This window comes from Streptomyces sp. NPDC028711 (assembly GCF_055565415.1).
Genome location: NZ_JBVHUJ010000002.1, coordinates 620,427 through 678,097, shown reverse-complemented (window position 1 = coordinate 678,097; position 57,671 = coordinate 620,427). Strand labels below are relative to the sequence as shown.

Genomic DNA, 57,671 nt, shown 5'->3' with positions numbered 1-57,671 from the left:
AAGACCCAGGGCGTCTACCGCATGGTCAAGGACTTCACGTCCCGTGGCGTGCCCATCGACTGCGTCGGATTCCAGAGCCACTTCGGGACGGGCGGCCCACCGGCGAGCTTCAAGAGCACCTTGGCCGCCTTCGCCGCCCTGGGCGTCGACGTCCAGATCACCGAGCTGGACATCGCCCAGGCCTCACCCACCCACTACGCGAACACGGTCAGCACCTGCCTGTCCGTGGCCCGGTGCACCGGCATCACGGTGTGGGGCGTCCGTGACAGCGACTCCTGGCGCAGCGCCGAAAGCCCGCTGCTGTTCGACAACCACGGCAAGCCCAAGCCCGCGTACACCGCCGTCATGAACGCTCTCACCTCCGGATCCGGTACGACCCCGGTCAAGCCGGCGGACCGTTCGGGGGAGATCAAGGGCGTGGCGTCCGGCCGCTGTATCGACGTCCCCGGCTCCGCCACCGCCAACGGCACCCGGGCGCACCTGTGGGACTGCGGCGGACAGGACGGCCGGCGCTGGACGTACACCGCCGCCAAGCAGCTGAAGGTCCAGGGCGACACGTGCCTGGACGCCCAGAGCAAGGGCACCACCAACGGCACCCCGGTGGTCGTCTGGGACTGCAACGGCGGCGCCAACCAGCAGTGGAACATCAACACCGACGGCACGATCACCGGAGTCCAGTCCGGGCTCTGCCTCGACGCCGTCGGCGCGGCCACCGCGAACGGCACCACGATCCAGCTGCATACCTGTGCGCCCGTCAACAACCAGAAGTGGACAGTCCCTTCCGGGACCGGCAGCGGCACGTGCGCTCTTCCGTCGACGTACAAGTGGAGTTCGACGGGCGCCCTCGCGCAGCCGTCGAACGGGTGGGCCGCGGTGAAGGACTTCACCCACGTGGTGCTGGGCGGCAAGCACCTGGTCTACGCGTCGAGCGCGTCGGGAACCTCGTACGGCTCGATGGCGTTCAGCCCCTTCACGCACTGGTCGGACATGGCGTCGGCCGGCCAGACCAGGATGAGCCAGAACGCGGTGGCGCCCACACTGTTCTACTTCGCGCCCAAGAGGATCTGGGTCCTCGCGTACCAGTGGGGTGCGTCGCCCTTCAGCTACCGCACGTCGAGCGACCCCACCGACCCCAACGGCTGGTCCGCGCCGCGGCCGCTGTTCACCGGGAGCATTCCCCGCACCGACTCCGGCACCGGCCCGATCGACCAGACCCTGATCGCCGACGAGAAGAACATGTACCTGTTCTTCGCCGGTGACAACGGCAAGATCTACCGGGCGAGCATGCCGATCGGGAACTTCCCGGGCGACTTCGGCTCGTCGTACACGACGGTCATGAGCGACACGGCGAAGAACCTGTTCGAGGCGCCGCAGGTCTACAAGGTCCAGGGCCAGAACCAGTACCTCCTGATCGTCGAGGCCCGGGGCGCGAACGAGCGGCGCTACTTCCGCTCGTTCACCGCCTCCAGCCTGAGCGGTTCGTGGACCCCGCAGGCCGCCAGCGAGAGCAACCCCTTCGCGGGCAAGGCCAACAGCGGTGCCACCTGGACCGACGACATCAGCCACGGCGATCTGGTCCGCAGCAACCCCGACCAGACCATGACCATCGACCCCTGCGACCTGCGGTTCCTCTACCAGGGCAAGTCACCCGCCGCGGGCGGCCCCTACGACCGACTGCCCTACCGGCCGGGCGTCCTCACCCTGCAGCGCTGAACCGCCCGATCCACGGTTACACAAGGAGAACACCCCCCATGAACAACCTCACGCGCGGCGAGCGCCGCGGGCGTCACCGTCGTCGTTGGAGCGCCACCGCTCTGCTGCTCGGTGTGCCCGCCGCCGTCGTGCCGTACCTCCTGTTCACCCAGGAGGACTCGCAGGCCGCGACGGTCGACGGCAATGCCTCCTACCGGCTGGTCTCCGTACGCAGCGGCAAGGTGCTCGACGTCAACGCCTTCTCCACCGCCGACGGCACCCGCATCCAGCAGTGGACCGACCAGAACACCGCCAATCAGCAGTGGCAGCTGCGCCCCACCGGGGACGGCTACTACGAGCTGGTGAACCGCAACAGCGGCAAGGTGCTGGGTATAGCGGGCGGCTCGACCGCCCGGTCGGCCGCGACCGAGCAGCAGACCGACAGCTCCTCCACCTCCCAGGAGTGGCGGATCGACAAGGTGAGCGGTTCCGACGCCGTCGTCTTCACCTCCCGCAGGAGCGGCCAGGTCCTGGACGTCTCCGGAGGCTCCACGGCCGACGGCGCGGTCGTCATCCAGTATCCCGGCACGGGCGGCACCAACCAGCAGTGGAAGCTGGTGAAGACGGCCGGGACCGGAGCGTACGTGTGGAACAACGCCCAGGTGATCGGCGGCGGTTACGTCACCGGTCTGGTGTTCAACCCACGGGAGAAGGGCCTGCTGTACGCGCGAACCGACATGGGCGGCGCCTACCGCTGGGACGCGGCGGCCGAGCAGTGGATCCCGCTCACCGACTGGCTCGGCGAGAAGGACTGGAACCTCCTGGGCATCGACGCGCTGGCCACCGACCCCGTCGACCCCGACCGCCTCTACCTGGCGGCGGGCACCTACACCAACGAGTGGGCCGGCAACGGCGCACTCCTGCGCTCCACCGACCGCGGCCGCACCTTCCAGCGCACCGATCTGCCGTTCAAGCTGGGCGGCAACGAGGACGGCCGCGGGGCGGGCGAGCGGCTGGTGATCGACCCCTCGGACAACCGCGCCCTGCTCCTCGGCACCCGTAAGAACGGCTTGTGGCGCAGTACGGACAGCGGTGTGACGTGGCGGCAGGTCTCCTCCTTCCCCGTCAAGGACGGGGCGAGCAGCGGCGCGGGCATCTCCTTCGTGACGTACGGCCCGGCCGGCAGCAAGACGATCTACGTCGGCGTCGCCGACCGCTCGACCTCCCTGTACCGCTCCACCGACGGCGGCAGCACCTGGCAGGCCGTCCCCGGGCAGCCCTCCGGCCAGATGCCGCAGCACGGCGTGCTCTCCGGTGACGGCTCGCTGTATCTGACGTACACCGACAACCTCGGACCCAACGGCGTGACGGCGGGCTCGGTGCGGAAGCACACGCCGGTCAGCGGCGCGTGGAAGGACATCACCCCGTCCCGCGGCTCCTACGGGTTCTCCGGTCTGGCCGTCGATCCGCGCAAGCCGTCCACGGTGATGGTCACCACCCTCGGCCGCTGGTGGCCCGAGGACGAGATCTACCGCAGCACCGACGGCGGCACGACCTGGACAGCGATGGCCGGGAAGGCGGTGCGGAACGCCTCGGCCGCTCCGTACATCGGCACCCACACCGGGCACTGGATGACCGCGCTGGCCATCGATCCCTTCGAGTCCGGGCACGTGCTGTACGGCACCGGCAACGGCATCTGGCGCAGCAAGGACGCCGACGCCACCGACAGCGGCGGCACCAGCCACTGGACCGTCGGGGCGCGCGGTCTCGAGGAGACCGCGCTGATGGACGCGATCGCCCCGCCCGGCGGTGCCTCCGTCATCACCGCCATGGGTGACCAGGGCGGTTACCGCCACGACGACCTGACCAAGGTGCCCGCAGGGCGGCTGAGCAACCCGATGATGACCAACAGCACCGACATCGACTTCGCCCAGTCCCACCCCTCGGTGATGGTCCGCGTCGGCCGTGGCGGCGCGCAGGACGGCGCCTACTCCACCGACGGCGGCGTCAGCTGGAAGGGCTTCACGGCAGAGCCGGTGGCCGGCGCCCAGGACGGTCGTGCCGCGCTCGCGGCGGACGGTTCCACCATCGTCTGGACCCAGGCCGGCCAGGTCCCGTACCGCTCGACCGACAAGGGGACGAGCTGGTCGAAGGTGCACGGCCTCGGCACCGACGCCGTGGTCGTCGCCGACCGCTCCTCGGCCCGGACGTTCTACTCGCTGTCCGGCGGCACGCTCCACGCCGGCACGGACGGCGGAGCGACCTTCTCCGCCCGGGCGACCGGCCTGCCCGCCGACGGCCGGCTCACGGCCGTGCCCGGTGTCGCGGGGCACCTGTGGATCACCGGCGGCGGCCACGGGCTGCTGCACTCCACCGACGGCGGCCGCACCTTCACCACGCTCACCACGGTGAAGTCCGCCTCCGCCCTCGGCTTCGGCAAGGCCGCACCCGGCGCCTCCTACCAGGCTCTGTACCTGATCGGCACCGTCAAGGACGTCACCGGAGTCTTCCGCTCCACCGACAAGGGCGCCACCTGGCTCCGCGTCAACGACGACGCCCACCAGTGGGGCAGCATCGGCGGTGTCGGCGTCATCACCGGCGACCCCGACGCCTTCGGCCGCGTGTACGTCGGCACCAACGGACGCGGCCTCCAGTACGGCGACCCGTCCTGACCCGAGCGGGGCCGCAGGCACGAAGGCCTGCGGCCCCCTGGGCAGCGGCGTCGTGGTGCGGTACTCCCTGCGCCGCACTGGGCCTCCCTGGAGCTGCCCACAAGCGATGCCTCGTACGTGCGACAGTCAACCGCCGTCCCGTCAAGGCACTGATGAGCCCTGACGGACGGAAGGGCGGGTGTCAGATGGAGAAGGGCGTCTGGGCGAGGAAGCCCTCACTGGACTTGCCCGCCTGGAACATGTTCGGGCTCTGGTAGAACGGCATCTGTTCCACCACCTGCCGGTGCAGGCTGGAGTACGTGCCCCGGAAAGCGCCCTTCTTCCAGGTCCGGAGCAGTGTCTCGGTGAACAGGCCGTTGGGTCCCGTACCGTCGCTGGAGACCTGGTTGTCCTGGCAGCCGGAGATCAGCAGCAGATCGGCCTTGATGTCCTGCTGATCCATGGCCGGGACCGAGCGTTGGATTTCGTCGTAGAGCTCTTGGTCGCGCTGGTAGTTCCGGAACTGCGCGTCCCGCGGCAGGGCCCTCACCCGGGCTCGGACCTGGGACGGCTCGCTGCTGTCGAAGCTCCGCTGAAGTTCAGCGCCATTGAGGAACAGGGACAGATCCCGTGCGACCGTGCCGCTGTGGCAGCTGTCGGAGAGCAGCACGATCCGCACATCCTCCTCGAACTCACCGAAGAGTGCGTACAGCTCGTCGTCGATCAACTGGCGGTCGTACAGCACCCAGGTCTCGTCCTGCCGGTCCGGCTCATCACCGTTCTTGTCCGGCACCTGGGCGCCGTGCCCGGCATAGGTGAGCAGCAGCTTGTCCCCGGAGGAGAGTTGCGTAGCCGCCTCCTTCAGCGCGGCCGTCACCTTCTCGCTCGTCGCGTCTTTGGTCAGCAGCGTGGCGACGACATCGAAGTTGTTGGCCTTGGCAAGGTCCGCCATGGTGACGGCGTCGTTCTCAGGGTTCTTCAGCTCGGCCTTGGTGCCGTACTTGTTTTCATCGATCTCGTTGATGCCGATGTGGATCGACAGTCCCTTGGGCATGGATTTCCTCCTACTTGCCGGGATGGTGTGGCTACTTTTCTGTCGTGATGTACGAGGGCGTTCGAAGCTTGTGCCAGGACCGATTACGGCCCAGGCGCAGGGCCTGACGATTTCCCCGTCGCACCTACGCAGGACTCGTGCTGGGCAGCAAGGCTGAGTGCCCATCGAGCAAGATCTGCAACCGCGATCCTGCCCTGCTGCGGCCCGTCGAGCTTCCCCCATCCGTGGTATGGAGGAGTGCGCCCGGCGCGTTCCGGGGGCGCATAGCCACCAACAACCTTGGAGCTGTCTTTCACGGTCGCCCGCACCATTCCCTAGCGGTCCTCCAGAGGCTGAAATGTTTGACCCAATCACTCGCCATTGCGAGGTGCGGTACATCATGCACAATGGGGAAACGTTTTCCCTGGACGCAGCAGAAAAATACCCGATGATTGTCGGATATTCACAGCTGTCTCTCGTCGATACTCCGAGGTTGTAAGCTCCGCGGCATGCCCTGTAAGACTGTTTCCACAGCCTGCGAGGCAGCGTATTCAGCGTGGATAAATCGCAGGGGTGCAGTGCAATAGCAGGTCAGATCCCCACACGTCCTGCGTCGGCCGGAACGTGTGAAGTCACTGAGATCTCGGATGAGGTGTCTTGTGCCTCCTGAAAACGGCAAGCGAGTGCGCGAAATTATTCACTCGCTGGGCGTACCCGGCCCTGCCGGACCTCGACCGGAAAGTCTTGGTCTCGTCAATCTCAAATCGAACGAGAACTGGATCGGCGGTCGATACCGCCATTACCCGGAGTATTCGCCTGATTTCCTGGCACCGCTTTACCTGAGCGTGCTGGACGTCATCGACCCGCCGCCCTCACGGTTCGAAGCGGGGCATGCCACCAGGCAGGAGGGCGGCCATGGGGCCGAACCGGACGTCGTCATCACCCGGGGGGCCACGGAGGCGCTGGATCTCGTCCTGCGGGCACTGTTCGAACCGGGGCGGGATGCCGTAGCGGTCACCTGGCCGAGCTTCGGCTTCTTCGAGCGCCTCGCCACATTGCACGGCGTGACCTGCCATCGGGTGCCCCTCGGAGGAGAGCGACACAACCGGCTCGACCTCGATCGGCTGCTGTCGCTCCCCGTCCGGGGAATCTACCTCTGCGACCCCAACAATCCGACGAGTACCTGCCTCGACCCCGGCGATCTGGACCGTCTGCTGGAGCGGTTCGACGGGTTCGTGATCATCGACGAGACGTACGCCGAGTTCGCCGGCCGGCCGTCGCACCGTCACCGGCTGCACTCCCGTCCCGGCCTTATTTCTGTGCGATCGATGTCGAAAGCGCTCGCCATGGCCGAGCTTCGGCTGGGCGCACTGCTCGCGGCTCCCGACATCGCCGAGGCGGTACGCCTCGTCCGGCCTCCGTTTCCGGTTCCGGGACCGGTGGCCGAGGCCGCCTCCGCGGAATTGACCGACCTGACGGGAATCTCGTCCCGCATCACCTCGTGCGTGGCGGAACGCGACCGCCTGGCGAAAGAACTCACGGAATGTCCGGGAGTGCTCAACGTCTTCGCTGACGCGGGATTCGTGACCGTTCAGGTAGCCGACCCATCTGCCGTCACGACCGAGATGGAGAGTTCGCGTATCGCGGTGTTGTCCAGTCCGGAAGGCTGGCACGGGCATCTGCGGGTCTCGGTCGGCTCGCGGCAGGACAACGCGCTGCTGCTGGCGGCTCTGCGGCGCAGCGCCCCACGTATCACCCTCTGATTCATCCTTTCCCCCTGTTCCCCTCTACGAAAGTAGGCGAAAGTGACCGAAGAGCTCACCCTTGACAAGCCGCAGCTGGACACCGCTCTCATGACCGTCAGCCGCGAAGACATCCGCGCGATCTCCTCCGTCGTCGTGGACGGGGAGACCCATCGTCTCGGTCAGCAGCGCGACTTCAGGCGGAACGACCACCTCGCGGCCTTCCTCCCGGAGACAGGGCGACTGTCGCTGGCCTGGGTCCGCTTGGCCGACGGCGAGCAGCTGGACGTCCACCAGCACCCCACCAAGTCGATGATCCTCGTCTGCAAGGGCTCGGTGCGGCTCCTCGGGGACCGCGAGGAGGAACTCACCGAGGGAGACACCGTGGCCGTGCCGCCGGGCGCGCGCCACGGCTTCGTCACCCGGCCGGGCGAGGTGTTCGAGGGCCTGTCGGTGCAGTTCGAGGGCAGCGGCCTCTACGAGGACGAGACGGAACCCCGGGTGAGGTTCAGCGGTGACCTCGCCTCTCTGGCCGAGCTCGAGCGGTACAACGCGGAGCGACTGGACAAGTTCGGCCGGCACCGCATGTTCGAGCTCTTCGACAGCGGCCGGGTGTCGGCTGACCGCGAGATGCGCGACCGCTTCGTGTCCGCGCTCTACGTCTGGTCCGTGTACTTCCAGCGCATGCTCTACGCGCGGCAGGCGGTCTGCGCCGACCCGCGGCTGCGCGAGGTCTACGCGGGCCACCTGCGCGAGGAGTTCGGGCACGACGTCCTGCTCAAGGAACGGCACGGCATCAGCGAGACGGTCTACGACCCGATCCTGGAAGCCGTGGGCAACTGGTTCGTCATGCAGATGCACGGGACCGACGAGGCAGCGAAGATCGTGATCGTGCACATGGTCGTCGAGTCGTCCTGCCAGGTCTTCGGCGAGCGCACCAGCGTCGCCTTCACCGAGGAGGCGGCCAACGACACCACGTACTTCGACCTGCACTCGGAAGTGGACGAGGACCACCGGGAGCTGGGTCGCGATCACCTCCGCGGGCTCTCCGCGGACCAGTTCCCGCGGCTGACGCAGGTCTGCGCCCAGGCGTGGGACCAGCTCGACGTGCTCTTCGAGCGCATCGCCACGTACATGGTGCGCTGACCAACCGGTACACGGAGAGGAGAGCCGATGCGGCACACACGCTCGGATGCGGGTCTGTTCCCACACCCGGACAACCGCGACACGTTCTTGGAACTGCTGCGGCACGTCGTCGACGACTATTACCGATGGCACACGCAGTGCGCGGAAACGGCCGCACCGGCTCTCCCCGATCCCGAGGCGGACAGCCTGAGTGGGCTCCACTCCCCCACAGAGCTCACGGACGACATGAAGGCCGTCGTCGACCTGGTGCGGGAGCTGTCGGGCCGGCTCTCACGCGCGTCGACGCCCTTTCCCTCACCTCTGTATCTCGCGCACATGACGCCGGACGTGCCGGTGGCGGCGAACCTGGCGTACCTGTGCGCGATGCTCTACAACCCCAACAACGTCACGCCGGAGGCGTCTCCGGTGACCACCGACCTCGAGCACGAGGTCTCCGACGACCTGTGCCGCCTGATCGGCCACGCACCCGGCACCGGGTGGGCGCACCTGTCGTCGGGTGGCCACGCCGCCAACTACGAGGCGATGTGGATCGCCCGCAACCTGCGCAGCGTGCCGGCCGCGGTGGCCGCCCATCCCGCCGCCCGCGACCTCGTCGCCGGGGTGCCCCCGATCGTCCTGGCCAACATGCCGGTCGATCGCGTCCTGGACCTCGTCGAGGCCTTGGCGGGCCGTGGCCTGCTCGCCGAGATCGGGCGCCTGGCCGCCACGCGGCGGCGGGAGGCCAAGACGGCCGGCACGCTGTTCCTCGCCCGCAGCGCCCACTACGCGTGGGACAAGTGCGCCGATCTGCTCGGCCTCGGACCGTCCGACGTCGAGCCGATCGGTCTCACGGAGGCCCACCGGCTGGATGTCGATGCCCTGGGCCGACGCGTACGCGCCTTGCTGGAGCGCGGCCGCCCCATCCTGGCGGTGGTCGCCATGTGCGGCAGCAGCGGCGAGGGCGCCGTGGACGACCTCGACGCCATCGTGCGGTTGAGGGACGACTGCGAACGGCGTTTCGGGGCCTCGTTCTACGTCCATGTCGACGCCGCCTTCGGCGGCTACCACCGCAGCCTGTGGCTGCGAGCCGACGGCGAGATGGCCCCCTATGACGAACGGCCGCTGCCCGGCAGCGGCGCCCGGGTGAAGCCCGAGGTCCACGCCGCCTTCCGTGCGCTGCCCAGAGCCGACTCGGTCACCGTGGACCCGCACAAGAGCGGCCACGCCCCGTACCCGGCCGGCGGCCTCGTCCTGCGCGACAGCAGGTTCGTCTCCCTCGTGGCCCGCGAGTCGGTGTACTTCGGCCACGGCAACGGCGGTCGGCTCCCCTTCGGTCCGCACACACTGGAAGGGGCCCGCCCCGGCGCCGCCGCGGCGGCGGTCTGGGCCGCGCACCGGCAGATCGGCCTGCACGCCGAGGGCTACGGCCGTCTGCTGGGCGGCTGCCTCGCGACGGCGCAGCGATTGCACGAGAGGTTCTCCCCCTCGCGGCGGCAGGGGACGCCCGGTGCGCCTCTCGGGATCGTCAGCCGCTTCGCCCCCGATCTGAACATCATCAATCTGGCGGTCGGCCCGGTGCAGGGCGACGGCGGCATCGTCCCGGTGGGCGCGGGCAGCCGCCGGGTCCTCGACTCGATCCTCACCGAGGCCGCCGCAGCCCCCCTGACCAGCCTCTACGTGTCGGGGAACAGCCTCACCGACCGCGCCGGGTCCGGCGGCACGGAACAGGTGCTGCGGCTGTGCGCCATGAAGGAGGTCGGCGCGGGGACGCTGAACACCATTGAGGACGGCCTGCGAGCCGCCGTCGCCCGGTCACTGACACCCACGGGCACCACGGCGTGACCGTGGGCTCCGCTCCCGCCGCTCAGTGACGGCGCGCGACGACGAAGAGACGCCGGAAGGGGAAGAGCGTACGACCGTCCGGCAGTGACGGGTACGCCACGCGGAGCCGGTCCAGGTAAGCGGCGCGGAACACGTCGAACTCGGCTGCGGACAGACCGTCGACGACGGGCCGCAGCCCAGCGGCCTCGACCCACGTCCAGACCGGGTCGGGGCCGCTCAGCACGTGCAGGTACTCCGTGCTCCAGACGTCCACTTCGACGCCTGGGCCGGCAAGCAGTTCGTAGTAGCCGGCCGCGTCCAGCGTGTGACGGTGGCCCAGCGACCGGTACAAGGAGGGCGGACCGAGCGGCTTCCCGTTCGGTCCGCCCTCCTCCAGCGTCTCCAGCATCAACCGGTGCCACGGCGCGTGGTGGCACACGGGCATCTGCACGGCCAGGGCACCGCGCGGCGCGAGGTCGCCGACCATGCGCCGCAGGATGGCGTGATGGTCGGGGACCAGGTGGAACAACGAGTTGGCCAACAGCAGGTCGGGACGGTTCCCGGGACGCCACGAACGGATGTCCTCCTGGTGCAGGACCGCTCCGGGTGCGATGCCGGCCGCCGTCCGCAACATCTCCGCCGAACTGTCGACGCCGTGCACCTCGGCATCGGGGAAGCGCTCGGCCAGCAGGCGGGTGATCGTGCCGGGACCGCAGCCGATGTCGTACACGACCGTGGGGGGCGCGTCGAGGCGGACGCGGTCCAGCAGCTCCACCGCCGGGCGCATCCGGTGTTCGGGGAAGTGCAGGTACAGCTGCGGATCCCAGCTGTCGGCGGCCGGGGACGGGTGAAGGGGCCTAGTTGCGGTCATGTCGATTCCTTGGTCGAAGGTGCTGGAGACGCCGTCCCCGGCCGCGGACCCGAAGGGGGCGCCCGCGACCGGGGACGGCGAGCGAGTAAGGCGTCAGACCGTCACAGGCCGGCCTGCCTGCAGTTTCCACAGCCCGGCGTAGAGGCCGTCGCGAGCCAGGAGTTCGGTGTGCGTCCCCTGCTCGGTCACCAGCCCGCCGGTGCCCATGACGTAGATCCGGTCGGCGCTGCGGACGGTGGACAGCCGGTGGGCGATGACGACCAACGTGCGGTTGGTCCCGAACGCCTGCAGCGCGTCCTGGATGGCGGCCTCGGTCTCGTTGTCGACCGCCGACGTGGCCTCGTCGAGGATCACGATGGGCGGGTTGCGAAGGACGGTGCGGGCCAGCGCGATGCGTTGCTTCTGCCCGCCCGACAGCGCGGCGCCCCGCTCCCCGATGAGCGTGTCGTAGTCGTGCGGCAGCGCCGTGACGAAGTCGTGGGCCCCGGCGGTGCGGGCGGCGGCCACCAGCTGTTCGTCCGTGGCGCCGAAGGTGCCGTAGCGGATGTTGTCCGCGATCGTCGAGTCGAACAGGAACGGTTCCTGGGTGACATACCCGATCGTGCGGCGCAGGTCCGGCAGCGTGAGCGTGCGGACGTCGCAGCCGTCAAGCAGGACGCGTCCGCGGTCAGGTTGACGGAATCCCATGAGCAGTTTGGCGATGGTGGTCTTGCCCGCGCCGGTGGTGCCGACGATGCCGATGGTCTGGCCGGCGCCGGCGGTCAGCGAGGTACCGCGCAGCGCCGGAGGCCGTCCGGGGTAGGCGAAGTGGACGTTCCGCAGCTCGATCTTCCCCTTGACCTTCTGTACGGGCAGCTGCCGGGCGTTTTCCGCGCTGGATTCCTCGGGCAGGTCGTGCAGGTACTGCACGCGGTCCAGGGAGGCGAGGGTGCGCTGGTACTGGTCGGTGACGTTGCCGAGCCGGGAGAGCTTCGCGAGAGCGTTGCCCGGCAGTTCGATCAGCGGCCCGAACGCCGCGGTGGACACCGTGCCCCGCAGTACGGCCCTGCCGCCCAGCAGCAGCGTGCCGACCAGCGTCGACCACGCGGAGAGCCGCAGGACCTGCGTCTGGGCCGCCGCACTCTTGTCCGTGTGCTTGTTGACCTCGCGGTACTCCCGGCTCAGTTCGGCGACCCGTCCGCTCTCGTGGTCCTCGGTGCACGCGGACTTGATGGTGGTGTGTGCCTGAATGTTCTCGGCCATGCGGCTGTTCAGCCGCGCCCGGTGTTCGCCGGAGGTTCCATGGTCGGCGATCGCACGCCGGTGGAACCGGAACGACAGCCAGGTGACCAGCGGGACGGGGGCGAAGGCGACCCACGCGATCTGCGGGGCCAGCAACAGATAGACCGGGACGAGCACCGCGAAACTGGTGGCCATCTGGACCACTTCATGCAGGTTGGCCCCGACGAAGGAACCCATCTGGCCGACGTCCTCGGTCAGCACCGCGGAGATCCGGCTGGTGCGTTCGTTCTCCAGGTCGGCCGGCGCCAGACGCTGCACATGGTCGTACGTACGGGTGCGCCAGTCGTCCTCGACAGCCTGCCCGAGCCGGCGCCATTTGACGTCGGCCCGGTAGGTAAGGGCCGCCATGGTGAGGCAGGCCAGTGCCGCGGCGCCGGTGAGAGCCGACAGCTGGGTCGCGGTTCCCACCAGGCCGAGGCCCGCGAGGGTACCGCTCCCGCCCCGGGCGAGCACCAGCACGATCGAGGGCACCAGGGCGTACATCGCCAGCTCCGCCAGCTGAGCGAGGACGGAGAGCAGCGTCGCTGAACCGACTTGCCGCCGGTGCCGGCCGATGATGGTGCGCAGCGGACGGCGGCGCGGGGGCGTGCCGTCCTCCGGTTGGTCCGGTCGTTTCGCGCCGTCGAACCCCCGCCACCCGCGTCTGACCACGACGGTCGTCGCCGCCGCGGCCAAGCCCAGGCTGATGAGAGGGCTGGCGAGCAGTTTGAAGCCGAAAGCGCCGCAGGCGGCGACCGCGAGCGCGGTCATCACAGCTCCGCCCTTGACCACGGCCTTGGACTGGACGTGCCGCCGGGCGAGCGCGGGCAGTTCTCCCGGGGCGTGGGCACCGGCAGGCCTCCGACCGCCCCGCGCGCCCGCGCCCTTCGTCGCGCCCGGGAGGGAAGCGCTTCCGTCAGCGCACGCCCTGACGTACGCCAGGGCGCGTGCGACAGCCACGTGCACGCGCAGTGCGATGCGCTGCGGCGTGACCGCGGGGTCGTGCAGGACCAGCAGGCGTCCGGTGACGGGGCTGACACGCGCTTCGGTGATGTCGGCGTCGGCGGCGAGGACGTTCTCGACCAGCCGGGCGAGGAACGGCCTGTTCAGCACCGGCTCGACGTCCCAGCGCTGTCTGCCGGGAAGCACCGATCTGACATGCAGCATCCGCCGCACATCGGGAGGACGCGGCGTGGACGCGTCGACGGCTGGGGCCAGGAGCAAGGACATCGCAGCTTTCACCGGGTTTCGAAGGGAGGCGCCACGGAAGGCGGCTGCGGGGCAGGTCCATGTCCCGCAGCGGAGAGGGCGGTGGGCGATCGAAGATCTAACGAAGGTGTTCGTACGGAGGACATGGCGGCGCCGTCCCGACGTCCAAGCGGCTCAGAGGCTCGTCGGGGGACTGGGCTGCCGCCGTCAACAACCGCACCCAACTCTCGAAGAGACCGGCGACCGTCTGCCGGTCGAACAGGTCGGTGTTGTACCGGAACAGTCCTTCCAGACCGGCCGGACCGCCGTCCGCCCCTTCGCGCTCGGTCAGACCGACGCTGAGCGGGTCGATGGCCGTGTCCGTCCCCACCGGAAACTCGCTCACCCGCAGTCCGGACGGCGCGAAGTGGCCCTGCGGAGTGTTCTGCAGGATGAGCATGACGGGGTACAGCGGATGGCCGGCGTCGAGCGCCTCCATCAACTGCCCCAGACCCAGGTCCTGGTGGGCGTACGCGGCGAGCGCGGTCTCGCGGGACTGTTCCAGCAGTTCGGTGAAGGTGGGGTCGCCGGAGGTGTCCGTGCGCAGCACCACGATGTTGGCGAAGAGCCCCACGAGGTCGTCCAGGGCCTGGTCGGTGCGTCCGGCGACGGGAGTGCCGACGAGGATGTCGGTGCCGGCGCCCAGCTTGGTGAGCAGGGCGGCGAGTCCGGCGTGAAGCACCATGAACAGGCTCGTCCCTGTCCGGCGTGCCAGCTCCACAAGCCGCCCGTGCAGCTCCGCGTCCATACGGACGGTGAGATGGCCACCGCGATGCGACACGGCGGCCGAACAGGTACGGCCGTGGGGAAGCCGCACCTCCTGGGGGAGGTCAGTGAGGGTTTTGGTCCAGTGGGCGAGCTGGTGTGCGGTGAGGCTGTCGGGGTCGTGGGGGTCACCGAGGAAATCGTGCTGCCAGAGGGTGTAGTCGGCGTACTGGACGGGCAGCGGCGGCCAGTCGGGCTGCTCGCCTCGGCTGTGGGCGGTGTAGGCGGTCGTGAGGTCGCGGACGAGGGGGCTGATGGACCAGCCGTCGGCCGCGATGTGGTGGATGGTGACCAGCAGGACGTGGTCGTCCGGTGCGAGCGCGAAGAGATCGGCGTGCAGCGGGGGCTCGGCGCTGAGGTCGAAGGGATACCGGGCCGCCTGGGTGAGCCGTTCCTGCAGGGCGTCCTCGTCGTCGACGGCGATGTCGAGTTTGGTGACGGTCAGGGGTGGGGGTGTGGTGGGCGAGTCGAGGACGTGCTGGCAGGGCATACCGTCGATCTCGCGGAAGACCGTGCGCAGTGGCTCGTGCCGGATCATCACGTCGGCCAGGGCCTGCTCCAGCGCCGCACGGTCGAGACGGCCCCGCAGACGCAGCGCCAGCGGGATGTTGTACGTGGCACTGGGCCCCTCCTCGCGGTGCAGGGACCACAGCCACTGCTGTCCGTACGACAGCGGTACCCGCGCGGGGCGCGGCTGGGGTACGACAGCGGCCCGGACCGGCAGTTCGCCCTCGTCCAACCGCTGCGCCAGTGCGGCGACAGTCGGAGCTTCGAACAATGCCCGCACCGTGAGTTCGGTGTTGAGGGTGGTGCGGATGCGGCTGGTGAGGCGGGTGGCGAGGAGGGAGTGACCGCCGAGGGCGAAGAAGTCGTCGTCGGCCCCGACGGCGGGCAGCCCCAGGACCTCGGCGAACAGTCCGGCGAGGACGTGCTCCTGAGGCGTACGCGGAGCCCGCCCCCGAGGCATGGAACTGGCATCGGGCGCCGGCAGGGCGGCCCTGTCCAGCTTGCCGTTCGGCGTCAGCGGCAGCGCATCGACCACGACCAGCGCGGAAGGCACCATGTAGGCGGGCAGGCTCTCCTCAAGGCGGGCACGGGCAGCGGCCACATCACAGGAACCGTGGGGATCGGCGGGGACCAGGTAGGCGGTCAGGCGGGTGTCACCCGGACTCGCCTCGTGACCGGCGACAGCCGCATGCGCGACTCCCGGGCAGGCTGTCAGAGCGGCCTCGATCTCACCGAGCTCGATCCGGAAACCGCGGACCTTGACCTGGTCATCGGCACGGCCCATGAACTGCAATTGCTCGTCGGACCGCCACCGAGCCAAGTCCCCCGTGCGGTACATACGTGTGCCGGGAGGCCCGAACGGGTCCGCGACGAACCGCTCCGCCGTCAGCCCCGGCCGCCCCAGATACCCCCGCGCCAAGCCCGAGCCCGCTACATACAGTTCACCCGTCACGCCCGGCGGCACGGGCCGCAACGCCGCATCCAGCACATACGCCCGCGCACCAAGGACGGGCTGCCCGAGGACCGGTTCCGGGGTGGCGTCCAGCCGGGCGCGCACCGCGTCCACGGTGCACTCGGTCGGCCCGTACATGTTGAAGGCGGTCAGCCCCTCCATCGACCGCAGCTCCTCCCACAGCCGCTCCGGCAGAGCCTCGCCGCCGAGCACGGCCACGCCCGGCCGCCACTCCTCGTGTGCGAACAAGCCCCGGTCGGCCAGGACGCGGAGGTACGACGGTGTGACGTCGACGGAGTCGATCCGGTGTCGCACCAGCCACGCCCCGAACAGGTCCCCGTCCGTCCACGTCGCGGCGTCGGGCACATGCAGCTCGTGACCGCCCATCAGCGCCGCCAGCTGGCCCCAGGAGGCGTCGAAGGACACGGAGGCGGTCAGGGCCACCCGCAGCGGCCGCCCGCCTGCGCGCTCAGCTGCGGGGGCGAAGACCTGCTCCTGGTACTGGACGGCCAGCGCGGCCACGCTCCGGTGTCGGGCCACGACCCCCTTGGGGCGGCCGGTCGAGCCCGAGGTGTAGATCACGTAGGCCGGATGGTCGGGCAGCAGCCATGGCTCCGGGTCGGTCTCCGGGAACGCCTCCACCAGCTCGGCGGTCTCGGGAGCGTCGAGGAGCAGGCGCGGCAGATCCGGTCCGCAGCCGGCCGTGGCCGTGGTGGCCGAGTCGGTCAGCAGCAGCACGGGCCGGGCGTCCTCGACCATGGCGGCGATGCGGGCAGCCGGGTACTGGGGGTCCAGCGGCAGGTAAGCGGCTCCCGCCTTGAGCACGGCGAGGAGAGCCACGACCAGGTCTGCCGACCGCGGCAGGGCGAGGGCGACGATGTCCTCGGTCCCGACGCCCCGGGCGATGAGGGCGTGGGCCAGCCGGTTGGCCCGGGAATTCAGCTCGGCGTACGTCAGCGTGGTGTCGGCGGCCACCACCGCGGTCGTGTCCGGGGCGGCCGACACTCGCTCCTCGAAGAGGCGGGGGAGGGTGTCCGCCGGGAGCGGCGCCGTGGCGTCGGTGTTCGTGTCCGCGTCGCCGAGCAGGCGTCGGCGTTCGTCGTCGGACAGCACGTCGATGCGGCTGATCGGCCGGTCGGGGTCCTGCGCGGCTGCCCCGAGCAGGCGCAGCCAGCGTTCGGCCAGCGTGCGGACCGTGCCCGCCTCGAACAGGTCCGTGGCGTATCCGAAGGTTCCCACCAGACCGAGGTTCCGGCCGTCTTCACGCCGCTCGACGAGGGCGACGTCCAGATCGAACTTGGCCGCCCCCGTGGGCACCGCGACGGCGGAGACCTCCAGTCCGGGGATCTCCGGCGGGCCGGAGTCGGCGGCGTCGACGGAGAGCATGACCTGGAAGAGCGGATGCCGGGCCGCTGACCGCGCTGGGTTGAGTGCCTCCACCAGGTGCTCGAACGGCAGGTCCTGGTGGGCGTACGCGCCGAGCGCGGTCTCGCGGACCTGCTCGAGGAGTTGGGTGAAGGTCGGGTCACCGGACGTGTCCGTGCGCAGCACCACCGTGTTGACGAAGAATCCGACGAGGTCGTCCAGGGCCTGGTCGGTGCGTCCGGCGACAGGACTACCGACCGGGATGTCGGTGCCGGCGCCCAGCTTGGTGAGCAGGGCGGCGAGTCCGGCGTGAAGCACCATGAACAGGCTGGTCCCCGTCCGGCGGGCCAGCTCCATGAGCCGCTCGTGCAGCTCCACGTCCACCTCGATGCCCACCGAGTCACCGCGGTGCGAGGGCACCGCCGGCCGGAGCCGGTCGAAGGGAAGCTCCAGCTCTACGGGCAGATCGGCGAGGGCGTTGGTCCAGTGGGCGAGCTGGTGTGCGGTGAGGCTGTCGGGGTCGCGCGGGTCGCCGAGGAGGTGGTGTTGCCAGAGGGTGTAGTCGGCGTACTGGACGGGCAGCGGCGGCCAGTCGGGCTGCTCGCCTCGGCTGCGGGCGGTGTAGGCGGTCGTGAGGTCGCGGACGAGGGGGCTGATGGACCAGCCGTCGGCCGCGATGTGGTGGATCGTGACCAGCAGGACGTGGTCGTCCGGGGCGAGCACGAAGAGATCGGCGTGCAGCGGGGGCTCGGCGCTGAGGTCGAAGGGATACCGGGCCGCCTGGGTGAGCCGCTCCTGCAGCGCGTCCTCGTCCTCGACGTCGAGGTCGGTGACCGGCAGGGGCGGAGGTGTGGTGGGCGGGTCGAGAACGTGCTGGCAGGGCACACCGTCGATCTCGCGGAAGACAGTACGCAGCGGCTCGTGCCGGATCACCACGTCGGCCAGGGCGCGTTCCAGTGCCGTGCGGTCGAGACGACCTCGCAGCCGCAACGCCAGCGCGATGTTGTACGTGGTATTGGGACCTTCCAGGCGATGGAGGAACCACAGCCGCCGCTGCGCGAACGACAACGGAACCGGGTCGGGTCGCTTCTGGGGTGTCAGAGCCGGCCGCTGGCTGCCGGTCGAAGCCAGCCGGGTGGCGAGGGCTGCGACGGTAGGAGTCTCGAAAACCTGACGCAGGGTCACTTCGGAGTCAAGGGTGGTGCGGATGCGGCTGGTGAGGCGGGTGGCGAGGAGGGAATGGCCGCCGAGAGCGAAGAAGTCGTCGTCGGCCCCGACCGCCGGCAGACCCAGGACCTCGGCGAAGAGCCCGGCAAGCACATGCTCCTGAGGCGTACGCGGAGCCCGCCCCCGAGACACCGGATCAGTCTCGGGCGCCGGCAGGGCAGCCCGGTCCAGCTTCCCGTTCGGCGTCAACGGCAACGCATCCACCACGACCAACGCGGAAGGCACCATATACGCGGGCAAGCTCTCCTCAAGACGAGCACGGGCAGCGGCCACATCACAAGAATCCCGAGAGCCGGCGGGGACCAGGTAACCGGTGAGGCGAGTGTCACCCGGACGCACCTCATGAGCGACGACAGCCGCATGCGCCACACCGGCACAAGCCGCCAGAGCCGCCTCGATCTCACCCAGCTCGATCCGGAAACCCCGCACCTTCACCTGGTCATCAGCACGACCCACGAACTGCAACTGCCCATCAGACCGCCACCGCGCCAGATCCCCCGTCCGATACATCCGCGTACCCGGAGGCCCGAAAGGATCCGCCACGAACCGCGACGCCGACAGACCCGGCCGCCCCAGATAACCCCGCGCCAAACCCACCCCAGCCACATACAGCTCACCCGTCACCCCCGCCGGCACCGGCCGCAACGCCACATCCAGCACATACACCCGCGCACCAGGAATCGGCCTCCCGATCGACGGCGTCGCGTCGGAAGGTGTCAGCGGTCCGCTCATCGACGGGCACACCGTGACCTCGGTCGGACCGTAGCCATTGATCATGCGCCGCCCCGGAGCCCACCGTTCCACCAACCCTGGTGGGCACGCCTCGCCCGCCACCACCAGCGTCTCCACTGAGGCGTCCGTCGTGTTCACCGCGGTCAGTGCCGACGGCGGCACGATCGCGTGGGTGATGCGCACGTCCGGATCGGTGAGGGCGGCCAACGGGTCGCCGTCGAGCACGAGCACCAGAGCCGCCCCGGACAGCAGGGCGGTGAACGCCTCCGCCACGGAGGAGTCGAAGCTGGGCGAGGCGAACTGCAGCATCCGGCTGCTGGTGTCGACCGCGAACCCGTCGGCCATGGCGGCGACCATGTTCGCCACACCGGTGTGGGTGACCACGACGCCCTTGGGACGACCGGTCGACCCCGAGGTGTAGATCACGTACGCCGGATGCCGAGGATCCACCTCGATCCCCGGATCGGTGTCCGGTCGGCCCCCCGACAATTCCGCCACCGTGCTCACATCGTCGATGACCAGGGCCGGAACCGCGTCGCTGAGCATGTACGCGATCCGTTCCGCCGGGTACTCCGGATCCACCGGCAGGTACGCGGCCCCCGCCTTCAGCACCCCCAGGAGCGCCACCAGCTGGTCCACGCCACGCGGCAGCACCAGGGCCACCACGTCCTCCGCCCCGATGCCGCGTGCCGCCAAGGCGTGCGCGACACGGTTGGCCCGCGCGTTCAGCTCCGCATAACTCACGGTGGTGTCACCGGCCACCACGGCTGTCGCGTCCGGAGCCCTGCGCACCCGGTCCTCGAACAGCCGCGACACCGGGGCCGCCGCCGCTCCGGCGACGTCGTCGGCCGGGAGCAGAGCCTTCCGTTCCTGGGCGGACAACACCTCGATCCGGCCGAGCGGCGTGCCCAAGTCGGCCTCTGCCAGCACCGAGATCAGTCCCAGCAAGCGTTCCTGATGGACGACCAGATCACTGCGGCTGTACATCCCGGTAGCCGCCTGCAGTTCCAGCTGGGGGCCACCGCCGTCCCGCCGGTCCCGCACGGTGACCACCAGATCCGTGCCCTGCTGGGCCGAGACGCTGTGCGCGCTGCACCGATGGCCGGCGAAGGTGAAGTCGTAGTCGAACCGGGTGATGTTGACGAGTGGCGAGAAGGCCCGGTTGCCGCCTTCAGCCAACGCGAGGTCCCGGCGGAGGTCCTCGCCGCGATAGCGCTGGTGAGCCACCGCTTCACGCATCCGCTCGTCGACATGTTCCAGCAAAGCCCCCAGCGACATGTCGGCCCGCAACGTCAGCCGCACCGGAACCACGTTGGCGAGCATTCCGGGCGTCGAGCGGGTGAGCTCATCAGGCCTGCCGGCCACGACCAGGCCCGGCGTCACGTCCTGCGCGCCCGTCAGCCGGTAGGTGTACAGCGCGACCCCGGCCACGACCAGCCTGGGCCAGGTGACACCGGCGCGTCGGGCCGCCGCGTACACCGCCTCGTAGTTCGGGAGCGACCGCGTGCCGCTCACCTGGAGGGCTGCCGCGGCCCGGGTCTCCGCCGCAGGGCCTGCGTGTGCCGTCGCGAGGTCGGGCCGGTGCGGGATCGTGGTCGTCCCCGTCCAGCCGGCCAGCCGCCGCCTCCAGAACTCCCGGTCGGCTGCCGCGGCCGTGGAGGCGTGGTAGTCCGCATCGGCACGGACGAGGGCGGACAGCGGGGCGAAGGGACCAGGGCCGGACGGCTGCCCGCCGGCCAGGGCGGTGTACACCTCAGCGACCCGACGGGCGATAAGGGCGAAGCCGAAGCCGTCCACAGCCACGTGGTGGTACGTATGACACCACCAGAACCGGTCAGGCCCCAGCCGCAGTAGCGCGAAGCTGAACAGCGGTCCGCCGGACAGGTCAAGGCGCTGGGCCACGTCTGCCGCGATCCAGGCCCGCGCGGCCGCCTCCGGAGCGGGCTCGTCCGCGACGTCGACCAGCGGCAGGACCCAGGGAACTTCACGTTCCAGAACCTGCACCGGGCCGTCGTCGCCGACGGCAAGACGCACCCGCAGCGCGTCGGTCTCGTTCACGACCTGACGCAGCGCGGTCTCGAAGACCGCGGGGTCGACCGCCCCGTCGATCTCCAGGTACTCGCCGATCCGCCATCCCACACCGGGTTGAGCTCTGTGCTGCTCGGCCAGCCAGATCTCGCGCTGCGCCGCCGTGACGGGCAGCACCTCGGCCGACGCGTCGGAGCTGCGTCCCACGGTCGGAGCTGCGGTGGTGACGGACAGAGGGGAGAGTTCGGGGCGAGACAAGAGCAACCTCCGGAGATTTCCTGAAAGCCCGCCAGTGGCAGACGGCCGCCGACGTTTCAAGGCGCAGCATGGACGGGCTGACGCATCGGCCCTCATCAAGCAGGCACATCGCAGTGTGCAGGAAGGCAGGAAGTGAAGGCCCGGCACGTTCAGGGCCCTTACTGGAGTTCCAAGCGTGCCAACTCAGGAATCCCTACACCGCTGCGCGGGGGTGATTATCCCTCGAAGGAATTACCCACGCCCCGGCCCCACATACTTCAGTGAATGGGATTATCACTGCCGGCCGCACAGGCGCGAGGACACCCCTGACCGCAGGCCGTACCACAAGCTGGATCAGCCTAAACGATTCTCCATTCGATATTCACTCGAAGTCATCGTATTCACGAGACAACCGGGGGCAGCACGTGGCCTTGGTGCGCGAATATCGGCTAGCGTGCGAGTGCTGACCGCGCAGGGATTCGGGTGGTCGCGGCGCACCAGCGCTTAGCCCACGGCGTGGTCACGTTCCGTCCTGCTGGCAAAAACAAGAGAAAGGCACGGCTATGCCTCCTTTTTTCCTTCCTTTCTTGGTGGGTATCGTCGCGGCGCCCCTGGTGAAGCGAGCGGTGAAGCCCGTGGTACGCAACACCATCGCGGCCTCTGTCGGTCTGGCCGTGGAGATGAAGAAGGCCGCCCATCAGGTCGGCGAGGAGTTGCAGGACATCACCGCCGAGGTGACCGCCGAGCGAATCACCGCCGAGCTGCGGGATGGCGAGAAGCCCACGGTCAAGGCCGGAAAGTCCTGACCGGCTGACGGCTCCCGGGGCACGCAGGGACAAGCCTTGCCAGCAGGTCGGGGCAGCGCGAGCGCCGGGGAAGCCGTCCACGGATCACGGCACGTGAGCAACCCTCGTGCCGACACGCCCCTCTCTTCCTTCCCGGAAAGCAGTAACGCATGATCAACCCGTTCGAGGACGAGGACGCACACTTTTTGGTGTTGGTCAACGAAGAAGGCCAGCACTCCCTTTGGCCCGCCTTCGCCGACGTTCCCGACGGTTGGGCCGTGGCCCACCCTGAGGACACCCGACGACAGTGTCTGGACCACATCGAACGATCCTGGACCGATATGCGGCCGTACAGCCTCGTCGCGGCCATGAACAGCCGGCCTTAGCCCGGCCGTGAACCGGACGAACGGCACGCAGTGCCGCTCCCGGGCAGCAAGAAGGAATTGAAGGGTTATGAAGGTCGTGATCTGGTGACTGAAGCCGAGCAGGTGCAGCATCCGCCCGCGGACGTGCTGTACACCGCCGAACTGGTCCGTCGGCACGGTGCCTACACGCTGATCGTGCGGGACTTGGTGCAGGGCGTCCAAAAGACAACCACTGTCCCCAGGAAAACGGTGGGGAAGATCCCCATGTACCTCTCGATGCTGAACCTCGACGAGTGCTGACGGGCTCTCGCCACATATACACAAGCACCGATGGGGCCGACCCTTCAGCCTGCCCTTGGAAGACCGGGCGCTGAGGTCGCGGCGTACTCCCGAGCGAACCTGACGACGTGCCGGCGAGCCGCGCCGGCCAGACCTCCTCGGCGGTCTGGCCGGCGCGGCTCGCCCCGACAGCGCCGCCGCCCTGCACCCGGCCGCGCGTTCGACAGGCGGCGATCATTCGCATCTGCTCGGCCCCTGCGCAGGCCAGGGCCCGCAAGGTGCGCCTCTCGCGCACACACGAGGGGACATGACCCCGCCGGGGCGCGGGCGAGCAGTACAAGGTGTTCGGTGACCGTCACCTCGCATCCACTCCGACCCCACGCTCGCGCCATCGGGCGCCGCTAGGCAGCCTTCAGTCCCCGACGCCGGCCCGGCATCGACGCGCGATGCCGGTGGTCTGTGATCGTCGGCGCAAACCATCGATACTGCTGAAGGCACCACGAACCGCACCCGCGAACCCGCATCGCGGGTCAGCAATCTGATGCCTCGTCATGAAGGTCGGCAAGAGGTCGGCGTCACACTCGCTAGCGTAGCCAGGAGTTACGTATGAGGATGCTCATCAACGTTCCCGAGACCGTCGTCGCCGACGCGTTGCGTGGGATGGCGGCCGCTCATCCCGAGCTCACCGTGGACGTGGAGCGGCGGGTCGTGATGCGGCGGGACGCGCCCATGGCGGGGAAGGTCGCGCTGGTGTCCGGTGGCGGCTCCGGGCACGAGCCCCTGCACGGGGGGTTCGTGGGGCCCGGGATGCTGGCGGCCGCGTGTCCCGGCGAGGTGTTCACGTCTCCCGTGCCCGATCAGATCGTCCGGGCCGCCGCTGCCGTCGACAGCGGGGCAGGCGTGCTGTTCGTCGTCAAGAACTACACCGGGGACGTGCTCAACTTCGACATGGCGGCGGAACTCTCCGAGGACGAGGGCATCCAGGTCGCCAAGGTCCTCGTCGACGACGACGTCGCCGTCACGGACAGCCTGTACACGGCGGGCCGGCGCGGGACGGGCGCCACGCTCTTCGTCGAGAAGATCGCGGGCGCCGCCGCCGAGGAGGGCGCGCCGTTCGAGCGGGTGGAGGCCATCGCCCGCCGGGTCAACGAGCGCTCCCGGTCCTTCGGCGTGGCCCTGAGCGCCTGTACCACCCCCGCCAAGGGCAGCCCCACCTTCGATCTCCCTTCGGGCGAGCTGGAGTTGGGCATCGGCATCCACGGCGAACCGGGCCGCGAACGGCGGCCGATGATGACCTCCCGGGAGATCGCCGACTTCGCCGTCGACGCCGTCGTCGAGGACCTCCGCCCGTCCGCGCCGGTGATCGCGCTGGTGAACGGCATGGGCGCCACCCCGCTCCTGGAGCTGTACGGCTTCAACGCGGAGGTGCAGCGCGTGCTCGGCGAGCGGCGCGTGCCGGTGGCCCGTACCCTCGTCGGCAACTACGTGACCTCGCTCGACATGGCCGGCTGCTCGGTGACGCTGTGCGAGGTGGATGAGGAGCTCCTCCGCCTGTGGGACGCGCCCGTACAGACGCCCGCGCTGCGCTGGGGCCGGTGAGACGAGGGATGGGAGAGGGGACCGGCATGACGGAGACCTTCGGCGCGGACTTCCTGGTCCGCTGGCTGACCGCGGTGGCCGAGGCCGTCGACCGTGAGGCGGACCGGCTCACCGAGCTCGACTCGGCCATCGGCGACGCCGACCACGGCACGAACCTGAGGCGGGGGTTCGCCGCCGTCACGGAGACACTCGCCAAGGAGCCGCCCGCTGCGCCCGGTGCCGTGCTCACCACCGCCGGACGGCAGCTGATCTCCACCGTCGGCGGCGCGTCGGGACCGCTGTACGGCACGCTGCTGCGCCGTACCGGCAAGACCCTCGGCGACGCCGAGCGGATCACCAGGGAGCAGCTGGCCGAGGCCCTCGGTTCCGGTGTGTCCGCCGTGTCCCAGTTGGGCGGTGCGCAGGTGGGCGACAAGACGATGCTGGACGCGCTCGTTCCTGCCGTGGAGGGCCTGCGAGCCTCGTTCGCGGCGGGCCGTACCGCCGCCGAGGAGGGCGCCCTCGCGACCGTACCCCTGCGGGCGCGCAAGGGCAGGGCCAGCTATCTGGGCGAGCGGTCGGTGGGGCACCAGGATCCGGGGGCCACCTCCTCGGCACTGCTGTTCGCCGCGCTCGACGACACCGCGCGTACGGAGGGGGCGTCATGAGCCCCGTGGCCGAGGGCGCGGCGGCCCCCGGCGGTTCCGCGCCCGTCGGCATCGTGCTCGTCTCGCACAGCGCCGCCGTCGCGACCGCCGTGGCCGAGCTGGCCCGGGGGCTCTCCGGCGGCGGCGACCTGGCGCCGATCGCCCCCGCCGGCGGGACCCCGGACGGTGGCCTGGGGACGAGTTCCGAGCTGATCAGCCAGGCGGCGAAGGCCGTGGACCGGGGCGCCGGAGTGGCGATCCTGGTCGACCTGGGGAGCGCCGTGCTCACCGTGAAGGCGCTGCTCGCCGAGGGCGACGAGCTGCCCGAGGGCGCGCGGCTCGTGGACGCGCCGTTCGTCGAGGGCGCGGTCGCCGCGCTTGTCACGGCGAGCGCCGGCGGGGATCTCGACGCGGTGGCGGCTGCGGCTGCGGAGGCGTACGGCTATCGCAAGGAGTGACTGGGCGGGGGGCGTACGCCTGTCGGGCGGAGTGACCGTCGCGAGGGTGTGCGCCCGCCGGGGAAATGACCGCACGGGGTGTGCGGTCCGCCGCCAGGAACGACTGCGCGAAGTGTGCGGCCTGGCGACAGGAATCACCTGGTCAGGGCGTGTCCGCGTCCTCGGAGATGAGCTCCCCAGGGGGCATGTCCCCGATGCCCGGAATGACCGCGTGAGGCGTGTGCCCTGCCCCGTGGAATGACTGCGTGGAGTGAGCGAGAAGCCGCACCGCGTGGCGACCGTGTTGTGATGTACCTGGTCAACGCACTAGTGTCACAGCGCCTTGGTGTACGGGAAACCGGTGCAGTACCGGTGCGGCCCTCGCCACTGTGATCGGGAGGTCCGGCTCCACCCTCGGGGGGAACACCCTCGGGGAAGCCACTGGACCGCGACGGGAGACCGTCGTGGTGTGGGAAGGCGGAGTCCGGACGTATGACCGTCAGCCAGGAGACCGGCCAGGGTGCGTTGTCCATCCACGAGGTGCTGGAGAGGGTCTCCCAACCATGCATATAGCCGAGGGGTATCTGCCCCCTGTGCACGCGGCCGCCTGGGGCGTCGCGTCCGCGCCGTTCGTCGTCCACGGGGTCCGCGCGCTGACCCGTGAAGTACGGTCGAACCCCGAGTCCACCCTTCTGCTCGGCGCCTCCGGCGCCTTCACCTTCGTCCTCTCGGCGCTCAAACTGCCGTCGGTGACGGGTAGTTGCTCGCATCCGACCGGTACCGGTCTCGGTGCGATCCTGTTCCGGCCGCCGATCATGGCGGTCCTCGGGACGATCACACTCCTCTTCCAGGCCCTGCTGCTCGCCCATGGCGGGCTGACCACGCTCGGCGCGAACGTCTTCTCGATGGCGATCGTCGGCCCCTGGGCGGGATACGGGACGTACCTGCTCCTTCGCCGGTCCGGTGCGCCCCTGATGGTCGCCGTCTTCTCGGGGGCGTTCGTCGCCGACCTGTCCACGTACTGCGTCACCAGCGTGCAGCTGGCGCTCGCCTTCCCCGACCCGGGGAGCGGTGTGGTCGGCGCGCTCGCCAAGTTCGGCGGGATCTTCGCGGTGACGCAGATCCCGCTGGCCGTGAGCGAGGGCCTGCTCACCGTGCTCGTGATGCGGCTGCTCACGCAGTCCAGCAAGGGCGAACTCACCCGGCTCGGCGTCCTCGGCGGACGCACGGCGGCGCGACGCGAGAAGGAGGCGAGCGCGCGATGAGCCGGAACACGAAGATCAACGCGCTGCTGCTGTTCGTCGTCGCGGCGCTCGCCGTACTGCCGTTGGCACTGGGGCTCGGGGACCACAAGGAGGAGCCGTTCACGGGGGCTGACGCGGAGGCGGAGACCGCGATCACGGAGCTCCGGCCGGATTACGAGCCGTGGTTCAGCCCCCTGTACGAGCCGCCGTCCGGGGAGATCGAGTCCGCGCTGTTCTCCCTTCAGGCGGCGCTGGGCGCGGGCGTCCTCGCGTACTACTTCGGTCTGCGGCGGGGCCGCAGGCAGGGGGCGGCAAGGGCCGAGGCGGCCCGGGGCGTCGGGGAGGGTGAGGTCGCGGTCGGAGCCGTGGGGGACGGTCAGGGCATCACCGACACGGTGGGCGCGGCCCCGAGTACGGCCGATGGTCATGGCACCGACCCGGGCATCGACGCCGGCCGGAACATCGACCCGGGCATCGGCGCCGGTCCCGCCACCGGGCGTGGCGCCAAGGGCCGGGGCGGGGACCGCTCCGGGGGCGGCGCCGGCCTCGACGGACGGGACGCGTAGCCGCCGATGCTGCCGATCGACGCGGCGGCGCACAGCAGTCGCTGGCGCCGCCGCCATCCCGCCGAGAAGGCGCTGCTCGGCTTCGGTCTGACCCTGTGCGCGGTCTCCCTGCCGCCCTGGCCCGGCGCGCCGCTCGTGGCCGCGGCCACGCTCGGTGTGCTGCTCGGTCCGGCCGGTGTGCCGGGCCGGGCGCTGTGGCGGGCCTTCCGCATCCCCCTCGGGTTCTGTGTCACGGGCGCGATTCCGCTGCTCTTCGAAGTGGGCGGCGACCGGGGTCTGGTCGCGTTCGCCCCGGAGGGGCCGGTCCAGGCGGTCGAACTGCTCCTGCGGACGGCGTCCGCCTCGCTCGGCGTGCTCCTGTTCGCGTTCACCACACCGGTCTCCGACGTCCTGCCCCGGCTGGTCCGGGCGGGGGTGCCGGCGCCCGTGGTCGATGTCGCGCTCGTGATGTACCGGATCATCTTCCTGCTGCTCGACGCGCTGTCCAAGATCCGGCAGGCGCAGGCGGCACGGCTCGGGCACACCACCCGGGCCGCGACCTGGCGTTCGCTCGCCGGTCTCGGCGCGACCACCTTTGTACGGGCCTTCGACCGGGCGCAGCGCCTGCAGTCGGGGCTCGCCGGGCGGGGATACGACGGGACGCTGCGGGTTCTCGTGCCCGCGTGCGCGCTCTCCCGCCGGTTCCTCGCCACGACGGGCGTGCTCCTCGCCGGGCTCGTCGCCCTCACCCTCGTACTGGAAAGGTTCCTGCCGTGACGTCAACGACGCCTCCGCCCTCCGCGACCCCCGTCGTGGAGCTGGTGAACGCGGGCTTCGCCTACGAGGACGGGCCCGCGGTCCTGTCGGGCGTGGACTTCTCGGTGGCGGAGGGGCGCGCGGTCGCGCTGCTCGGCCGCAACGGCAGCGGGAAGACGACGCTGCTGCGGCTGCTGAGCGGCGGCCTTCGGTGCGGGAGCGGGTCGCTGCTCCTGGACGGGGCGGAGGTGGCGTACGACCGGAAGGGGCTGACCCGGCTGCGGACCACCGTGCAGCTGGTCGTGCAGGATCCGGACGACCAGCTGTTCGCCGCCTCGGTGGCCCAGGACGTGTCGTTCGGTCCGATGAATCTCGGGCTGCCGGAGGAGGAGGTACGGCTCCGGGTGGCGGAGGCCCTGGAGGCGCTGGACATCACGGCGCTCGCCGACCGGCCGACGCATCTGCTGTCGTACGGGCAGCGGAAGCGGGCCGCCATCGCCGGCGCCGTGGCGATGCGGCCCCGGGTGCTGATCATGGACGAGCCGACGGCCGGGCTCGACCCGCACGGGCAGGAACGGCTGCTCGACGCGCTCCGGCGGCTTCGGGAGGGCGGTACGACGGTGCTCATGGCGACGCACGACGTGGATCTGGCGCTGCGCTGGGCCGACGAGGCGGCGGTACTCTCCCCCGCCGGTCTGCGCACGGGCCCGGTGGCCGAGCTGCTCGCCGACGACGCGCTGCTCGACGCGGCCCGGCTGCGACGCCCCTGGGGCACGGCCGTGGCCCGGCTGCTGCGGACGCACGGGCTGCTCGGGGCGGAGGCGCCGGAGCCTCGGACGCCGGAGGACCTGGACGCCTGGCTGGGAGCGGCCGCGGAAGCCTTTGCTACCGAGTAGTAGACATCACGTCCCCGATCTTCTGCAACTAGTTGCAGAACCAGAGGAGGTCACCTACAACTGAGGGCGAAGATCCTGCGCGAGGAGGCGCCCGCATGACCCCGTACCCCCATCTGCTGAGCCCGCTCGACCTCGGGTTCACCACCCTGCCCAACCGGGTGATCATGGGGTCGATGCACGTCGGCCTCGAAGAGGCCGAGCACGGCTTCGAGCGCATGGCCGCCTTCTACGCCGAGCGCGCCCGCGGCGGCGTCGGCCTCATCGTCACCGGCGGCATCGCGCCCAACGACGCCGGCCGGCCCTGGGACGGCGGCGCCAAGCTCACCACCGCCGAGGAGGTCGCCGAGCACCGGCTGATCACCGACGCCGTGCACGGGGCCGGTGGCCGGATCGCGATGCAGATCCTGCACTTCGGCCGGTACGCGTACCACCCCGCCCTCGTCGCGCCCAGCGCGATCAAAGCCCCGATCAGCCCCTTCGTACCGAACGAGCTGACCGACGCCGAGGTCGAGCAGACCGTCGAGGACTACGCCCGGTGCGCCGGGCTCGCCAAGGAGGCCGGGTACGACGGCGTCGAGGTGATGGGCTCCGAGGGCTACCTCATCAACGAGTTCATCGCCGCCGCCACCAACCAGCGCACCGACCGCTGGGGCGGCTCCTACGAGAACCGCGTCCGCTTCCCGCTGGAGATCGTCCGCCGCATCCGCGAGCGCGTGGGCGAGGACTTCATCCTCGTCTACCGCCTCTCCATGCTGGACCTCGTCCCCGGCGGCTCCACCCTGGAGGAGGTCGTCCAGCTCGCCAAGGAGATCGAGGCCGCCGGCGCCACCATCATCAACACCGGCATCGGCTGGCACGAGGCCCGCATCCCCACCATCGCCACCTCCGTGCCGCGCGGCGCCTACACCTGGGTGACCAAGAAGCTGATGGGCGCGGTCTCCGTGCCGCTCGTCACCAGCAACCGCATCAACACCCCCGAGGTCGCCGAGGAGATCCTCGCCGACAGCCGCGCCGACCTCGTCTCGCTGGCCCGCCCCTTCCTCGCCGACCCCGGCTTCGTCGCCAAGGCCGCCGCCGGCCGCTCCGACACCATCAACACCTGCATCGGGTGCAACCAGGCCTGCCTCGACCACACCTTCAACCTGAAGATCACCTCCTGCCTGGTCAACCCGCGCGCCTGCCACGAGACCGAACTGGTCCTCTCCCCCACCCGCCGCGCCAAGCGGATCGCCGTCGTCGGCGCGGGCCCGGCCGGCCTCGCCTGCGCCGTGTCGGCCGCCGAACGCGGCCACTCCGTGACCCTCTTCGACGCCGCCGCCGAGATCGGCGGCCAGCTGAACATCGCCAAGCGGGTCCCCGGCAAGGACGAGTTCAACGAGACGCTCCGCTACTTCCGCGTCCAGCTCGACGAGCGCGGAGTCGACGTGCGCCTCGGCACGCCGGTCACGGCCACCGACCTCGACGGCTTCGACGAGGTCGTCGTCGCCACCGGCGTCTCCCCCCGCACCCCCGCCATCGACGGCGTGGACCACCCGAGCGTCGTCAGCTACCTGGACGTGCTGCGGGACGGCGCGCCCGTCGGCGAGCGGGTCGCGATCATCGGCGCCGGCGGCATCGGTTTCGACGTCGCGGAGTTCCTGACGGACGGCGGCGAGGGCGCGAGCCAGGACCCCGAGACGTACTTCCGCCAGTGGGGCGTGGACACCTCGTACGAGAACCGGGGCGGCCTTCGCGCCCCCGAGCGCGCCGCGCCGCCGCGCCAGGTGCACCTGCTCCAGCGCAAGGAGACCAAGGTCGGCGCGGGCCTCGGCAAGACCACGGGGTGGATCCACCGCACCGAGCTCAAGCACCGGGGCGTCGCCATGGTCGCGGGCGTCTCGTACGACCGGATCGACGACGAGGGCCTGCACGTCACCATCGGCGGCGAGGCGCAGCTGCTGCCGGTCGACACGATCGTGCTCTGCGCGGGCCAGGAGCCGCGCCGGGGCCTGTACGAGGAGCTCGTGGCGGCGGGCCGCGTGGCGCACCTCATCGGCGGCGCGGACGTCGCCGCCGAGCTGGACGCCAAGCGGGCCATCGACCAGGGCACCCGGCTCGCGGCGACGCTGTGACCGGCCTGACCCGTCTTGCCCGACCGACTGGTCCGACCCGTCCGACCGTCCGACCGGCCACTTCTAGGATGCGTGCATGTCACTCCCGCACGCGATCCTGACCGCGCTGCTCGAGAAGCCGTCCTCCGGTCTCGAACTGACGCGCCGCTTCGACAAGTCGATCGGCTATTTCTGGTCGGCCACGCACCAGCAGATCTATCGCGAGCTGGGCAGGCTGGAGCAGGCAGGGCACATCCGTGCCCTGCCCGCCCCGGTTCCGGTGCGGGGGCAGCGGAAGGAGTACGAGGTGCTGCCCGCGGGCCGCGCCGAGCTCGGGACCTGGGTCGCCAGGTCCGAGGACCCGAAGCCGATGCGGGCCGCCCTGCTGCTGCGGATGCGGGCGGCCGCCGTGGTCGGCGCGGCGGGGCTCCGCGCCGAGCTTTCCCGCCATCTCGCCCTGCACCAGGAGCAGCTGGCGGAGTACCTCGCGATCGAGACGCGCGACTTCCCTGCGGAACGGCGCCGGTCGGAGCCCGACCGGCTGCGCCACCTCGTCCTGCGGGGCGGGATCGACATGGAGCGCTTCTGGGTGGAATGGCTGACGAGCGCGCTCGCGGAGCTCGGGACGGAGTGACGGCCGAGGCCTGTACAGGTGCCTCAGTGGTCCACGTGCGCGTGGACCGTCTTGCCGTCGGGTTCGCGGCTGACGGTCAGGCTGTCGACGAGGCGGGTGACGATGCCCAGGCCGAACCCGCCCTCCCTGCCCGGCTCCGGCGCCTTCGGCCGCGGTGGCTCGGGGTTGTGGTCATGGACGTCGATGCCGATGCCGTCCCCCTCCAGGGCGAGATCCAGGGTGCACTCGCCGTCGGCGTAGCGGATGGCGTTGGTGACCAGTTCGCTCACGACGAGGACCGCGTCGTTCTCGGTGGCCCGTGGCAGGGGACGGCCGGCGCGCTGGGCGTCACCGGCGAGCCGGTGCACCTCCAGTCGTGCTCGGGCCGCGGCCCCAGGGCCTTTGAGGTCGTGGTGCCGGGAGACTGCCATCACGCTCGCTCCTCCCTTCTCTCCTCGGATCCGGGCAACTCTTCTCCTCGGATCCGGACAGCCTCGGATCCGGACAGCCTCGGTCCTTGCCTCTGCCCGGACGGCGGGCATCCATGCGGCGCGGCGGCCGGTAGGCCGAAACCGTGCGCCTTGGAGCGGCGTGGGGATCACGGGGCGCGACGGGGTGCGTACCGGCGTGGATACTGGGCCGTCGGAGTTCCATGACACGAAAGGGCGGGTATGGCCGACGACTTGGGGCGCCGCGCGACACGTCACGCGGTGGTCATCGGGGGAAGTCTCGCTGGGCTGCTGGCCGCACGGGTGCTGGCCGAGCACGCGGAGAAGGTGACGGTGGTCGAGCGCGACAGACTCCCCGAGGGGCCGGAGGCCCGGCCGGGCGTGCCGCAGGGCCGGCACCTGCACGTCCTGATCGCGGGCGGGCAGCAGGCGCTCGACGAGCTGCTTCCGGGCTTCATGGCGGAGCTGAGCGGGCTGGGGGCGCCCAAGGTGGGCGTACCCGAGGACATGGTCCAGTGGCAGAACGGCCAGTGGTTCCGCCGTACGCCCGCGACCGCGCACTTCTACACCGGCCCGCGCCCCCAGCTGGAGTGGCTGGTGCGGCAGCGGGTGCTCGCCGACCCGCGCATCGAGCTGGTCGAGGGCATGGAGACGGTGGGGCTGACCGGCGACTCCTCGCGTGTCCGGGGCGTACGGCTGCGTGAGCGCGGGGCGGGGGCCGACAAGCAGCCGCGTACGCTCACGGCCGATCTGGTCGTGGACGCCTCGGGACGGTCCACGAAGGCCGCGGACTGGCTGGCGGGCATCGGCGCCGAGGCCCCGCACGAGGAGACCCTCGACACGGGTCTCGCGTACGGCACCCGGGTCTACCGCGCTCCGGCCGACGATCCGGGGACGGACGCCACGGGCTACTACATCGTGCCCAACCCGGCTCAGGTGTACGGCGGTGTCGTGCTGCCCCTCGGCGACGGGCGGCACCTGGTGACCCTGTCCGGGCTGCGCGGCGACGAACCGCCGACGGAGGAGGGCGCCTTCGAGGAGTACGCGAAGCGGTTGCCGCATCCGGTGCTCAGCGACTGGCTGGCGCGGGCCGAACCGGTGTCCCCGGTGTACGGCTTCCGCAAGACCGCCAACATCCGGCGCCGGTACGACCGCCCGGGCCGCCGTCCGGCCGGCTTCCTCGCCACGGGCGACGCGCTGTGCGCCTTCAACCCCATCTACGGGCAGGGGATGGCGGTCGCCGCGCTCAGCGCGGTCGCGCTGCGCCGTGCGCTCGCCGACCCCCGGCGCACCCCGACGACCCGGCAGGTGCAGCGGGCGCTGCTCGACGCGTCCCGGCAGGCCTGGGACATCTCGGCGGGCGCCGACAAGAAGATGCCCGGTGCCGTCGGTGACGCGGCGCGTCCCGGCACGCTGGACAAGGCGGTCGGCTGGTACCTGAGCCGGGTGCAGGCGCGGGCGGCGGGCGATCCGGTCGTGGGGGCGCCGTTCCGTGCGGCGCTCACCCTGACCGCCCCGCTGACGAGCCTCTTCGCGCCCGCGGTGGCGCGGGCGGTGCTGTTCGGGCCGGTCGCCGAGACGCCGGCGGAGCCGCCGCTGCGCCGCGACGCGTAGGGGCGTCGGAGGGCCCTCTGCCGGAGGGTCCTCCGGCCTGGCCTCGGGGTCCCCTGAGGGGTGGTTCAGGCGTCCGGTGCCGCGGTCACCATGCCCGCGGCGACGGCCGCGCCGAGCGCCGCGTAGTCGTCGGCGTTCTGCCCCGCGTAGGCGAGGGCGAAGTCGGCGACACCGCGGTCGAAGACGTCCGAGCCGCCGAGGTAGCCCGCGATGGCGATGCGGTCGCCGGAGCGGGCGTGGGCGCGGGCCAGGGCGCGGCCGCAGAGCCGCGCGTACTGCCGCAGCATGGCCGGGGACATGGTCTCCACCTCGGCGGAGCCCTTCATGTCGCGCAGCTGGCGCCAGTAGAAGTGGCGTTCCTCGGGGCCGGTCATCCAGCCGAGGAAGATGTCGCCGGCCGCCTGGACGAGGCGCTGGCCGCAGACGACCCGGCGCCCCTGGTGGCTGTACGCGCTGGGCGCCAGGTAGGGCTCGAGGACGGACCGGCCGGCCTCCTTGACCTGGAGGATGAGCGGGTCCTGTTCGTCCCGCCCTTCGAGGAGGAGGACGAAGCAGCGGGTGCCGACGCTGCCGACCCCGACGACCTTGCGGGCGGCGTCGCGGAACCGGTAGCGGTCGAGGAGGATCCGTCGCTCCTCGGCGAGCGAGCTGCGGTAGTCGCTGAAGATCTTGCCGAGCGTGACCCGGTCGAGGTCCGTGGTGCGTTCGAGGAGCGGCGGGTCGTCGACGATGTGCCGCGCTCCGCTCGCGTCGGCCTCGGTGAGCTTGGCCAGGGCCTGGAGGCTGGTGCGGCGGCGGGCGCGGGCGAGCCGGTTCACGAAGCGGGCGCGGTCGTCGCCGCGTACGAGGGGGACGAGGTCGTCGGCGGCGATCCGTTCGTACCAGACGGCGAGCTCGCCGAGGTTCGCGAGGCGGCGCACGGTCGTCCGGTACGACTCGGTGGCCACCAGGGCCGCCCGGTGGGCCCTCGGCCTGGTGCTGCCGTTCTGGAGGGCGGCGACGGCGACGCTGGCGGCGAGCCGTTTGACGTCCCATTCGAAGGGCCCGGGGAGCGTCTCGTCGAAGTCGTTCACGTCGAAGAGCAGCGTCCGTTCGGGTGAGGCATAGACGCCGAAGTTGAGGAGGTGGGCGTCGCCGCAGAGCTGGACGGTGAGCCCCGTGTGGCGCTGGGCGGCGAGGTCGGCGGCCATGACCGCCGCGGCGCCCCGGAAGAAGGCGAAGGGCGAGGCCGCCATCCGGCCGTACCGCAGGGGGACGAGGTCGGGCAGCCGGTCCTGTGACTGGCGTTCCAGCACGTCGATCGGGTGGGGGCGCTGGGAGCTGGGTATCCAGCGGCCGTGGGAGGAGCGGGGTACGTCCTTGCGGGCGGCCCTGCCCCGAGCGGCGCGCTCCGACGGTGTCGTCATCCGGCCTCACCCGCCTCTTCCGCAGCCGCGGTCCCATGCCCGTCACCTGGTACCTCATTACAAGGGGCGACGCTCGTTTCGGCCACTCTGCCGGACCGCACTAGCTAAATGGTTTAGACCAATGATAGAGATGGATCACGCACACGACCCGTGCGGTCACGCTGAGCGAAGAGAGGGTCTGATCATGGCCGATCCCGATTACGAGGCGGCCGACGCGCCGCTCTATCTCCGGGTCGCCGCCGCGCTGCGCGAGGATCTCGTCCAGCGGCGGATCTCCCCCGGCAGCCGGCTCCCTTCGGAACGGTCGCTGTCCCAGCGGTACCACGTCAACCGGCAGACCGTACGCAACGCGCTCCAGCTCCTGCGGGACGAACGGCTCGTGGTCACCGACCGGCGCGGTACGTTCGCGGCCGCCGGCGCCGGGGGCGAGCCGGTCGTCCCGGCTCTGACGGCCCGCCGGCCGACGTTCCCCGGCGGGCCCCGCGCGGCCGACGCGCAGGTGCGGGCCTCGCTCGCCTGGGAGCCGCCGCCCACCCCGCTGGCCGCGCGGCTGCTGCTCGCCCCCGGCGAGCCGACGCTCGTGCACCGGCACGTCGTGCTCGGACCGCACGGCGCGGCACTCCAGCGGGCGGTGTCGTGGTTCTCCCGGCCGGCGGTCACCGAGATCCCCCAGCTGTCCCGGTACCGGCGGTACCGGGACAGCCGCCGGCAGCCGGATCTGCGGCTGCTCTACCACTGGATGCACCAGGCGGGGCTGCGGATCACCCACCGGGAGTCGGTCGGCGTACCGCCCGGCCCGGCCACGACGGCGGCGGGCGGCTCGGCCCGGCTCGTCGTCCACCGGGTGGTGAGCGACCAGCACGGGCACGCCCTGGAGATCACGGACATCGACTTCTCGGCCCAGTCGGCGGCCTGGACGTACGAGTTCAGCGGCTGAGAGCGGGCCGGGCCCCGCTCCGGCGCCGGAGCGGGGCCCGGATCCCGTCCCGTCAGACGATCCCCTCCGCGATCTCCGCCTCCTCGCGCGCCGTGCCGTACGCCGTCGGCGTGCCGTACGAGCGGCGGGCGACGTACCACCAGACGCTGGCCAGGACGAGCACGACGGCGAGGGCGATCACGGCGTAGTTCATGGTGTCGACCGTCACCGGGGCCTTCTGCGGCAGGCAGAACAGGACGGTGACGATCGCCACCCAGACGACGGCGGTCCAGCCGATCGGCTTGCTCCAGCGGCCCAGGCTCCACGGGCCAGGCGTGAACCGGTCGCCGGCGCGCAGCCGGAGGTAGATCGGGATGGCGTACGCCGGCGTGATGCCGATGACGTTGATCGCGGTGACGGCGCCGTAGGCCGTCGCGGAGTACAGCGAGGGCACGGCGAGCAGCGCGGCCACCGCCACCGCGAGCCAGACGGCCGGGACGGGGGTCTGAGTACGGCCGCTGACCTTCCGCCAGATCGCCGAGCCCGGCAGGGCGTTGTCGCGGCTGAAGGCGAAGACCATGCGGCTGGCGGCGGCCACCTCGGCGTTGCCGCAGAAGAGCTGGGCGACGATCACCACGAGGAGCAGGGCGGCGGCCCCGCCGGAGCCGAGCGCGTCCAGGAAGATCTGGGCGGGCGGGACGCCGGTCGCGCTGTTCTGCGTGGCGGAGTAGTCCTGGATCGCGAAGCTCAATCCGGCCAGCAGGGCGAATCCGGCGATCCAGGAGACCCAGATGGCCCGCACGATGCCCTTGGCGGCGGTGACGGAGGCGTTGGAGGTCTCCTCGGAGAGGTGGGCCGAGGCGTCGTAGCCGGAGAAGGTGTACTGGGCGAGGAGCAGGCCGATCGCGGCGACGTAGAAGGGATTGGCCCAGCCGGTGTCGTTGACGAACTCGGTGAACACGAACTCGACGGACTGGTGTCGGTCGGGGACGAACGTGAGGGCGCCGACGATGAGCGCCACGCCCGCCAGGTGCCACCAGACGCTGACCGAGTTGAGCACGCTGACCAGACGGACGCCGAAGAGGTTCAGGACGGCGTGGAGCAGCAGGATCGCGAGGAAGATCAGGAAGGTGGAGCCGGCGGTGGGTTCGAAGCCCCACTGGAGGTTGAGGAAGGCTCCGGTGAAGAGGGCGGCTCCGTAGTCGATGCCGGCGATCGCTCCGAGCAGACCGAGCAGATTCAGCCAGCCGGTGTACCAGCCCCAGCGGCGCCCGCCGAGCCGGTCCGCCATGTAGTAGAGCGCGCCGGAGGTCGGATAGGCGCTGGTGACCTCGGCGAGGGCGAGGCCCACGCACAGCACGAACAGGCCGACGCCGGCCCAGCCCCACAGCATGACGGCGGGGCCGCCGGTGCCCATGCCGAAGCCGTAGAGGGTCATGCATCCGGAGAGGACGGAGATGACCGAGAAGCTGATCGCGAAGTTGCCGAAGCCGCCCATGCGGCGGGCGAGGACGGGCTGGTAGCCGAGCTCTCTCAGCCGCGCCTCCTCGTCCTGCGCGGCGGGGGGAGGCTTGCGTATCGCGTCGGTGGGGGCGTCCGTGCGGGACATGGGGTTTTCCTCCGGGGACGGGGGGTGAGCGGGAACGGGGACAGGGGGACGGAACGGGGGATACGGGGGCTTGCCGGGGCTCACGGGGCGTGCGGGGCGCGAGCCGGGACGGTCAGCCGCCGAGACAGCGGGCGCGGGCGCGCAGGAAGATCTCCTCGGCGAGCACGCGGTCGTCCGGACGGGGGGTCCGGTACGCCCAGGGCAGCGTCGTGTAGTAGGGGCCGAGCGACTCGAAGACCCGGGCGGCGTCGGCGAAGCGGAGGGCCCCGAAGAGGGCGTGCGCCAGGTGGTTGAGGTCGAGCAGGGAGGCCTCGTCGGTGGCGCAGAAGAGGAACCAGGTGTCGAGGGCGTGCCCGGCGTCCCGTACGGCGTCCTCGGCGACCCAGTGGAGGTCGAGGGCGCGCTCCTGGCCGCGCTCGCGCCGGTAGCGCTCGACGCGCACGTAGAGCGGGAGGGCGTGCAGGGCGGAGCCGACGGGTGCCGAGGAGGCCGCCCAGTGGGCGTAGTTGACGGCCTCGGAGAGCGGTCCGGGGCGCCGGCCGTAGACGAACTGCAGCATGCGGTGGTGCGCTTCGCGGTTGTACGGGTCGCGCTTCTCCACCTCGGCGAGCAGGCCCCAGGGGCCGGGCGGCAGCATGGGGGCCGGCGGGGAGAGCCGGTGTTCGGCCATGCGCTGGTTCTCGTCGAGGGCGGCGAGGGCGATCAGGCCCACCCAGGGCACCGGGTCCGCGGGCGCGAGGTCGGCGGCCTCGCGGCAGGCGGTCCAGGCCTCCTGCCAGAGCTCGCGGGTGCGGGTGTGGCCCGCCCGGTGGGCGCGTACGGCCCGTTCGACGGTGACGCGGCTGTGCATGATGCCGGCGGCGAGGCTTCCGGGCTGCTCCGCGCGCCAGGTGTGGACGACGTCGGTGCCGGCGGCGACGGCGGCGAGGACCTGGGTGCGGCGGGTCCAGGCGTCCCATTCGGCCGTCTCGCCGAGGAGTCGGGCCATCGCCACCCAGCGGCCGGTGCGTAAGTCCTGGACGGCGTTGCGCAGGGCGTGGTCGTGGCCCGCGGGGTGGTAGACGGGACGGAAGCCGTGTGCGGCCATCAGGGCGTGCGTCTTGGTGTGGATGACATGGGTCCTCGGTGGATGGAGGGGGTGGTCAGTCCCCCGGGCGGGCGTCCCGGCCGTGATCGGCGATCACTATAGAGGGCACTGGATGCGACCGGTCCACTTTCCTCCGTGACCGGAACTATTCAGCCAGCGACCGGATTTGACCTACTGTCAGGTAGGGCGCCGGAACCTGACGGGGTTCCCCGCCGAGGGTTGACGCAGGGCCGCGGTGGCGGCACCCTGACTCTTTTCCGTGATCGGCCGGTCACAGAACGACCCCAGGGACAGGAGCAGCACGATGACGGGCGGCCCGGTACTCGCCGTCGACCAGGGCACCTCGGGCACCAAGGCCCTCGTCCTCTGCCCCGAGCGCGGGGTCATCGGCAGCGGAACGGCCCCCGTACGGCCCCGCTACCTGCCGGGCGGCCTGGTCGAGGTCGACCCGCGTGAGCTGTACGACTCCGTGGTCGCCGCCGGACGGGCCGCGCTCGCCGACGCGGGCACACCCGTCGTCGCCGTGGGTCTCGCCAACCAGGGCGAGACCGTCCTCGCCTGGGACCCCGCCACCGGCGAACCGCTCACCGACGCCCTGGTGTGGCAGGACCGCAGGGCGGCCGGAGTCTGCGCCGGACTCGAAGCCCACGCGGACCGGCTGCGGCACCTCACGGGGCTTCCGGTCGACCCTTACTTCGCCGCCCCGAAGATGGCCTGGATCCGCCGCCACGCCACCGGGGCCGGCACCGTCACCACCAGCGACTCCTGGCTCGTCCACCGGCTCACCGGCGCCTTCGTCACCGACGCGGCGACCGCGGGACGCACCGGGCTCCTCGACCTCGACACGGTCGCCTGGTCGGAGACGGCCCTAGGCCTGTACGGCCTCGGCGGCGAACGGCTCCCCCGCGTCGTGGACTGCGACACGCCGGTCGGCACCACCCGCGCCTTCGGCCCGCCGCTGCCGCTCACCGGCCTCCTGGTCGACCAGCAGGCGGCGCTGCTCGCCCAGAGCGCCGACGACCCGGCCGCCGCCAAGTGCACGTACGGCACGGGCGCCTTCCTCCTCGCCCAGACCGGACCGGAGCCACGGCGCGCCGCTTCCGGCCTGGTCAGCTGCGTCGCCTGGCGACTCGGCGGACAGGTCACCCACTGTCTGGACGGCCAGGTGTACACGGTCGCCTCGGCGGTGCGGTGGCTCACCGACCTCGGTGTCATCGCGGGGGCGGCGGAGATCGACCCGGTCGGCGGCGGGGTGCCGGACAGCGGCGGGGTCACCTTCGTCCCGGCGCTCGCGGGGCTCGCCGCGCCGTGGTGGCGGGGCGACGTACGGGGCTCGCTCACCGGCCTCGGCCTCGACACCACCCCGGGCCATCTGGTGCGCGCCCTCTGCGAGGGCATCGCCGCGCAGGTCGTCGAACTCGCCGCGGCCGTCGCCGCCGACCGGGGCGCCCCGCTGACCTCGCTGCGCGCGGACGGCGGGCTCACGCGGTCCGCGCTGCTCATGCAGACCCAGGCGGACCTCCTTCAACTGCCGGTGGAGGTCTCCTCGTTGCCGGACGCGACGGCGCTCGGAGTGGGGGCGGTGGCCCGGCTCGGACACGACCCGGGGCTCACGCTCCGCGAGGCCGTGCCGGAGTGGAAGCCCTCGGCGGTGTACGAGCCCCGTATCTCGGCCGAGGAGGCCGCCACGCGGCTCGCCCGGTTCCGTGCCGAGGTGGCGGCGCTGGTCGAGCGGGCGGGGGCGGATGCGGACGCCTCGGCGGGAAGCCCCGCCGACAGCCCGATCGGTGCCTCCACCGGTGGCTCGATCGGCAGCTCCGGCGGCACCTCCTTCGGCAGCGACGGCTCTGGCTCCGCGTCTGGCTCCGGCTCCGGCTCCGGCTCCGTATGAGCGTCACCCGCAGCGGCCCCCTCCCCACGGGTGACGACGCGGCGTACGACGTCGTGGTCGTCGGCGCCGGTGTCGTCGGCGCCGCCATCGCCCGGGCGCTCGCACGCCACCCGCTGCGGGTCGCGCTCGTGGAGGCCGCGAACGACGTCGGCGACGGCACGTCGAAGGCCAACACGGCGATCCTGCACACCGGTTTCGACGCCGTCCCCGGCACCCTGGAGGCGCGGCTCGTCCGTGAAGGCCACCGGCTGCTCTCCGCGTACGCGCGGGAGACCGGCATTCCCGTGGAGCCGCTCGGGGCCCTGCTCGTCGCCTGGGACGAGGGGCAGCGCGCCACCCTCCCCCGCCTCGCGGAGAAGGCCGCGCGCAACGGACACCGCACCACCCGGCTGCTCTCCGCCGCCGAACTCCACGCCAGGGAACCCCACCTGGGCCAGGGGGCGCTCGCCGCGCTCGACGTGCCGGGCGAGTCGGTGATCTGCCCGTGGACGACCACCCTCGCGTACGCCACCCAGGCCGTCCGGTCCGGGGTGGACCTGCATCTGAACTGCCGGGTGGAGAAGGTGCGTGCGGGCGATCCGTACCACCGCCTGGTGACCCGGCGCGGGGTGCTGCGGACCCGTCACCTCGTCAACGCCTGCGGGCTCCACGCCGACGCCTTCGACGCGCTGCTCGGCCGCGAGGACTTCACCGTCACCCCGCGCCGGGGCCAGCTGCTCGTCTTCGACAAGTTCGCCCGCGACCTGGTGCGGCACATCCTGCTGCCCGTACCCGGCCCCCTCGGCAAGGGGGTGCTCATCGCGCCGACGGTGTACGGGAACGTCATGCTCGGGCCCACCGCCGAGGACCTGGACGACAAGACCGCCACCGGCACGACGGCGGAGGGGCTCGCCGGCCTGCGCGAGCAGGGCGGCCGGATCCTCCCCGCCCTCCTCGACGAGGAGGTCACGGCCGTCTACGCGGGGCTGCGGGCCGCCACCGGACAGGACGACTACCGGATCGCCGCCCACCCCGCCCTGCGGTACGTCACGGTGGGCGGGATCCGGTCCACCGGGCTCACCGCCTCCCTGGCCATCGCCGAGCACGTGTGCGGGCTGCTCGCCGACTGCGGGCTCGACCCCGGTCCCGAGCGGCCGCTGGCCCGGCTTCGGATGCCGAACCTCGGCGAGGCCTTCACCCGCCCGTACCGGGACGCCCGGCTCATCGCCCGGGAGCCCGAGTACGGTGCGATCGTCTGCCACTGCGAGCGGGTCACCCGCGGCGAGATCCGGGCCGCGCTCACCTCGACGATCCCGCCGGGCGGCCTCGACGGGCTGCGGCGCCGTACGCGCGCGCGTGGCGGCCGCTGCCAGGGCCACGCCTGCGGCGCCGAGGTGCGGTCCCTGTTCGAGGAGTACGGGAAGGGTGCCCGGTGAACCGTACGGTCGACGTCCTCGTGGTGGGCGCGGGACCCGCCGGGCTCGCCGCGGCCGCCCGGCTCGCGGCGGCGGGAGCGGGCCGCGTCGAGGTCCTGGAGCGGGAGGAGACCGCGGGCGGGGCCCCTCGGCACTGCGCCCGTACGGGATTCGGCGCCGACGCCCTCGGCCGCGCACTCGACGGCCCGGCCTACGCGCGGCGTGCGGTGCGGGCGGCGCTGCGGGCCGGGGCCACGGTCCGTACCGGCGTGTCGGCGACCGGCTGGGCGGGGCCGCTCACCCTCGACATCACCGCCCCGACCGGCCTCGAACGGATCAGGGCCCGCGCGGTGGTCCTGGCGACCGGGGCACGCGAACGGCCCCGCAGCGCCCGGCTCGTACCGGGTTCACGGCCCGCCGGGGTGCTGACCACGGGCGAACTCCAGCGGACGGTGCTCCGCTTCGGCGCGCGGCGGGAGCACATCGGGCGGCGGGCGGTGGTCGTCGGCGGCGAGCCCGTGGCCCGTGCCGCCGTGCGGACACTGCGTGCGGCCGGGGTGGACGTGGTCGCCGTCGTGACGGAAGTCGCCGGGGGCCGGGTCGCGTTCGGGGCCGTTCCCGTGGTCGGCGGCGCCGTCGTGACGGAGCTCCTCGGGCGCGGCCGGCTGAGCGGGGTCGCGGTCCGGGACCGGGACGGGCGTACGGGCACGCTGCGGTGTGACACCGTGGTCTTCACCGGCGACTGGATCCCGGACCACGAACTGGCGCGCGCCCGCGGGCTTCCGCTCGCCCCCGGCACCCGGGGGCCGGTGACGGACGGCGCGTTCCGCACCGCCGAGCCGGGCGTCTTCGCGGTCGGCAACCTGCTGCGCGGGGTGGAACCGGCGCCGGTGGCCGCCGCGGAGGGCCGGGCGGTGGCGGCCGCCGTGCGCGAGCGGCTCGACGGACGTCCCTGGCCCGTGACCGGGGTGCCGGTGGTGACGGAGGGACCGCTGCGGTGGGTGACACCCGGCCTTCTCGGCACGGAGGCGGCCGTTCCGCTGCTGGTCCGGGCGGAGCGTCCGCTCGTGCGTCCTGTGATGACCGTCGCTCAGGACGGCGCCCCGCTGCGGCGGGAACGGCTGAGCGGGTCGCTCGCTCCCTGGCGTTCGGTACGGCTTCCGCCGGAGTGGACGAGCGGGGTGGACCGCGAAGGCGGACCGGTGGTCGTCAGCGCGGAGGCGTGAGACGGGGGCGTCCGGGTCGGGGCGTACGCGGCCGGGCGAGGGGCGAGCGTACGGCGGCGCGCGCCGCTGCCGTGGCGGACGGGGCTTCGGCGACACTGGGCGGCATGCCGGACAAGCGCAGCGCGGGTCTCCTGGTCTTCCGCCGTACGACCGACGGCGGCGTCGAGGTCCTCATCGGTCACATGGGCGGGCCCTTCTGGGCGTCCCGCGAGCAGGCGGCCTGGTCCATCCCCAAGGGGGAGTACGAGCCGGACGAGGCTCCAGAGGTGGCCGCGCGCCGCGAGTTCCAGGAGGAACTGGGGCTTCCGGCCCCCGAGGGCGAGTGGTTCGACCTCGGCGAGTCCCGGCAGCGCAACGGAAAGCTCGTCACCGTGTGGGCGGTCGAGGGCACGCTCGACCCGGGCCGGGTCGTACCGGGCACCTTCACCATGGAATGGCCGCCCCGGTCCGGTGTCCGGGCCGAGTTCCCGGAGATCGACCGGGTGGGCTGGTTCGCCCCCGAGACGGCCGCTCCGCTGCTCGTCGCGGGCCAGCGCGTCTTCCTCGAACGGCTCGTGGCACACCTCGACGGGCGGGGCTGAGCCCGATTGTCAGACCCGTACGAGAGGGTGGTCAGCGCCGAACTGTCGAGAGGGAGCCCGACATGACCACGTTCACCGCCAGCGAGCGCGCCGCCGCCCAGGCGTACCTGCGGCTGCTCGAATCCACCCAGGCCGTGCTGACCGATCCACAGCTCGCCCCGTACGCGGGGGTGATGCTCACGAATCCGATGGCCGAGGCGGACGAGGCGCTCCGCGCCGCGGGCCTCGCGGGGAACGAGGACCGGCTGCTGCGGCTCGTCTCGGCGCTGCGGACCTCCCCCGCGACCGCGTGGGGGCGGGCCGGCTGAGACGGCTCGTGTCCCCGCACGCGCCGAAGTTCCGTCAGCCGCCCGGCCGAACGGGGTGCGTCCGGCCGCTGTTGCCGACGAAGCCCGGAGTGGCGGGGGAGCTCGGACACCGGGGCGGCCGCCGGGCGCCAAGCCCGGGAGGGACGGCCGGCCCCGTGCCCGGGCCCCCGGGCGGTCAGTTACTACGGTCACCCTCTGTTCGTGGGGGCCGAGTTGTGCGGGGCTGCCGTCTCGCCGGGCGCGGCAGCGCCTCCGCCTCCGCCTCTGCCGAGGAGTTCGGCGAGGCCTCGGCGGGTGGCGGCGACGACGACCCGGTCCCCCGGTCCGAGGACGCGCTCGGGCCGCAGACGCCAGCCCTGGCCACGGTCCGTCGGGCCGCTGCGGGAGCCCGCCCCGGCTGCCGCACCGGAGACCGTGGCACTGCCGTCCAGGGCGATGACGCGCCAGGCACCCGCGTGGAAGGCATCGGCCACGGTGAGTCCGTCCAGGAGCGGGTGGTCCGCGACGTCCACGGCGGCGAAGAGGAGGACCCGGCGCTCGACCGGCACCGCCCCGAGCACCTGTCGGCCCAGCATGGCGCCGGCGAAGGCGGGCGCGGCGAGGTGGGAGACGCTGCGGCTGCGGGTGAGGGCCGCGGGGTGGGCGGTGCGCAGGGTGCGGAAGACGGCGGTGGCGAAGTCGTCGTCGTACAGGCGCAGGACGACCCGCAGGTCCGGGGTGACGGCGCGGGCGGAGAGCGCTGCCTCCAGGTTGGTGATGTCGACGCTGGTCAGGGCGAGGAGGGCGTGGGCGCGGTGGATCCGGGCGGCCTCCAGGACGCCCTCCTCGGTGACGTCGCCGATCACGGTAGGGACGCGCAGCCGTCGGGCGACGGCGATGCCACGGGCCTCCGGGTCGGACTCGACGCACACCACGGGGATGCCGAGCCTGCGGAGCCGGGCGAGGACGCGGGTGCCGACCTTGCCGAGGCCGAGGAGGACGACGTGTCCGGAGAGTCCCCGGGGAGGACGGCGCAGGGTGGTCGCCGTGCGGAAGGTGCCGAGGCCCTCGATGACGGCGGCGACGATCACCGGCAGCAGGAGCAGTCCCACGAACCCCGCGAGGATCTGGAGGACCTGCCGGCTTGTCGGCTCCCCGAGGGCCGGATCGCCGATGGCGAAGATGTCGAGGAGCGTCAGATAGGCGGCGTGCAGCGGGTGGTCGCCGGTGGTGAAGGTGGAGGCGAGCGCGAGTGCGAGGACCGCCGTCGCCGCACCGGCCAGGGACCAGCGCAGCCGCCGGGAGAAGAGCGAGGCGACGGGCAGCGCGGAGGCGGCGAGGCGGCCGGGCGACAGGTCCGGTCCCGCCGCCGTGACCGCTTCGAGGGTGACGGCGGCGCGGCCGGTGGCGGCGGCCACCGTGCGGTCGTCGGGCAGCAGCCGGGGCCCCTCGTCGCCGCTGCGCTCGGAGCCCTCGCAGCCCGCCGGGTCGCCGGCCGTGGCGGAGAGCAGGGCGAGCGTGCACAGGCCGGGATCGGGGGCCTCGCCCGCGGCGGGCAGCCGCTCGACGGCGTGCAGGAGCAGCCCGCCCGCCTGGACCACCTTGCTGGTGCCCGCGACGGCGGCCGCGGCGAGGCCGGGAGCCGCGGTGTCGACGTCGGAGAGGACCGTGGTGGCGGCGTCGAGCTTCTCGGGGTCGAGGCCCGGTTCGGCGACGGCGGCGGCCTGGTCGAGGAGGGTTTCGAGGTGCTGTCCGAGTTTGCGGTTGTAGAGGCGGATGACCAGGCGCAGCCGGGGGTTGAGACGGCGGGCGGTCAGAGCGGCCCGGATGTTGGTCTCGTCGTCCTCGTGGACGAGGGCGAGCGCGGCGGCCCGCTCCACCCCGGCGTCCGTCAGGGCCCGGTCGTCGGCCTCCGCCGCCTCGACGACCCGCAGGGTGCCGGCGGGTTCGCGGTCCGCACCCGCCCCCTCGGTGGCGGTCTGGGCGGCGGTGGCGCCGGCGGTCGTGCGGGTGACGGCGGCGGTGACCCGTCCGAAGAGGGCCATCGCCCTGCCCGCCCGGGCGGTGGGCGTGCGCGGGGCGTCCGGCCGCTGTGGCACCAGGAGCGTGACCCGCTCGCCGTACACCTCGTGCAGCTCGCCCGCTAGCCGGTGGGCGAGGGCGTCGTCCCCGCAGACGATCATGTGCCCGGTGGGGCCCCGGCCGGACTGACGCTCGGACCTCGGACCCGGCGCGGCGGAGAGACCGCCGACGGCGGGTCCGCCTCCGGTGGTCCCCGGGGACCTGGCGGGTCCGGGGACGGTCCCGGATGTCTGCTCGGCGGGAGGCGCTCCGATGGCTCCGGGCGGAACCGCGCTGCTCTGGTTCGGGTGTGAGGGCACGTCACAAGCATGCCCTGCGGCACCGACAGCGGGCCGACGGAGTGCGTACCACCCGGGCGGCCTCACGACGCGCCGCCGTACGCCACACCCGCTCCCCCGGTCGGCGCACTCCGATCTGCGCGTCCCGCTCCTCCTTCCTACGGTGGCTGAATGATCGTCACGTCAGCTGTCCGTCATGCCGCCGCCGGGACCGCGGCGCTGCTGTTCGTGCTGCCCGTTCCGGCGGCCGCCGCGTCCCCCGCCATCCCGGCCGAGTCCGTCACCTCCGTGACAGCGGCGTCCTCCGCCCTCGGGGATTCCCCAGCCGGTGCGGCCGGTGCGGTCGATGCGGTCGATGCGGTCGATGCGGTCGGGGAACCCACACCGCCCGCGCGGCAGTATGTCGACCGGGCGCGGCTCGACCGGAAGGGCACCCAGGTGCAGCGGCTGGCGGGCGCCCCCGCCGTGCCCTCGGTCTCGGCGCTGTCGTGGGTGGTGGCGGACGCGTCGTCGGGCGAGGTGCTCGCCGCGCGGAACGCCCACCGCAAACTGCCGCCGGCCAGCACCCTCAAGGCGCTGTTCGCCCTCACCGCGCTGCCCCGCCACGACCCGTCGGAGCAGCACGTCGTGGCCGATTCCGAGCTGACCGGAATCGGGGACGGCAGCAGCCTGGTCGGGGTGAAGGAGGGGTACACGTACAAGGTCTCCGACCTGTGGAACGGCGTGTTCCTCAGCTCGGGGAACGACGCGGTGCACGTCCTGGCCGCGATGAACGGCGGCTGGGAGGCGACGGCCCGCCAGATGCAGGAGAAGGCCCGGTCCTTGGGCGCCCTGGACACGAACGTGGTGTCCCCCGACGGCTACGACGCCCCGGGGCAGGTGTCCTCGGCGTACGACCTGGCGGTGTTCGGCCGGGCCGGGCTCCAGGACCCGGCGTTCACCCGGTACTGCTCGACGGCGTACGCGGACTTTCCCGCGGGCTCCTGGTCGTACGGCATCGCCAACACCAACCGGCTCCTTACGGGAGCGGACGGCGTGGCCCGCTACCCGGGGCTCATCGGGATCAAGAACGGCTACACGAGCAACGCGGGCAACACGTTGATCTCCGCGGCCCGGCGCGGCGACCGGACGCTGGTCGTCACGGTGATGAACCCCCAGGGCGGCGGCGGGCTCGCCGTCTACGAGGAGGCGCGGGAGCTCCTCGACTGGGGCTTCGAGGCGGCGGGACGGGTGCAGCCGGTGGGCTCGCTGCTTCCCGTACGGACGAAGGCGGCGAAGACGGCGGAGGCGAAGACGGCGCCGGGCGCGCGGGCCGTGGCGGCGGCCCGTGACGGGAAGGACCCGAAGACGGACGGGCGGGCGGCGCCTCGGGCCGGGGCGGAGGCGGCCGTCGCGGCCGGCGAGGACCCGGCGGGCGAGGACACCACCGCATCGGCGGGCCTTCCGCTGACCCTGGTGGGCTCGGCATGCGCGGCGGCGCTCGCCCTGTGGGGCCACCGGCGCAGGGCGGCCCGCCGGGCGGAGTGAGGACGACAGCGGGGGCCGAGGCTCTGGCGGCGGCCGGGCCGGACCCCTCTCCGGAGTGGCGTGCCGCGCTCCACGCGCGCGTGGACGAGCTCGACGCCCTGGAACCGGCGTTCACGGAGTACGACCGTCTGCGCTTCGGCGGCCCGACCTCTCGGGACAGGTGCGTGGACGCGCCACGAGCCCTGTTCCCGTACGGCGGCCCGGCGGCGGGAAGCCCCGGGCCGCCGGGCCCCCTCGTCTCGCCCCGTCAGGCGCCGACGTACGCGGCCAGGTGCTCGCCCGTGAGAGTGGAGCGGGCGGCCACGAGCTCCGCGGGGGTTCCCTCGAAGACGATCCGGCCGCCGTCGTGGCCGGCGCCGGGGCCGAGGTCGATGATCCAGTCGGCGTGGGCCATGACGGCCTGGTGGTGCTCGACGACGATGACCGACTTCCCCGAGTCGACGAGCCGGTCGAGGAGGCCGAGCAGCTGCTCCACATCGGCGAGGTGCAGACCGGTGGTCGGCTCGTCGAGGATGTAGACACCGCCCTTCTCGCCCATGTGCGTGGCCAGCTTGAGCCGCTGGCGCTCGCCGCCGGACAGCGTGGTGAGCGGCTGGCCGAGGCTGAGGTAGCCGAGGCCGACGTCGGCGAGCCGGGCGAGGATGCGCTGCGCGGCCGGGGTGCTCGCCTCGCCGGTGCCGAAGAACTCCAGGGCCTCGGTCACGGGCATCGCGAGCACCTCGCTGATGTCACGGCCGCCGAGGAGGTATTCGAGCACGGACGGCTGGAACCGCTTCCCCTCGCAGTCCTCGCAGGTCGAGGAGACGCCGGCCATCATCCCGAGGTCGGTGTAGATGACGCCCGCGCCGTTGCAGGTCGGGCAGGCGCCCTCCGAGTTGGCGCTGAACAGCGCGGGCTTCACTCCGTTGGCCTTGGCGAACGCCTTGCGGATCGGGTCGAGCAGTCCGGTGTACGTCGCCGGGTTGCTGCGTCGTGAGCCCCTGATCGGGCTCTGGTCGATCGACACGACGTCCTCGCTCGGCGGGATCGACCCGTGCACGAGCGAGCTCTTGCCGGAGCCGGCGACGCCGGTGACGACGGCGAGGACCCCGAGCGGGATGTCGACGTCGACGTTCCGCAAGTTGTGCGTGGTCGCGCCCCGGATCTCCAGGGTGCCGGTGGACGTCCGCACCGTGTCCTTGACGCCGGCCCGGTCGTCGAAGTGGCGGCCGGTGACGGTGCCCGCGGCCCGCAGTCCGTCGACGGTTCCCTCGAAGCAGACGGCGCCGCCCGCCGTACCGGCGCCGGGGCCGAGGTCGACGACGTGGTCGGCGATCGCGATGGTCTCCGGCTTGTGCTCCACGACGAGCACCGTGTTGCCCTTGTCGCGCAGCTGGAGCAGCAGGTCGTTCATCCGCTGGATGTCGTGCGGGTGGAGACCGATGGTGGGCTCGTCGAAGACGTACGTGACATCGGTGAGCGAGGAGCCGAGGTGGCGGATCATCTTGACGCGCTGGGCCTCGCCGCCGGAGAGCGTGCCCGCCGGCCGGTCGAGGGAGAGATAGCCGAGGCCGATCTCCACGAACGAGTCGAGGGTCAGCTGGAGCGCGGTGAGCAGCGGCGCCACCGACGGCTCCTTGAGGCCGCGCACCCAGGTGGCCAGGTCGCTGATCTGCATCGCGCAGGCGTCGGCGATGCTGATCCGCTTGATCTTCGACGCCCTGGCGCCTTCGGCGAGCCGCGTGCCGTCGCACTCGGGGCAGGTGGTGAAGGTGACGGCCCGCTCGACGAACGCCCTGATGTGCGGCTGCATCCCCTCCTTGTCCTTGGCGAGGAACGACTTCTGGATCCTCGGGATCAGCCCTTCGTACGTCATGTTGATGCCCGCGATCTTCATGCGGGTCGGCTCGTGGTGGAGGAAGGCGTGCAGTTCCCTCTTGGTGTACTTGCGGATCGGCTTGTCGGCGTCGACGAGGCCCGACTCGCTGTAGAGCCGGTAGTTCCAGCCGCCCGGGGTGTAGCCGGGGATGGTGAGCGCGCCCTCCGCGAGCGACTTGGAGTCGTCGTAGAGCTGGGTGAGGTCGATGTCGGAGACGGTGCCCCGGCCCTCGCAGCGCGGGCACATGCCGCCGGTGCGGTTGAAGGTGGCCTTCACGGCCTTCTTGTTGCCGACCTCGACGGTGATCGCTCCGCTGGCGCGGACCGAGGGGACGTTGAAGGCGTACGCGCTGGGCGGGCCGATGTGCGGCTTGCCGAGGCGGCTGAAGAGGATGCGGAGCATCGCGTTGGCGTCGGTCGCGGTGCCCACCGTGGAGCGGGGGTCGGCGCCCATCCGCTGCTGGTCGACGATGATCGCGGTGGTCAGCCCGTCGAGTACGTCGACCTCGGGCCGTGCCAGGGTCGGCATGAAGCCCTGGACGAAGGAGCTGTACGTCTCGTTGATCAGCCGCTGCGACTCCGCGGCGATCGTGTCGAAGACGAGGGAGCTCTTGCCCGAGCCGGAGACGCCCGTGAAGACCGTGAGCCGGCGCTTCGGGATCTCGATGCTGACGTCCTTGAGGTTGTTCTCCCGCGCGCCGTGCACGCGGATCAGGTCGTGCCGGTCGGCCGGGTGCGCCGGCTGCCTGTCCGTCCTGGGGGCCTTGCTCATCGTCGCTCCAGCTGTCGCGCGGGGTTCATGGCTGTCACGCTAGTGGCGGCCGGACGGCGACGCTTCTCAAATCCTGATCGATGGTTCCACTTGGGGGGCTCGTGCGCGGTTCGGTGCGGTTCAGGCCCCCGGGAGGCCTTCCAGGGCCTGCCGGGAGGGCGGGCGGGTTCCGGCCACATAGCGTTCGGCGGCGTGGACGGCCTCGCGGGCGGTGCGTTCTCCCATCAGGACGCACAAGGTGTACGCCGTGTCCTCGAAGCGCCGGCGCGCCGACAGGTCGCACGGCCTGGCCAGCACGGTCCGCTCCTGCGCGCGGTAGTGCCGGAGCAGCCGGTCGACCGTGTTCCTGTCGGGCAGCAGCATGGGGTCCTCCTGTCTCCTGAGTCTGTCCTGAGTCGCTCCATAGTCCCGGTCGTCCGCCACACTCGCGACCCGCACGGACACAGTGGGTGACGACGCCTCCTCGGCGCCGTTCGGGAACGGGTCCCGGGGCCCTGCCCGGCGTGCGTTTCGGCCGTGCATGGCGGAGGGTCGAAGACATGAACCCGAGCACGATTTCGCGGGTGGTCGTCACCGGCGCCACCGGCAATGTGGGCACGAGCCTGGTCCGGGTCCTGGCGGACGAGCCGCGCGTCGGCTCGGTCCTGGGGCTCGCCCGTCGCCGGCCCGACCTCGACCTCCCGGGGGTCGAGTGGGCCGAGGTGGACCTCTCCCGAGAGGGGGACGAGCCGCGGCTTGAGCGGTATCTGGCCGACGCGGACGCCGTCGTGCACCTGGCCTGGCGGTTCGGGCCGACGCACGATCCGGTGGAGACCTGGCGGTCGAACGTCCTGGGCTCGGTGCGCGTCTTCGACGCCGTCGCGGCGGCGCGGGTGCCGGCCCTGGTGTGCGCCTCCTCGGTGGGGGCGTACTCCCCCGGTCCGCCGGGTGGTGCCCCGGTGTCCGAGGCCTGGCCGACGCACGGCTGGCCGGGCGCCGCGTACACCCGTGAGAAGGCCTATCTGGAGCGGGTCCTCGACACCTTCGAGCGGGACCATCCGCTGACCCGGGTGGTCCGGATGCGTCCGGTCTTCCTCTTCAAGGAGGAGTCGGCGAGCGAACAGCGGCGGATCTTCGCGGGGCGGTTCTTCCCCGGCCAGCTGATGCGGCCCGAACTGCTGCCGCTGCTGCCGGAGTTCGACGGGCTGCGGTTCCAGGTCCTGCACACGGAGGACGCCGCGGACGCCTACCGGCGAGCGCTGCTGCGGGACGTCCGCGGGGCGTTCAACCTGGCGGCGGAGCCGGTGATCGACGGGACGACCCTGGGCGAGATGCTGCATGCCCGGCCGGTACGGGTCCCGGCGGCCGCGGTACGGGGCGCCCTGTCGGCGGCCTGGCACCTCCGACTCGCCCCGGCCTCCCCCGGCCTCTTCGACGCACTGCGGCACATGCCGCTCCTGGCGACGGAGCGGGCCAGGCAGGAACTGGGCTGGGAGCCGTCACGGAGTTCCCAGGAGGCCCTGGGAGCGTTCCTGCGCGGGGTCCGCGCCGGCGCGGGCGACGCGACGCGACCGCTGACGGGGCACCGGGTCGGCTAGGCCCTGTCGTCAAACTCCCGTCGTCGCCCGAAGGGCGGCCCTGCGGCGTCAGGTGCGTGCTCTCGGCGTGCCGGGCTCAAGTCCTCGTACTGGACGTACTTGGGCTTGTGCCCGGTGCGGCGAGAGCGCGTTGCATGGCGTCGCGGGGCAGGCGGGAGTTTGACGACAGGGCCTAGGGCCCCCTCCCCCGTCGTCCGGACACGCTCCCGGCGCCCCCGCCTCCGCGCCCGTGCCGGGCCGTCAGCGGGTCGGTGTCGGCCAGTCGACGAGGCTGATCGCGGCGCCCGCGGCCTCGCGGCCTCGGCAGTGGGTGCGGTGGTGGCGCATGAGCGCGCCGATGTCGAGGTGGCGGGCGAATTCGGGGCGGGTGGCCAGGCGGCGGGCGTAGGACCACAGGGCCGGGTGTGCGGCGACCCGGTCCATGGCCGCGGCGTCGAGGTGCCAGCGGTGGACGGTGTCGAGCTGGACCAGGGTGACCCAGACACGTACGTCGGCGGCGGTCGGCGCCTCCCCGAGTACGTACGGGTGGCGGGCGAGCCGGCGTTCCAGGGAGCCCAGTGCCGCGAACAGGACGGTGAGCGGGTCGCGGTGGGCGGCCTCGCCGTCGAGTCCGAGCTCCCCGGCCCGCTGTGCGGCCCGGTTGACGCTCCGCTCGCACAGGTCGGTGACGGCCTCGATCTCGTCCCGGTGCTCCTCGGGCAGCAGCTCGGGCCCGTCGCCCCGGAAGCGGAGGGCGAGGTCGCGGAGGATGTCGGCGGCATGGGTGCTGACGATCCGTCCGGTCCACCCGTCACTCAGGACGGGTGCGGCGGCCGGCCCGTCGTAGAGGTGCGCGCTGGCCTCGTACAGCGGGCGGAGAGCGGTGTACCCGCCGTCGGGCGCGTCGGGGGTGTCGGGCAGCACGGTGAGCGGGAGCGTGTCGTCGAGCCCCAGGAGGCCGTGAGTGACGGCGATGCTCAGACAGTCCGGATCGGACGGGGTGACATGGAGGCGGTAGCGGTGCGGCACGGCGTAGTGGCCGCTGCGCACGTCGCGGCCGATCCGGCCGCGGAAGGCGGGTACGGCGGAGGCGGGCAGCAGCGAGGACGGGACGACGGACATGGTTCTCCCTTGGGGTGCTCGGTGCTGGGTCCGGGCGGCGCGCGACGGCGCCGGCCGCGACGGCGCGCGACGGTGGCACCGGCCGACGGGGCCCGGAGGCAGCAGAGGTACGGGAAGGGCGAGCGCGGCGGGGCGTTCCCTGCGGCGCGACGGACGGGGCGGAGCGAGGCTTCCCCAGCAGCGCGGCGGGGTGAGCACGGTCCGCCACCCCGGCGTCTCAGCCGGTGGGACGAACGCCCCGGCGGGAGCGGCGACTCGCCGCGCTGCAGACCCGCAGCAGATCGATGTGGCGGCGGGAGGTCAGCGGCAGGGAGCGTGGCAGCCGCGTGGGGACCGTGGCGTCCCGCCGACCGCTGCGTCCCATGATTCCCTACCTGTTCGCTCGGTTTCCCGTCCCGAGTGTCCGACCGGGCGCGGACGGCGTCAAGGGCGCGGTTCGGGCCACCTCTCCCTCCGTGCGGGATAATGCGCGCATGCGCATTTCAGCCAGGGCCGACTACGCGGTGCGTGCCGCCCTCCAGCTCGCCGCCGCAGGGGACGCGGGGCCGCTGAAGGCCGAGGCCATCGCCGAGGGTCAGGGCATCTCGCACAAGTTCCTCGAGGGCATCCTCGGCGACATGCGCAAGGGCGGTCTGGTGCAGAGCCAGCGCGGCGGCAACGGCGGCTACTGGCTGGCCAGGCCCGCGGAGTCGATCTCGGTCGCCGAGGTCATCCGCTGCGTGGACGGCCCCCTCGTCTCCGTCCGGGGGGAACGGCCGCCGGACCTGTCGTACACCGGACCGGCCGAGTCCCTGCTCCCGCTCTGGATCGCCCTCCGGGCGAGCGTCCGCGAGGTCCTCGGGGTCTCCCTCGCGGAGGTGGCGGCGGCCGAGCTCCCGGCCGGAATCGTCGCACTCACGGACGACCCCGAAGCCTGGACCAACCCCTGAACGGGGAACCCCATCCCGCCCGGCCTGCGCCTTCTTGACCTTGTCTCACGCGCCGGGACGACCTTGTCCAGCCTGCGGACGCCTCTTGGGGCGGGACGGCCCTCTCTGCCAGTATCCCTACTATTCCAGTGGGGATACTAGGGATCATGTGAGGTGACGTGAGTACGCCGAGGAAATCGCCGAAGAGACCAGCGATACGCACCACCTCCGCCCCGGCCGGCGTTCCGGGTGACCATCCCACCGACCGGCCCGCCGACGACGAGATCTGGCCCCGCGTCACCCGCGAACTCGCCGACGACCTGGCCGTCGACGCCCTCGCCAGGGACCGGGCGGGGAAGGCACCCTTCGACGAGGTCGCCCGGCTCCAGGAGGCCGGCCTTCCCGCCCTGCTCACGGCACCGGGACCGGACCGGCGCGGTGCCGACTGGCGCGCGGCGTGTGCGGTCGTACGGGAGATCTCCGCCGCCGACAGCTCGGTCGGCGAACTCCTCGCCCACCACTACGCGCTCTCCTGGACCAGCCGCTTCTTCGGCCCCGCCGAGAGCGCCCGGCGGGCGCCGGACACCGGGCGGAAGTCCGGCACCGCGCCTCGCGCCACCGGACCCGCGCTCGACGTCCGTACCGCCGAGGAGCGCTGGCTGCTCGGCGGCGGTGTCGAGCCGCCGCGCGACGAGACCGGACCCGGACTCGTGCTCACCCCCGCCGAGGACGGCGACGGATGGCTCCTCGACGGGAGCCGTTCCTTCACCTCCGCCGTGACCGTGGCCGACCGGCTCGTCGTCGGAGCCCGTCCCGCGGGCACGGGCGAGCTGCTCGTCGTCCTGGTGGACCCGGCCCGGCCCGGGGTGTTCACCGACGGCGGGGCGGACCGGGTGGGCCAGCGCCTCTCGGGCGCGGGAACCGTCGCCTTCGACCAGGTGCCGGTGCGGCCCGAGGACGTCCTCGGCGCCCTCCCCCACGACGAGCACGCCGTCGCGCCCTTCACCACCCTCGCGCCGCCGGCCCTGCGGCTTCTCCTCGCCCACGTCGGCCTTGGCATCGCCGAGGGGGCGCTCGCCGAGGCCCGCGACCTCCGCAGGGCGGGGCAGGCGGGACCGGCATCGGCGGGACGCCTCGCGGGTGCGGACGGCTCCGAGCCCGTCGGCGGCGGGGACGACCCGTACCTCCTCCTCGCCTACGGGGAACTGGCCACGGCCGCGCACGCCGCCGCCGCGGTGGTGGAGCGGGCGACGGACGCCCTCGCCCACGGTCTGCGCGCCGCCCGCTCGCTCGGCGCGGAGGAACGCGCCGACATCGCCGTCCTGGTGGCGGCGGCCGAGACCGTCACCGGCCGGGCGGCCGTGCACATCACCACCCGCATCCTCGAACTCGTCGACGGCACGGCGGGCGCCGACGTCCGCACCGGCGGCCCGGGCTTCGACCGCTTCTGGCGCAACGCCCGTACGCTCACCGCCCCCACCCAGGCGGCCCACCGGCTCCGCGACATCGGGGACCACTACCTCAACGGCACCCACGCGCGGCTCACCCTGCTCGCCTGACCCGCGGGCCGCCGCACGCGTACGGCGGACGAAGGAGCGGACGAGGGAGCGAGCCAAGGCACGGACGCGGGAGCGGACGAAGGGGCGGAGGCATGTCGGGACGTCCGTCCCTCGCACCGGGCCGCCGATGGGCCCAAGCTGGGAGGACGAAGGCCCACCGCCCCGGCGGGCCCGGCACCGCACATACGGAGGTCCTCTGATGAGCCGTGAGATCGTCGCAGGAGTCGACGGTTCCCCGGAGAGTCTCGCCGCGGCCGACTGGGCCGCGCGCGAGGCCCTCCACCGGGCGCTCCCGCTGCGACTCGCGCACGCCTGGCGCTGGGAGCCGCTCGACCTGCCCCTGGTCCAGGACCGTCCTACCCAGGAGCGCGCCGCCGAGGCCGTCGTACGTGAGGCGGAGGCCACGATCGCCGGGCGCTACCCGGGACTCGCGCTCACGGCCGAGGTGCTGACCGACACTCCCCCCGCCGCGCTGCTCGGCACCGAGGCGGGCGCCGAGATGCTCGTCATCGGCTCGCGCGGCCACGGGGCCGTGGCCGGTTTCCTGCTCGGCTCGTACGGGCAGCAGATCATCGCCGCCGCCACCCGCCCCGTGGTGGCCGTCAGGTCCCGCGACGGCGATCCGGCCGAACCGCCCACGGGACACGTGCTCGTCGGTCAGCTCGGCGGCCCCGAGGACAGCGCCGCCGCGCTGCGCTTCGCCTTCGAGACCGCCGCCGCGCGGGGCGCCTCGGTGCGGGCCGTGCGCGCGTGGAGCCTCCCGGCGCTCTACGCGTACAGCCCTGCCTCGATGCGGCTCGCCGACGAGGCCGGCGGGCTCGTCCCGTACGAGGAGCAGGCGCTGCGCGAGGCCCTCGCGCCGTGGCGCGAGCGCTACCCGGACGTGCCGGTGACCGAGCACGTCGAGCTGGGCAGCGCCGGTCAGGTGCTGCTCTCCGCCTCGGGGGCCGCCCAGCTCCTGGTGGTCGGCCGCCGGGCCAGGCGGGGGGTCATCGGCCCGCGGATCGGTTCCGTGGCGCACGCGGCGCTCCACCTCGCGCCCTGTCCGGTGGCGGTCGTCCCGCAGGACTGAAAGGGTGCTGGGAGGTGTCCGGGCTGATCGGCGGGACACCCCCGGGTCGATGCGGCGCGACGCGCCGGGTTGACCCGTCATGTTGACGAGGAGTGTCGGGGCGGACGGGGCCGGAAAGAGTTACCGCCGTCGCCCCGGTGGCTCTCCCCAGCGCCGGACCGTCCGGCGACCACGGCGAGAGAGCGGAGTTCCATGCGGTACGACGACCGTCCCGGCGACCCCGAAGGCCCTGAACGCGCCGACCGTCTCCCGTACTCCGACGGGTCGGCACCCGAGTCCGTACCGGCGGAGGACCCGGCGGCCCGCGCGAACGGGCGGCACCGCAGGCGCGGCGTGCCACGGCGCCCGCCGCGCCGTCCGTCCTTCCGTACCGCCGTCACCGCCGCCGGAGCCGCGACCGCCGTCCTGACGGTGGCGACCGGGATCTACCTGGCCTACCCGGCCGCCGGTCCCACGACCGTCGCGCCCGTCACCCTTCCGGCCTCCCCCACCGCCGGAAGCGCGCCGGTCCCGACGGGCAGGCCCACGGCCGGGCGGGCGGAACCCATGGCGGTGCCGGAGCCGGCGCGGGAACAGCAGCCCGTACTGTCCCAGGAGCAGGAGCGGCGGCCGGGTGTGTCCACGGGCGCCGAGGCGGCGGCGGGGAAGGCCGCGCGGTTCGTCCGTGATGTCATCACCCTCGCCAACGCCGAGCGGGAGCGGGCGGGTTGCGGTCCGCTGCGCGACGAGAGCCATCTGCGGGCCGCCGCCCAGGGGCACGCCGACGACATGGCCGCCCGTGACTACTACCGGCACGAGAGCCCGGAGGGCCGCGACGCGGGCGACCGCATGAGCCGGGCCGGGTACGCGTGGTCGACGTGGGCGGAGAACATCCACCGGGGTCCGAAGACCCCGGCCCGGACCATGGACGACTGGATGGAGAGTCCCGGCCACCGGGCGAACATCCTCAACTGTTCCTTCAAGGACATCGGGGTCGGGGTGGCCCTC

General features: G+C 72.2%; 43 protein-coding genes, 1 pseudogene and 1 riboswitch (2 of these 45 cut by a window edge). Of the genes and pseudogenes, 31 read left to right on the top strand and 13 right to left on the bottom strand.

Features of this window, described 5'->3' with window-relative positions; all coding sequences use genetic code 11:
* Together ACZ4VK_RS08830 and ACZ4VK_RS08825 are read left to right on the top strand one after the other, a co-directional pair.
* Positions 1-1,713, top strand: partial view of a non-reducing end alpha-L-arabinofuranosidase family hydrolase gene (locus tag ACZ4VK_RS08830; protein ID WP_468349974.1) — the 3' portion only. Its footprint begins 651 nt before the window's first position; only the last 1,713 of its 2,364 coding nucleotides appear in the window; the start codon falls outside the window, past its left edge; it ends in the stop codon at positions 1,711-1,713.
* Between the two features lie 38 nt (positions 1,714-1,751).
* On the top strand, positions 1,752-4,364 hold the full coding sequence (locus ACZ4VK_RS08825) for an RICIN domain-containing protein (RefSeq protein WP_468349972.1): 2,613 nt from the start codon (positions 1,752-1,754) through the stop codon (positions 4,362-4,364).
* A 181-nt stretch (positions 4,365-4,545) separates the two neighbouring features.
* On the opposite strand, the gene ACZ4VK_RS08820 is transcribed toward ACZ4VK_RS08825, so the two are convergent.
* On the bottom strand, positions 4,546-5,397 hold the full coding sequence (locus ACZ4VK_RS08820) for a caspase family protein (RefSeq protein ID WP_468349970.1): 852 nt from the start codon (positions 5,395-5,397) through the stop codon (positions 4,546-4,548).
* Positions 5,398-6,035: 638 nt separating this feature from the next.
* Here ACZ4VK_RS08820 and ACZ4VK_RS08815 point away from each other — a divergent pair.
* Genes ACZ4VK_RS08815 through ACZ4VK_RS08805 form a run of 3 tightly spaced genes read left to right on the top strand, consistent with a single transcriptional unit; the run spans position 6,036 to position 10,085 of the window.
* Entirely contained in the window at positions 6,036-7,139 is a 1,104-nt protein-coding gene (locus tag ACZ4VK_RS08815; RefSeq protein WP_468349968.1) for a pyridoxal phosphate-dependent aminotransferase, read from the top strand.
* A gap of 42 nt (positions 7,140-7,181) precedes the next feature.
* Positions 7,182-8,264 carry a cupin domain-containing protein gene (locus ACZ4VK_RS08810; protein WP_468349966.1) on the top strand — a complete coding sequence of 361 codons (1,083 nt, stop codon included), beginning with the start codon at positions 7,182-7,184 and terminating at the stop codon, positions 8,262-8,264.
* A gap of 27 nt (positions 8,265-8,291) precedes the next feature.
* On the top strand, positions 8,292-10,085 hold the full coding sequence (locus ACZ4VK_RS08805; protein WP_468349964.1) for a pyridoxal phosphate-dependent decarboxylase family protein: 1,794 nt from the start codon (positions 8,292-8,294) through the stop codon (positions 10,083-10,085).
* Positions 10,086-10,107: 22 nt separating this feature from the next.
* On the opposite strand, the gene ACZ4VK_RS08800 is transcribed toward ACZ4VK_RS08805, so the two are convergent.
* The 3 genes from ACZ4VK_RS08800 to ACZ4VK_RS08790 form a co-directional block, all read right to left on the bottom strand.
* A complete protein-coding gene (locus tag ACZ4VK_RS08800; RefSeq protein ID WP_468349962.1) occupies positions 10,108-10,935 on the bottom strand; it encodes a methyltransferase domain-containing protein in 828 nt (275 codons plus the stop codon).
* Between the two features lie 93 nt (positions 10,936-11,028).
* Positions 11,029-13,362, bottom strand: a complete 2,334-nt coding sequence (locus tag ACZ4VK_RS08795) for an ABC transporter ATP-binding protein (RefSeq protein ID WP_468349960.1) — start codon at positions 13,360-13,362, stop codon at positions 11,029-11,031.
* A 160-nt stretch (positions 13,363-13,522) separates the two neighbouring features.
* Complete coding sequence (locus tag ACZ4VK_RS08790) at positions 13,523-21,226, bottom strand: amino acid adenylation domain-containing protein (RefSeq protein ID WP_468349959.1); 7,704 nt, start codon at positions 21,224-21,226, stop codon at positions 13,523-13,525.
* Between the two features lie 620 nt (positions 21,227-21,846).
* Between ACZ4VK_RS08790 and ACZ4VK_RS08785 the strand changes: the two genes are divergently transcribed.
* The 12 genes from ACZ4VK_RS08785 (at position 21,847) to ACZ4VK_RS08730 (ending at position 31,512) form a co-directional block, all read left to right on the top strand.
* Positions 21,847-22,062: a DUF5132 domain-containing protein gene (locus ACZ4VK_RS08785; protein WP_468350801.1), complete on the top strand. Its 216-nt coding sequence runs from the start codon at positions 21,847-21,849 to the stop codon at positions 22,060-22,062.
* Positions 22,063-22,211: 149 nt separating this feature from the next.
* Positions 22,212-22,427, top strand: a complete 216-nt coding sequence (locus ACZ4VK_RS08780) for an MbtH family protein (RefSeq protein ID WP_468349957.1) — start codon at positions 22,212-22,214, stop codon at positions 22,425-22,427.
* A gap of 84 nt (positions 22,428-22,511) precedes the next feature.
* Entirely contained in the window at positions 22,512-22,706 is a 195-nt protein-coding gene (locus tag ACZ4VK_RS08775; protein ID WP_468349956.1) for a hypothetical protein, read from the top strand.
* 585 nt (positions 22,707-23,291) lie between these two features.
* Positions 23,292-24,284 (top strand): dihydroxyacetone kinase subunit DhaK, encoded by a 993-nt coding sequence (dhaK, locus tag ACZ4VK_RS08770; RefSeq protein WP_468349954.1) that lies wholly within the window; start codon positions 23,292-23,294, stop codon positions 24,282-24,284.
* A 26-nt stretch (positions 24,285-24,310) separates the two neighbouring features.
* Entirely contained in the window at positions 24,311-24,931 is a 621-nt protein-coding gene (gene dhaL, locus ACZ4VK_RS08765; RefSeq protein WP_468349952.1) for a dihydroxyacetone kinase subunit DhaL, read from the top strand.
* Positions 24,928-25,368 (top strand): PTS-dependent dihydroxyacetone kinase phosphotransferase subunit DhaM, encoded by a 441-nt coding sequence (locus ACZ4VK_RS08760; protein WP_468349950.1) that lies wholly within the window; start codon positions 24,928-24,930, stop codon positions 25,366-25,368. The genes dhaL and ACZ4VK_RS08760 overlap by 4 nt, the downstream gene beginning before the upstream one ends.
* Positions 25,369-25,647: 279 nt before the next feature.
* Positions 25,648-25,881, top strand: a riboswitch (cobalamin riboswitch).
* Positions 25,882-25,910: 29 nt separating this feature from the next.
* Complete coding sequence (locus ACZ4VK_RS08755; protein ID WP_468349948.1) at positions 25,911-26,612, top strand: energy-coupling factor ABC transporter permease; 702 nt, start codon at positions 25,911-25,913, stop codon at positions 26,610-26,612.
* Positions 26,609-27,157 carry an energy-coupling factor ABC transporter substrate-binding protein gene (locus tag ACZ4VK_RS08750; RefSeq protein WP_468349946.1) on the top strand — a complete coding sequence of 183 codons (549 nt, stop codon included), beginning with the start codon at positions 26,609-26,611 and terminating at the stop codon, positions 27,155-27,157. Before ACZ4VK_RS08755 ends, ACZ4VK_RS08750 begins: the two co-directional genes overlap by 4 nt.
* Before the next feature lie 6 nt (positions 27,158-27,163).
* On the top strand, positions 27,164-27,913 hold the full coding sequence (gene cbiQ, locus ACZ4VK_RS08745; RefSeq protein ID WP_468349944.1) for a cobalt ECF transporter T component CbiQ: 750 nt from the start codon (positions 27,164-27,166) through the stop codon (positions 27,911-27,913).
* On the top strand, positions 27,910-28,788 hold the full coding sequence (locus ACZ4VK_RS08740; RefSeq protein ID WP_468349942.1) for an ATP-binding cassette domain-containing protein: 879 nt from the start codon (positions 27,910-27,912) through the stop codon (positions 28,786-28,788). Before cbiQ ends, ACZ4VK_RS08740 begins: the two co-directional genes overlap by 4 nt.
* Before the next feature lie 95 nt (positions 28,789-28,883).
* The gene (locus ACZ4VK_RS08735; RefSeq protein WP_468349940.1) at positions 28,884-30,899 is read left to right on the top strand and encodes an FAD-dependent oxidoreductase; all 2,016 of its coding nucleotides are present in this window, start codon (positions 28,884-28,886) and stop codon (positions 30,897-30,899) included.
* 76 nt (positions 30,900-30,975) lie between these two features.
* Positions 30,976-31,512 carry a PadR family transcriptional regulator gene (locus tag ACZ4VK_RS08730; protein ID WP_468349938.1) on the top strand — a complete coding sequence of 179 codons (537 nt, stop codon included), beginning with the start codon at positions 30,976-30,978 and terminating at the stop codon, positions 31,510-31,512.
* A 23-nt stretch (positions 31,513-31,535) separates the two neighbouring features.
* Here ACZ4VK_RS08730 and ACZ4VK_RS08725 read toward each other — a convergent pair whose 3' ends face one another.
* Positions 31,536-31,922 (bottom strand): ATP-binding protein, encoded by a 387-nt coding sequence (locus ACZ4VK_RS08725; RefSeq protein ID WP_468349936.1) that lies wholly within the window; start codon positions 31,920-31,922, stop codon positions 31,536-31,538.
* 240 nt (positions 31,923-32,162) lie between these two features.
* Between ACZ4VK_RS08725 and ACZ4VK_RS08720 the strand changes: the two genes are divergently transcribed.
* Positions 32,163-33,554 carry an FAD-dependent oxidoreductase gene (locus ACZ4VK_RS08720; protein WP_468349934.1) on the top strand — a complete coding sequence of 464 codons (1,392 nt, stop codon included), beginning with the start codon at positions 32,163-32,165 and terminating at the stop codon, positions 33,552-33,554.
* 65 nt (positions 33,555-33,619) lie between these two features.
* Here the strand turns inward: ACZ4VK_RS08720 and ACZ4VK_RS08715 are convergent, their stop codons facing one another.
* Positions 33,620-34,960: a DUF2252 domain-containing protein gene (locus ACZ4VK_RS08715; RefSeq protein WP_468349932.1), complete on the bottom strand. Its 1,341-nt coding sequence runs from the start codon at positions 34,958-34,960 to the stop codon at positions 33,620-33,622.
* A gap of 184 nt (positions 34,961-35,144) precedes the next feature.
* On the opposite strand from ACZ4VK_RS08715, the gene ACZ4VK_RS08710 reads away from it, so the two are divergent.
* On the top strand, positions 35,145-35,897 hold the full coding sequence (locus ACZ4VK_RS08710) for a GntR family transcriptional regulator (RefSeq protein ID WP_468349931.1): 753 nt from the start codon (positions 35,145-35,147) through the stop codon (positions 35,895-35,897).
* A gap of 52 nt (positions 35,898-35,949) precedes the next feature.
* Here the strand turns inward: ACZ4VK_RS08710 and ACZ4VK_RS08705 are convergent, their stop codons facing one another.
* Positions 35,950-37,485 carry an amino acid permease gene (locus ACZ4VK_RS08705; RefSeq protein WP_468349929.1) on the bottom strand — a complete coding sequence of 512 codons (1,536 nt, stop codon included), beginning with the start codon at positions 37,483-37,485 and terminating at the stop codon, positions 35,950-35,952.
* 112 nt (positions 37,486-37,597) lie between these two features.
* Positions 37,598-38,572 (bottom strand): hypothetical protein, encoded by a 975-nt coding sequence (locus ACZ4VK_RS08700; RefSeq protein WP_468349927.1) that lies wholly within the window; start codon positions 38,570-38,572, stop codon positions 37,598-37,600.
* Positions 38,573-38,876: 304 nt separating this feature from the next.
* Here ACZ4VK_RS08700 and ACZ4VK_RS08695 point away from each other — a divergent pair, with 304 nt between their 5' ends.
* The 5 genes from ACZ4VK_RS08695 to ACZ4VK_RS08675 all read left to right on the top strand — a co-directional run bounded on the left by ACZ4VK_RS08695 (position 38,877) and on the right by ACZ4VK_RS08675 (position 43,972).
* Positions 38,877-40,463 (top strand): FGGY family carbohydrate kinase, encoded by a 1,587-nt coding sequence (locus ACZ4VK_RS08695; protein ID WP_468349925.1) that lies wholly within the window; start codon positions 38,877-38,879, stop codon positions 40,461-40,463.
* Positions 40,460-41,878 (top strand): FAD-dependent oxidoreductase, encoded by a 1,419-nt coding sequence (locus ACZ4VK_RS08690; protein WP_468349923.1) that lies wholly within the window; start codon positions 40,460-40,462, stop codon positions 41,876-41,878. Before ACZ4VK_RS08695 ends, ACZ4VK_RS08690 begins: the two co-directional genes overlap by 4 nt.
* Positions 41,875-43,083, top strand: coding sequence for an FAD-dependent oxidoreductase (locus tag ACZ4VK_RS08685; protein ID WP_468349921.1), 1,209 nt, complete (start codon positions 41,875-41,877; stop codon positions 43,081-43,083). The genes ACZ4VK_RS08690 and ACZ4VK_RS08685 overlap by 4 nt, the downstream gene beginning before the upstream one ends.
* 104 nt (positions 43,084-43,187) lie before the next feature.
* Positions 43,188-43,664, top strand: a complete 477-nt coding sequence (locus ACZ4VK_RS08680; protein ID WP_468349919.1) for an NUDIX hydrolase — start codon at positions 43,188-43,190, stop codon at positions 43,662-43,664.
* A gap of 62 nt (positions 43,665-43,726) precedes the next feature.
* Positions 43,727-43,972: a hypothetical protein gene (locus ACZ4VK_RS08675; RefSeq protein WP_468349917.1), complete on the top strand. Its 246-nt coding sequence runs from the start codon at positions 43,727-43,729 to the stop codon at positions 43,970-43,972.
* Positions 43,973-44,160: 188 nt separating this feature from the next.
* Here the strand turns inward: ACZ4VK_RS08675 and ACZ4VK_RS08670 are convergent, their stop codons facing one another.
* Positions 44,161-46,134 (bottom strand): NAD-binding protein, encoded by a 1,974-nt coding sequence (locus tag ACZ4VK_RS08670; RefSeq protein ID WP_468350799.1) that lies wholly within the window; start codon positions 46,132-46,134, stop codon positions 44,161-44,163.
* Between the two features lie 348 nt (positions 46,135-46,482).
* On the opposite strand from ACZ4VK_RS08670, the gene ACZ4VK_RS08665 reads away from it, so the two are divergent.
* Both ACZ4VK_RS08665 and ACZ4VK_RS08660 read left to right on the top strand, forming a co-directional pair.
* Complete coding sequence (locus tag ACZ4VK_RS08665) at positions 46,483-47,838, top strand: D-alanyl-D-alanine carboxypeptidase family protein (protein ID WP_468349915.1); 1,356 nt, start codon at positions 46,483-46,485, stop codon at positions 47,836-47,838.
* 20 nt (positions 47,839-47,858) lie between these two features.
* A pseudogene (locus tag ACZ4VK_RS08660) lies at positions 47,859-48,047 on the top strand (DUF6058 family natural product biosynthesis protein); the annotation flags it as partial.
* 38 nt (positions 48,048-48,085) lie between these two features.
* Here ACZ4VK_RS08660 and ACZ4VK_RS08655 read toward each other — a convergent pair.
* Both ACZ4VK_RS08655 and ACZ4VK_RS08650 read right to left on the bottom strand, forming a co-directional pair.
* Positions 48,086-50,467, bottom strand: a complete 2,382-nt coding sequence (locus ACZ4VK_RS08655; protein WP_468349913.1) for an ATP-binding cassette domain-containing protein — start codon at positions 50,465-50,467, stop codon at positions 48,086-48,088.
* Positions 50,468-50,587: 120 nt separating this feature from the next.
* Positions 50,588-50,830 carry a DUF5133 domain-containing protein gene (locus ACZ4VK_RS08650; RefSeq protein ID WP_389683348.1) on the bottom strand — a complete coding sequence of 81 codons (243 nt, stop codon included), beginning with the start codon at positions 50,828-50,830 and terminating at the stop codon, positions 50,588-50,590.
* 176 nt (positions 50,831-51,006) lie between these two features.
* Between ACZ4VK_RS08650 and ACZ4VK_RS08645 the strand changes: the two genes are divergently transcribed.
* On the top strand, positions 51,007-52,044 hold the full coding sequence (locus ACZ4VK_RS08645) for an NAD-dependent epimerase/dehydratase family protein (RefSeq protein ID WP_468349911.1): 1,038 nt from the start codon (positions 51,007-51,009) through the stop codon (positions 52,042-52,044).
* Between the two features lie 240 nt (positions 52,045-52,284).
* Here ACZ4VK_RS08645 and ACZ4VK_RS08640 read toward each other — a convergent pair whose 3' ends face one another.
* Together ACZ4VK_RS08640 and ACZ4VK_RS08635 are read right to left on the bottom strand one after the other, a co-directional pair.
* Positions 52,285-53,145: a glutathione S-transferase C-terminal domain-containing protein gene (locus ACZ4VK_RS08640; protein WP_468349909.1), complete on the bottom strand. Its 861-nt coding sequence runs from the start codon at positions 53,143-53,145 to the stop codon at positions 52,285-52,287.
* Between the two features lie 217 nt (positions 53,146-53,362).
* The gene (locus tag ACZ4VK_RS08635; RefSeq protein ID WP_468349908.1) at positions 53,363-53,509 is read right to left on the bottom strand and encodes a hypothetical protein; all 147 of its coding nucleotides are present in this window, start codon (positions 53,507-53,509) and stop codon (positions 53,363-53,365) included.
* Positions 53,510-53,618: 109 nt separating this feature from the next.
* Here ACZ4VK_RS08635 and ACZ4VK_RS08630 point away from each other — a divergent pair, with 109 nt between their 5' ends.
* The 4 genes from ACZ4VK_RS08630 to ACZ4VK_RS08615 all read left to right on the top strand — a co-directional run.
* The gene (locus ACZ4VK_RS08630; protein WP_468349906.1) at positions 53,619-54,074 is read left to right on the top strand and encodes an RrF2 family transcriptional regulator; all 456 of its coding nucleotides are present in this window, start codon (positions 53,619-53,621) and stop codon (positions 54,072-54,074) included.
* Between the two features lie 158 nt (positions 54,075-54,232).
* Positions 54,233-55,612, top strand: a complete 1,380-nt coding sequence (locus tag ACZ4VK_RS08625) for an acyl-CoA dehydrogenase family protein (RefSeq protein WP_468349904.1) — start codon at positions 54,233-54,235, stop codon at positions 55,610-55,612.
* Between the two features lie 199 nt (positions 55,613-55,811).
* A complete protein-coding gene (locus ACZ4VK_RS08620; protein ID WP_468349902.1) occupies positions 55,812-56,684 on the top strand; it encodes a universal stress protein in 873 nt (290 codons plus the stop codon).
* A gap of 192 nt (positions 56,685-56,876) precedes the next feature.
* Positions 56,877-57,671 carry the 5' portion of a CAP domain-containing protein gene (locus ACZ4VK_RS08615; protein WP_468349900.1) on the top strand. It continues 51 nt past the right edge of the window, so 795 of the gene's 846 nt are visible here — the first part of the coding sequence; its start codon is at positions 56,877-56,879; the stop codon falls past the right edge of the window.

Excerpts from the sequence above, each read along its gene's own strand:
- ACZ4VK_RS08825 (WP_468349972.1), top strand. The coding sequence starts at position 1,752 with ATGAACAACCTCACGCGCGGCGAGCGCCGCGGGCGTCACCGTCGTCGT.
- ACZ4VK_RS08820 (WP_468349970.1), bottom strand. The coding sequence starts at position 5,397 with ATGCCCAAGGGACTGTCGATCCACATCGGCATCAACGAGATCGATGAA.
- ACZ4VK_RS08805 (WP_468349964.1), top strand. The coding sequence starts at position 8,292 with ATGCGGCACACACGCTCGGATGCGGGTCTGTTCCCACACCCGGACAAC.
- ACZ4VK_RS08800 (WP_468349962.1), bottom strand. The coding sequence starts at position 10,935 with ATGACCGCAACTAGGCCCCTTCACCCGTCCCCGGCCGCCGACAGCTGG.
- ACZ4VK_RS08795 (WP_468349960.1), bottom strand. The coding sequence starts at position 13,362 with ATGCTGCATGTCAGATCGGTGCTTCCCGGCAGACAGCGCTGGGACGTC.
- ACZ4VK_RS08780 (WP_468349957.1), top strand. The coding sequence starts at position 22,212 with ATGATCAACCCGTTCGAGGACGAGGACGCACACTTTTTGGTGTTGGTC.
- dhaK (WP_468349954.1), top strand. The coding sequence starts at position 23,292 with ATGAGGATGCTCATCAACGTTCCCGAGACCGTCGTCGCCGACGCGTTG.
- dhaL (WP_468349952.1), top strand. The coding sequence starts at position 24,311 with ATGACGGAGACCTTCGGCGCGGACTTCCTGGTCCGCTGGCTGACCGCG.
- ACZ4VK_RS08760 (WP_468349950.1), top strand. The coding sequence starts at position 24,928 with ATGAGCCCCGTGGCCGAGGGCGCGGCGGCCCCCGGCGGTTCCGCGCCC.
- ACZ4VK_RS08755 (WP_468349948.1), top strand. The coding sequence starts at position 25,911 with ATGCATATAGCCGAGGGGTATCTGCCCCCTGTGCACGCGGCCGCCTGG.
- ACZ4VK_RS08750 (WP_468349946.1), top strand. The coding sequence starts at position 26,609 with ATGAGCCGGAACACGAAGATCAACGCGCTGCTGCTGTTCGTCGTCGCG.
- cbiQ (WP_468349944.1), top strand. The coding sequence starts at position 27,164 with ATGCTGCCGATCGACGCGGCGGCGCACAGCAGTCGCTGGCGCCGCCGC.
- ACZ4VK_RS08735 (WP_468349940.1), top strand. The coding sequence starts at position 28,884 with ATGACCCCGTACCCCCATCTGCTGAGCCCGCTCGACCTCGGGTTCACC.
- ACZ4VK_RS08730 (WP_468349938.1), top strand. The coding sequence starts at position 30,976 with ATGTCACTCCCGCACGCGATCCTGACCGCGCTGCTCGAGAAGCCGTCC.
- ACZ4VK_RS08725 (WP_468349936.1), bottom strand. The coding sequence starts at position 31,922 with ATGGCAGTCTCCCGGCACCACGACCTCAAAGGCCCTGGGGCCGCGGCC.
- ACZ4VK_RS08720 (WP_468349934.1), top strand. The coding sequence starts at position 32,163 with ATGGCCGACGACTTGGGGCGCCGCGCGACACGTCACGCGGTGGTCATC.
- ACZ4VK_RS08715 (WP_468349932.1), bottom strand. The coding sequence starts at position 34,960 with ATGACGACACCGTCGGAGCGCGCCGCTCGGGGCAGGGCCGCCCGCAAG.
- ACZ4VK_RS08710 (WP_468349931.1), top strand. The coding sequence starts at position 35,145 with ATGGCCGATCCCGATTACGAGGCGGCCGACGCGCCGCTCTATCTCCGG.
- ACZ4VK_RS08705 (WP_468349929.1), bottom strand. The coding sequence starts at position 37,485 with ATGTCCCGCACGGACGCCCCCACCGACGCGATACGCAAGCCTCCCCCC.
- ACZ4VK_RS08700 (WP_468349927.1), bottom strand. The coding sequence starts at position 38,572 with ATGGCCGCACACGGCTTCCGTCCCGTCTACCACCCCGCGGGCCACGAC.
- ACZ4VK_RS08695 (WP_468349925.1), top strand. The coding sequence starts at position 38,877 with ATGACGGGCGGCCCGGTACTCGCCGTCGACCAGGGCACCTCGGGCACC.
- ACZ4VK_RS08690 (WP_468349923.1), top strand. The coding sequence starts at position 40,460 with ATGAGCGTCACCCGCAGCGGCCCCCTCCCCACGGGTGACGACGCGGCG.
- ACZ4VK_RS08680 (WP_468349919.1), top strand. The coding sequence starts at position 43,188 with ATGCCGGACAAGCGCAGCGCGGGTCTCCTGGTCTTCCGCCGTACGACC.
- ACZ4VK_RS08675 (WP_468349917.1), top strand. The coding sequence starts at position 43,727 with ATGACCACGTTCACCGCCAGCGAGCGCGCCGCCGCCCAGGCGTACCTG.
- ACZ4VK_RS08670 (WP_468350799.1), bottom strand. The coding sequence starts at position 46,134 with ATGATCGTCTGCGGGGACGACGCCCTCGCCCACCGGCTAGCGGGCGAG.
- ACZ4VK_RS08665 (WP_468349915.1), top strand. The coding sequence starts at position 46,483 with ATGATCGTCACGTCAGCTGTCCGTCATGCCGCCGCCGGGACCGCGGCG.
- ACZ4VK_RS08655 (WP_468349913.1), bottom strand. The coding sequence starts at position 50,467 with ATGAGCAAGGCCCCCAGGACGGACAGGCAGCCGGCGCACCCGGCCGAC.
- ACZ4VK_RS08650 (WP_389683348.1), bottom strand. The coding sequence starts at position 50,830 with ATGCTGCTGCCCGACAGGAACACGGTCGACCGGCTGCTCCGGCACTAC.
- ACZ4VK_RS08645 (WP_468349911.1), top strand. The coding sequence starts at position 51,007 with ATGAACCCGAGCACGATTTCGCGGGTGGTCGTCACCGGCGCCACCGGC.
- ACZ4VK_RS08640 (WP_468349909.1), bottom strand. The coding sequence starts at position 53,145 with ATGTCCGTCGTCCCGTCCTCGCTGCTGCCCGCCTCCGCCGTACCCGCC.
- ACZ4VK_RS08635 (WP_468349908.1), bottom strand. The coding sequence starts at position 53,509 with ATGGGACGCAGCGGTCGGCGGGACGCCACGGTCCCCACGCGGCTGCCA.
- ACZ4VK_RS08630 (WP_468349906.1), top strand. The coding sequence starts at position 53,619 with ATGCGCATTTCAGCCAGGGCCGACTACGCGGTGCGTGCCGCCCTCCAG.
- ACZ4VK_RS08620 (WP_468349902.1), top strand. The coding sequence starts at position 55,812 with ATGAGCCGTGAGATCGTCGCAGGAGTCGACGGTTCCCCGGAGAGTCTC.